Below are 57671 nucleotides of genomic sequence, written 5' to 3'. Positions count from 1 at the left end.
AAACCGTATCTTTTAATAAAGTCATAATTTCCTTCTATTTCCTCTATATCTTTTGTTTGATATCCCTCGCTTCTATTCACCGAGTACAGGGATTTCTGTGTTTAGCTTTATATAGTGTATCTCTCCAAAAAGAAAAGCTTTCCACTACTGAAAACATATGTCATTCTATTTAGAATAGAACGTATACTGGTATTGCATAACTGCTCCCTCTTATCTTCTATGTATCAGTCAGTATGCGATAATATTACTGATAACAAGGACTGAGGCCCCACTATAATAATTTCTCTTTCGAAGTTTGTTAACATAGTAATATAGATATTGATTGCGTCACGAAATCGTGGTTTACGCAAGCGGTCTGCCCATTCAATACAAAGGACATCGCCTTCTTCTGCATCTTGAAAAATGTATTCCTGATTTTTCTGATCAATCCGGTAAAGATCATAGTGGCATAACCGCTGAGGTTCATTACCATAAACATGTAACATAGAGAATGAGGGACTAGCAACTTCTTCTGCAATAGTATCTCCAAGATATCCAGAGACTAGGCCGCGCACAAATTCTGTCTTACCAGCTCCATAATCACCAAATAAAAGCAGCACAGCTCCTGGCAAAAGGACCCGTCCTAACTCAGCTCCTAATAATAGAGTCTCCTCAGAAGAACGGCTTACTCTTCTGTATCTACCCATTGGCTAATGTACACGTGAAAGGCTGTATCGTCTGCTAAACTTTCTATAAATGCTGCAATCTTGTCTTCTACCAGTGCATCTTGCAAAAGAGAAAGGAAAGAACTTTCTAATTGAAACTTAGTTTGATTCTCCACTTCTTCCAAGGTCATAGGACGCAAGTAGCTAGAAATAAAATCCTCTAAAAGAGGCGGTAAACTGTGGAACAATTTACCTGTAATTGCTGAAGCAAACACTGTTTTTACAATAGGCTCTTTCGCAGGAGCTGCATATTCTTTTATCACATTAGGATCTTCAGAAACGAGGAAACGTTTGATTCGCACTCCACCCTGCTTTTCCATATTTTGGGGACAGGAAGATAGCCAGTCATAAATTGCGTCTTGAGGGTTAGCATAGACATTATCAGCGAACACTTTACCAGTAAATGGGCAAATATAGATACGCTTAGTATTCTCATTTACCTGTGGCTTTTCAGAAGAAATTTGAATTTCTGTTTCTCGCCAAATTTTTTTGTCCTTCTCGAGAATACGCACGGCATCTTCTGGAGTTTTAAAAATTATCTTGTCGCGAACAAAGACTACAGGACGAAGGCTTAAAGCCTGTTCCAGATAGAAAAGATACGTTGCCAACAATTCTGGTTTTTTTTGTTTTCCCAAAAACTGCAAAAGTTTTTGTTTGACTGCTCCAGAAATATCCATGCCTACCCTTTTTCAGCTAATGACTTAACGTGCTGAAGCAAACTCCCCATAAAAGGAATACCACCGAGTATGAGTTGTCTTACCTCACGTTAAATCAGCAATACTATCAGAGCTGAGAATTATGTTGAACATAAAGGTATCACAACAAGGTTCATCCAAAAAAATCGTTTGTTTTTCTTTAAAAAGTTTCTTAATTGTGTTTTTTATTATCTATAGTCTACAATTTTATGAAATGCAGCTATGGCGAAATCGGTAGACGCGCTAGATTCAGGTTCTAGTGAGCTTATGCTCATGGAAGTTCAAGTCTTCTTAGCTGCAAGGAAACAACAGGGACATCAATTCGATTTTTCGAGAAGGAAACTTATGGTAAAAATCATATCAAGTGAAAATTTTGACTCTTTTATTGCAACGGGATTGGTTCTCGTTGATTTCTTTGCAGAATGGTGTGGTCCTTGTCGGATGCTTACTCCTGTCTTAGAAAATCTTGCTGCAGAACTTCCTCATGTCACTATTGGGAAAATTAATATTGATGAGAATAACGGACCTGCAGAAAAGTACGAGGTCAGCTCGATTCCTACTACTATTCTTTTTAAGAATGGAAAAGAGGTTGCTCGAATCGTGGGTCTTAAAGATAAGGAATTTCTAACCAATCTTATCAATAAGCATGCATAAAAGTATGCTTTATCTTCCCACGGCATTAAGCTGTGGGATTCTTTTGTAATTCTATTGTTTCTTGCCTCACCACTTCATATAGAACGATCCCTACGCTGGTAGCCAAGTTTAAAGAACGAATTTCTTTTTGCATAGGAATGCGCAAGCAGTTTTTATGATATCTTTCTAAGATCTCTTTTGGAAGACCTTTCGATTCAGATCCAAAGACATAAGTCCCTAAAGAAGGCAGGGTGGCTGCACTATAGGATAGTGAACCTTTGGTAGAAAGACAGAAAATATAATCTTGAGGGACATCGTTTAGCGCTTCTTCTAGAGAATCTACTACTGTTAATTGAAGTTTTTCCCAGTAGTCCATTCCTGCACGTTTGACGAATTTATCAATCAAAGAAAAGCCCAGGGGCCGAACTAAAACCAGTTCTGCACCTAGGGCTACACACGTTCTGCCTATATTGCCAGTATTTTGTGGAATATCAGGGCAATAAAGAACTACTCTCATTCACTTTGATTTCCTTCCTGAGCAACAGCAGCAACTTCGTCTGCTGACGCCTGAATCAAATTAATTTCAAAGATTAATAAAGAGTTTGGCGGAAGTTGTCCCGCAGTTCCATAAGCAAGATCGGGATGGATGTAGAGAACTCGCGTTTCTCCTTCCTTCATCCCCTGCATACCTAAAGCAAAACCAGGAATAGTTTGGTTTAGGGGGAGCAAAATAGGCTCGGCGTTTCCTTCTGAACTGCTAAATACTTGCCCATTGATGAATGAACCCTTATAGTGCAGTAAAGCTGCGGGCTTGCCTGAAAGCACCTTCCCCATACCCTCTTTAATGATTTTGTATTGCAACTTACTCGGCTGGACCTCAACAACACCTTCATTCTTGCTATTTTCTTTTAAAAATTTTTCTGCCAATGAAAGATTTTCTTTTGATTTTTTTTCAAAAACTAACTTCTGTATTTCAGCCATTTTTTCTTCATACTCTGTTTCTGTTAAAGGAGCACTTTTACAAGCTAATTCCGCCTGCAATCCCCCCGCGACTTCCGCAATATCAAAAAACATATCTTCTGACTTGTGCAATTGCCTAGCTAATAAATGACCAAATGTTCTTGATAACTTTTGATTATCAGACAATTCTACATCGTCATTATTTTTATATTCTACTAGCGACCTTTGATCCTTGTCTTTATCCTTAGAACGTACGTCACAAGAAGCGATGGAGAATGCCACAGCTACTGTTGCTAAAACTAAATTCCACCGTCTGTTCATTTTTCTTCTCCTATCTTTCATCTTAAGGCAATGATTCTCCTATGCCCGAAGCAATTATAACTTATATCAAAAAGCTACCTTAATACTTAGCTCTTTTAATTGGGAAGACATAATTTCTGAGGGAGCATCCATCATAAGATCCGAGGCTTTCTGCGTTTTGGGAAAAGCGATGACTTCGCGAATACTTTCTGCTGCTGTTAAAACCATAATAAGTCGATCTAACCCCAAGGCAATCCCTAGATGTGGGGGGGTTCCAAAACTCAAAGCTTGTATAAAAAACCCAAATTTTTCTTGAATGCTTTCAGGACTCATTTTTAACAAAGTAAAGATTTTACTTTGTAAATCTGGATTATGAATCCTTTGAGATCCCGAAGCAATTTCATATCCATTTAAAACCAGGTCATAGCTTGAAGAACGCACGGCTAAAGGATCGGTTTCTAAAAGAGGAATATCCTCTTCCAAAGGGGCTGTAAACGGATGATGTTCTGCCAGAAGGTTTCCATCTTCTAAAGAGAAAAGAGGAAAATCTGTAATCCAAACAAAGCTATATTGATCATTGCTATATAATTTGCGTTCTTTTGCAATCAATCTACGCAAATGATCCAGACATTGATTAGTAACTGACTCGGGTGCTGCTATCAAGAACAAAATATCTTCATCTTTGGCATCAAAATAAGCAAACATTTCATAAAAAACTTCTTCAGCTATAAATTTAGCTATATTGGAAGCGACTTTTCCTTCCTGTTTTTTAATCCAAACAAGGCCCATAGCACCATAACGTTTTACAAACTCGGTATAACCATCGATTTGCCTACGGGATATATTTGCTCCACCAGGAACACAAAAACCTTTGACAACACCTCCACAAGCTAACTGGTCTAAGAAAATAGAGAACGAGGAGCGTTCAGCATAGTGTCGACAATCTCTTAATTTAAGATCGAATCTTAAATCTGGTTTGTCTGTGCCATAGGAATCCTTAGCTTCTTGGTAGGTCATTTTACGCAAAGGCAGGGAAATCTCTATACCTCGCGTAGCAAACACTGCTGACACTAATTTTTCTATGATCGGGAAGAGATCCTGAGTATCTCCAAAGCTCATCTCAATATCTATTTGGGCAAATTCGGGTTGACGATCTGCTCGTAAATCTTCGTCTCTAAAGCAGGTGGCAATTTGGAAATAACGATCTAGTCCTCCAATCATTAAAAGCTGCTTAAAAAGCTGTGGGGATTGCGGTAAAGCATAAAATTTCCCTGGATAGATTCTAGATGGAACAAGATAATCTCTAGCACCTTCAGGAGTAGATTTTCCTAATACAGGAGTCACGATTTCTGTGAATCCCTGAGTATCCATAAAGTGGCGACAAGCAAGCATGACCTGATGACGACAAATCAATCTTTCAATAATGTCTCCACGACGCATATCTAGATAACGATACTCTAAACGCAATTCCTCATTCACATTGATGTAGTCATCGGCAATTGAAAAAGGCAGGTTTTGTGACCTAGATAGCACTTCAAAGCTTGCAACTTCAATTTCAATATTTCCTGTTGCTAAATTAGGATTTTCCATTCCTGCAAGACGAGCACACACTTTTCCGCGCACAGAAAGAACCCATTCCGAACGTACAGCGTCCATACGTTGGTGTAGTTCTGGTTGTTGATCTTCACGACAAACAATTTGAGTTATTCCGAAACGATCTCGCAAATCTATGAAGACAACACCCCCATGATTACGATAACGGTGCACCCATCCTGCCAATTGAACACTCTCACCTATATGATTGCTTGTGAGTTCATTACAACGATGTGTTCTGTATTTCATATAACAACCTTTGCTCTACTTCTTCTTTTGATCCAGAGAATTCTTGACGCAGAGACATATTTTTAATAACTAACTGTTGAGAAATTAACTCTCGCTCACCGATTAGACAAACAAAAGAAACTTGTTCCGTACTTGCTACTTTTAAAGCTACTTTTAACTTTTTATGAGACCAATCAACTTCTGTAGGAATTCCTAATTGTCGCAAATGTTGTGACCATTCTAAGCAAAAATGATCAGCGCCTGGCTCCATAGGAATTAAACGCAGCTTATGAGGAAATTGTGCCTCTATACGCTTTTGAGCTAATAACGTTTGAATCACTCTTTCAAGGCCAATACCAAAGCCACACGCAGGAAGAGAAGGGCCTCCAAAAGCTGAAATCAAGCCATCGTAGCGCCCTCCACCCCCCAAAGCATAAGAATGCCCTTTAAATGTGGTGTTTGCTTCAAAGACTAAGTCAGAATAATAATCCAAACCACGTACTAAACGAGAATTTATAGTATAAGGAATTTCCAAAACTCTCAAAGCATCTAAAATTTCATTGAAATATTTAAGATCCTCATCGGAAACATAATCTAAAATTGGGGGTGCTTGACGGATAATTTCCTGATCTTCAGGCTCCTTTGAATCCAAAATACGCAAAATATTCGTAGAGAATCTCTGCTGACTTAATGTCGATAACTCACCCAAAGACTCTTTCAGGTAGGCGCGCAGGACTTTATCATATCGAAATCTTGCCTCACTACCTCCTAAAAAGTTGAGTTGAATTTGCATATGTTGTAGGCCCACACGATTGTAGAAATCCCAAAGCAAAGCAAGAACCTCCGCATCTCTTAAGGGGTGACGCACGCCAATAGCCTCAACACCAAACTGATGGTGTTGGCGATACCTACCCGCTTGCTGGCGTTCGTAGCGAAACATAGGAAGAATATAGTAAAATTTATTATCACTTCGATGAGAAGCCCCATGCTCAAGAAAAGAACGGACAACAGCGGCTGTCCCTTCAGGACGCAAAGTCATGGAGCGACCTTTTCTATCTAAAAAAGAATAGACTTCTTTCTTAACAACATCGCTCTCTTCTCCTACATGTAAAAATACTTCTGATTTTTCAAAAGTGGGAGTGCGAATTTCACAAAATCCATAAAGCGTACAAACCCTATGAATGACTTTCTCAACACTATGCCAAAGCGAAGTGTGTCGCCACAATTGTTTAGCATCCGCAAGATAAGGAAATATATCAAAGACCCCTTTGGGGAGAGTTGCAGTCACGTGATGTCTTCGCTCAATAATGATTATTTTTCTCAGATGATGGAATATCTAAAATTCAGTTAACTCCTTCCCTGCCCATGCCGAAGTTATTAGCGGTCAAACATTACCCTCTGATTCAATGAAGGACATTTAGCACGGACCTTGCTATAGATAATCCAGGAGCGCGCTTCGCGCACGACTGTGATTATATGTTAGCTTATGGTTTTTGTAACCAAGTATTGGAGAAAAACATGGAATAGGAATGCTATAGAATATTCTTAAAATTCTTTACTAAGAAGCGTGCTTACAAACTAAAACAACAGCTAATCCTGCTCTTTTCTAGCTCACCAAAACATTTTGCTTTGTTCTATTTTACATTCTTCGCTTCAGTCATCAAACCCATCCTTCATAATATACAAGGCAGTCGGGAGAAATAGGTTCGATAATTTCGTGTACAGGAAAAACATCCTGAGAAAAAAACAAATTATATTTTGCTCTAGTTGCTTTTAAAAGAATTGTATGAACATCGCTTTCCTTGTTAGGATTTCCCTCTATAGGGATGAGGAATACTCCTATCAAAGCAATTAACTTTTTCATTGCATGGACCCCCCAAAGTTAATCGTTTCACGATGAAACTTTCAAAGTTAGATCAGTAAAAATACGCTATTCTAGTATTTCTCATTTAATTAAAAATAACCAAGAAAAATGCATTATTAATGCATCTTTAGTCTCCCAACCTTAAACGATTCCCTCCTTGTTTTTTCATCCTTGATATGATAAGGTAGGCTTTTCTTCGCATTTCATTTCAGCGAAAAAGATTTTAAATGTGGAATTTTTACAGATGAACGTTTGGACTAAATTTTTCCAACCTCCAAAGCATATCAAAGAAATTGAAGACCCAGAAGTGGTCAAAAAAAGATACAAGTATTGGCGTATTCGTATTTTCTATAGCATGTTCACTGGTTATATTTTCTATTATTTCACCAGGAAAAGCTTTACCTTTGCTATGCCGACTTTGATTGCTGATTTGGGTTTTGATAAAGCCCAATTAGGAATCATAGGAAGTACTTTGTATTTCTCTTATGGCATTAGTAAATTTGTTAGCGGAGTAATGTCTGATCAATCGAATCCTAGGTATTTCATGGCTATAGGATTAATGATTACGGGTCTCACGAACATCTTTTTTGGGATGTCATCATCTATTGTGTTGTTTGCTCTTTGGTGGGGGTTGAACGGATGGTTCCAAGGATGGGGCTGGCCGCCCTGTGCTCGTCTACTCACACATTGGTACGCCAAAGCTGAACGCGGCACTTGGTGGAGTGTTTGGAGTACCTCGCACAATATTGGGGGAGCACTTATTCCTATCCTAACAGGATTCATTATTGATTATAGTGGATGGCGAGGAGCCATGTATGTGCCAGGAATTCTTTGTATTGGAATGGGTTTAGTTTTAATTAACCGTTTACGAGACACGCCTCAATCATTAGGGCTACCTCCTATAGAGAAGTATAGACATGATCCCCATCACAAACATGAGGAGAACACTTCTTCCTCAGAAACAACCGAAGAAACAGAGCGCGAACTATCCACCAGGGAAATTCTTTTTACTTACGTCCTCACAAACCAGTGGCTTTGGTTTTTAGCTGCAGCCTCATTTTTTATTTATATAGTACGTATGGCTGTCAATGACTGGAGTGCTTTGTTTCTTATTGAAACAAAACATTATGCCGCTGTGAAAGCCAATTTCTGTGTATCTTTATTTGAAATTGGCGGCTTATTCGGAATGCTGGTTGCTGGTTGGCTATCTGATAAGATTTCTAAGGGCAATCGTGGTCCTATGAATGTTATTTTTTCTTTAGGATTACTATTTGCTATTTTAGGAATGTGGTTCGGACGTGGTTATAATGAGTGGTGGGTTGATGGAACTTTACTTTTCATTATTGGTTTTTTCTTATACGGACCTCAAATGATGATTGGACTAGCGGCAGCAGAGCTATCTCATAAAAAAGCTGCTGGAACTGCTAGTGGGTTTACTGGATGGTTTGCTTATTTCGGAGCTACGTTTGCAGGTTATCCTTTAGGAAAGGTTGCTGATGTTTGGGGATGGAAAGGGTTTTTCATTGCCCTCTTAGTCTGTGCATCCATAGCTTTAATGCTCTTTTTACCAACTTGGAACGCTACGGAAAAAAACACTCGTAGTAAAGCCTAGCTGTTCTTGAGGATTTTTTTTGACCTGGGTACCTCTTCACTGTCATTCTCAATATTCTGTTCTTGATGCAATGAGCTCCATCAAAGATTTTGTTGCAAAAGGGCAGGAATTTGAAATTCCTGCTCTGGCTCTAACAGACCACGGAAATCTTTATGGAGCTGTTGATTTTTATAAAGAATGCGCTCAAAAAGGCATTAAGCCTATTATTGGCTGCGAGTGTTATATTGCTCCTGGATCTCGTTTTGATAAAAAAAAAGAGAAGCGCAGCCGAGCGGCACACCATCTCATCTTATTATGTAAAAATGAACAAGGGTATCGCAACCTTTGTGTTTTAACCTCCCTAGCATTTACAGAGGGTTTCTATTACTTTCCCCGGATAGATAAGGATCTTCTGAAACAATACTCCGAGGGTTTAATCTGTCTATCTGGTTGTTTATCTAGTTCTGTATCGGAAGCTGCCTTAAAATCTCAGGAAGCTCTTGTTCTTGAATTGCAATGGTTTCAAGACCTATTCAAAGATGATTATTTTACAGAAGTACAACTACATAAGATGTCCGAAGAAAGCATTGCGGACTTTGGAGAAGAATGGTTAAAACAAGAATACTACTCTCTCATTGAAAAACAAATTACAGTCAATATCGCGGTATTAGAAGCAAGCAAAAGCTTAGGGATTCCTACTGTAGCTACGAATGACATGCATTATATCAATCCAGAGGATTGGCAAGCTCACGAAATCCTTTTGAATGTCCAGTCTGGGGAGACCGTACGGATTGCGAAACAGAACACTTACATCCCCAATCCTAAACGCAAGGTCTATCGTAGTCGAGAGTACTATTTTAAATCTCCTGCGCAGATGGCAGAGTTATTTAAAGATACTCCTGAGGTAATTTCTAACACATTAGAAGTTGCCAAGCGATGTAATTTTACTTTTGATTTCTCAAAAAAGCATTACCCTATCTATGTTCCTGAGTCTTTAAAATCCTTGGACAACTATACTGAGGAAGACCGTTATCAAGCTTCTGCAGCCTTCTTAAGGCAACTGGCTGAAGAAAGTTTGACTAAGAAATACTCTCCTGAAGTTCTTTCACATATCGCTAAAAAATTTCCGACTCGCAACCCTATAGATATTGTCAAAGAAAGGATGGAGATGGAGATGACCATCATCATTCCTAAAGGAATGTGTGATTATCTTTTGATTGTTTGGGACATTATTCATTGGGCGAAAGCGAACGGCATTCCTGTGGGTCCAGGAAGAGGTTCAGGAGCTGGATCCGTATTATTATTTTTGTTAGGGATCACAGAAATTGAACCCATACGATTTGATTTATTCTTTGAGAGATTTATCAATCCTGAACGTTTGTCTTACCCTGACATCGACATTGATATTTGCATGGCGGGCCGTGAACGTGTGATTAATTATGCAATTGAACGTCATGGTAAAGATAATGTAGCTCAAATCATTACTTTTGGAACTATGAAAGCCAAAATGGCTGTCAAAGATGTAGGGAGAACTTTAGACATGGCCTTATCTAAAGTGAACCACATTGCTAAACACATTCCAGATTTAAATACGACGTTATCCAAAGCTTTAGAAACAGATCCTGACCTCTATCAGCTTTATATTAATGATACTGAATCTGCACAAGTTATTGATACGGCACTTTGCTTAGAAGGTTCGATACGGAATACTGGGGTCCATGCTGCTGGTGTGATTATTTGTGGAGACCAACTGACAAATCACATTCCTATTTGTATTTCTAAAGACTCCACAATGATTACAACACAATATTCTATGAAACCCGTAGAGAGTGTTGGAATGCTTAAGGTCGACTTGTTAGGATTAAAGACTTTAACCAGTATCAATATCGCGATGTCCGCAATTGAAAAGAAAACTGGCCAATCGCTAACCATGGCAACGCTACCCTTAGATGACGCCACTACATTTTCTCTTTTACATCAGGGGAAGACCATGGGGATATTTCAAATGGAATCGAAGGGCATGCAAGAGCTGGCTAAAAACCTACGTCCTGACCTCTTTGAAGAAATCATTGCTATGGGTGCTTTATATCGTCCTGGTCCTATGGATATGATTCCTTCTTTTATTAGCCGCAAGCATGGCAAAGAAATCATAGAATACGACCATCCCCTAATGGAATCTATCCTTAAGGAAACTTATGGAATTATGGTTTACCAAGAACAAGTGATGCAGATTGCAGGGGCATTAGCAAGTTATTCTCTTGGTGAGGGTGACGTTTTACGACGTGCTATGGGGAAGAAAGATTTCCAACAAATGGAGCAGGAGCGCGAAAAGTTCTGTAGACGAGCGTGCAATAACGGTATAGATCCAGAATTAGCTACTGTAATCTTTGATAAGATGGAGAAGTTTGCTGCCTATGGCTTTAACAAATCCCATGCTGCTGCCTATGGCTTGATTACCTATACTACAGCGTACCTCAAAGCAAATTATCCTAAAGAATGGCTCGCAGCTTTACTTACCTGTGATTCTGACGATATTGAGAAGGTGGGGAAACTTATCCGAGAGGCTCAGAGTATGGGAATCCCGATTCTTCCTCCTGATATCAATGTCTCTAGCAATCATTTTGTAGCTACGAATGAGGGGATACGCTTTGCTATGGGAGCCATCAAAGGGATTGGGCGAGGTTTAATTGAGAGCATTGTAGAAGAGAGAGATCGTCATGGTCCTTATCAAAGCATCAGAGACTTCATCCAACGTTCTGATTTGAAGAAAGTTTCAAAAAAAAATATAGAAAGTTTAATTGATGCGGGTTGTTTTGATTGCTTTGATTCTAACCGGGATTTGATCTTGGCATCTGTAGAGCCTCTCTACGAAGCTATTGCCAAAGATAAGAAAGAGGCTGCATCTGGAGTGATGACTTTCTTTGCTTTAGGAACAATGCATGAAAAAAATGAAGTGCCTATTTGTCTGCCTAAAGAGATTCCGATTCGCTCTAAGAAGGAGATCTTAAAAAAAGAAAAAGAGCTCTTAGGAATTTATCTTACAGAGCATCCTATGGATGCTGTTCGAGATCATCTTTCTCGTCTTTCTGTAGTTCTTGCTGGGGAATTTGAAAATTTACCTCATGGCTCTGTAGTCCGTACAATTTTTATTATTGATAAGATAACGACTAAAATTTCATCAAAAGCGCAGAAAAAATTTGCTGTGCTTCGTGTTAGTGACGGCTTGGATGCTTATGAACTGCCTATTTGGCCCGATATGTATGAAGAACAACAAGAATTGTTAGAGGAAGATCGTCTCATTTATGCTATTCTTGTTTTAGATAAACGCAGCGATTCTCTACGTATTTCTTGTCGTTGGATGAAAGATTTTTCTGTTATTAATGAAAACATTATTTATGAGTGTGATCAAGCTTTTGATAGAATAAAAAATCAGGTGCAAAAAATGTCATTTACAATGCAAGGCTCTGGCAAAGAGACCAAAACCAAAGGGCATAAACCTAATGAGAATGCGCAAACACGAGCTTCGGCACCTCTGACCCTATCTTTAGATCTCAATGAACTTCGCCATAGTCATTTATGTATCTTAAAGAAAATCGTGCAAAGGCATCCTGGCTCACGGACATTAGTATTAGTTTTTACTCAGGACAATGAAAGAGTTGCCTCGATTTCTCCTGATGATGCGTATTTTGTTTCTGAAAATATTGAAGAACTCCGTCAAGAGCTGGCAATTGCTCACCTTCCTGTGCGAGTGATTACCGTGTGACATCCTCTGGTTTGAGGGTTAGTGCTTGCGGATCCTCTTCAGCATTGTAAGCCCTAAGTGATAGAAATTCATTGGTAGCCTCTGGCACAAGAGCGTTTATATATCTTGAAAAGGTTTTCCAGTGACTGCATTGATGTATTCAACACGGATACTATTATCTGCGGAAACTAGTGATATCTTATAGACAGGCACATAAACAATTGAGCTACGTACAATTAAAAAGTTATCCCCGAAGATCATCTTTACTAAATGACGCACACGATCTTCAGAATACTGCGCAGGGAAAACTGCTGCATTACGTGGTTTTTGCAACCATACAGGATTGCTATTCAGTGTTGTTGTACAACCTTTGATTGGCTGGAGCTGTTGGAAGTGCGTCCCTATTTGATTTCCTGAAGTAAAGATAAGTTTTTTCTTCTGACACTCTTTAATCACTCGATCTGCACGGATATTTCTTAGGGATAAAGCTTGTGCTAGAGATTCCCGGGATGTGGCTCCTCCTAAGGCAGCTAGCGTTTGTATGACACGCATATCTTGCTTACCAGCATGAAGAAGAAGGCACTCTCGAAATCCCTTAGAACATGTCCAAGTCCCTGTGTGCAATACCATTTCACCATTGACTAGGCTCCAAAGGATTTCTCCTTCCTGGCTGATGATATGTTTTTTGACTGGTTCTTCTTTAGAGAAGCGTACGTGCATCAGGGTATGGGGGATGAATATTAAATCTATAAAAGACTTGCCTTCACGATATTCTGGGAACAATGCCAAGGTCTGCTCTGGAGAAACGTGACGTTCAAAAACTTGTAGTTCTTCAAATCCTGAAATTTTTCGTATAAAACGGCAGCTTTTAGAAAATACTTCTGAACTATGGTCAGCGGCAAGCTGCATAATCTTTTGTGCGCAGGGAACGCGATCCCATAAAAAAACACCGCAAAAAAGAGAAATAGCAAAAGCACCAAAATATAGAATTAATTTCTTCATAAATTACCTTTTTTATATTTTACACAATAAAAAAATGTTTTATCAAATAAAAAAAACAACAAGTTATAAATAAAACAAAAACAAGGCATTTGACAAATTCTGTTTTTCTTTTTTATGATGACATTTTGTTGTTACAAGCCCCTGTCTAATTATGAAATTTCTATTATACGTTCCACTTCTTCTTGTTCTCATATCTATTGGGTGCGATGCAAAACCTGTCTCTTTTGAGCCTTTTTCAGGAAAGCTCTCCCTCCAACGTTTTGAGCCTAAGCACTCCGCAGAAGAATATTTTTCTCAGGGACAGGCATTCTTTAAAAAAGGAAATTTTAGAAAATCTTTACTATGTTTTGGTATCATTACGCATCACTTTCCTGAGCACATCTTATGTAGTCAAGCACAGTATCTTTTAGGAGTCTGTTATTTCAAGCAAGATCACCCAGATTTAGCAGATAAGGCATTTGCAGCTTATTTACAACGTCCTGATGCAGAGTATTCTGAAGAGTTTTTTCAGATGAAATACGCGATTGCACAAAGATTTGCTCAAGGCAAACGTAAACGTCTTTTCTCATTAGAGGGTTTCCCAAAAATAGCAAATGCGGATGAAGATGCCTTGCGCATTTATGATGAGATTCTGACAGCATTTCCTAGTAAAGACCTAGGAGCTCAAGCGCTTTACAGCAAAGCCGAGTTGCTTATTGTAAAAAAAGATCTTACAGAAGCAACCAAGACTTTAAAAAAACTGACGTTGCAATTTCCTTTGCATATTCTATCTTCAGAGGCGTTTGTACGTTTATCAGAAATCTATTTGCAGCAAGCCAAGAAAGAGCCCCACAATATTCAATATCTTCATTTTGCGAAACTGAATGAGGAGGCAATGAAAAAGCAGCATCCTAACCATCCATTGAATGCAGCTGTCTCTGCTAATGTTGGGGCTATGCGGGAACATTATGCCCGAGGCTTGTATGCCACAGGTCGTTTCTACGAGAAGAAGAAAAAAGGAGAGGCTGCCAATATTTATTACCGCACTGCGATCACAAACTACCCAGACACTCTCTTAGTGGCTAAATGTCAAAAGCGTCTAGATAGAATCTCTAAGCATACTTCCTAAGATAAAAATCAATATGAGATTATTTCCTTTAGGCACGATTTATCTCTTTTTTTCTCTAGCACTTTCATCATGCTGTGGTTATTCTATTTTAAACGCTCCTTACAACTTGTCACCTTTAGGCAAGTCTCTATTGCATGAAGGAATTTTCATTGCCCCTATAAAAGAAGATCCTCATGGTCAGCTAACTTCAGCTTTAACTTATGAGCTAAGTAAGCGTTCTTTTCCTATTTCTGGAAGGAGTTCTTGTGCAGGCTACACTCTTAAAATAGAGCCTTTGAATGCTATTGACGAGAATATAGGTTTTACGTATGCCCCAAATAAACTCGGAGACAAGACTCAGAGGCATTTTATAGTTTCTAATGAAGGTAGACTATCGCTATCTGCAAAAGTACAGCTTATCAATAACCACACGGGAGAGGTTCTTATAGACCAATGTGTTGCTCGAGAATCTGTAGACTTTGACTTTGAGCCTGACTTAGGAACAGCAAACGCTCATGAATTTGCTTTAGGCCAATTTGAAATGCATAGTGAAGCCATAAAAAGTGCTCGCCGTATAGTATCGGTACGCCTAGCTGAGATGATTGTTCAACAGGTATACTATGACCTCTTTTGAAGGAGAAACTGTTTTTCCTGCAGTACTTAGTGAACTTCATAGCATGTTGGACGTAATCAAACATGCAGGGAAACAATCTAAGTTCCCTCAGGAGAAATTGTTAAAGCTTGAGCTTGCTTGTGAAGAGCTTTTGGTGAATATCATTTCCTATGCTTATCGGGGAGAAAATTCTCCAGGAACGATTACCATTTCCTGCAGTTCGCATAGAGGCGACTTAGAAGTTATGATTAAAGACCATGGGCCTTCTTTCAACCCTCTTAGTGTTTCAATAAACATCCAGGAAGATCTTCCCCTAGAACAACGTAAACTAGGAGGCTTAGGGATTTTTCTTGCTAAAAGTTCTGTTGACGAATTTCTTTATACTCGTGAGGATCGTTACAATATTGTGCATTTAAAAATGCACAATAGTTAGCACTCCTAGAGATCATTATTAAAGCGGAAAGAACGCAAAGCATCTTCCGTATCTTTAATTTCCTTAAGATATAACTGTAGAGCTTCGAGAATAAGCGCTGACTGATTATATTGTCCAGAAGCTTCGAAGGCCATTTCTGGAGCATATCTTCCTTTTTCATGGGAAACAGCGATGTATCCTCGAGTTACAGCTTGTCCTTGCACAAGCTCAGGAACGAGCCAAATAGCAAAATCAGCGTTAAATAATGTGAGTTTATCTTTAGATTCTGCAATAATGAAATCGTTGTCAGACTGACTACAGAGAAAATCAGTGGTAGCATCGGTACAATGAGGATGTGATAGTATTTCAGAAATATTTAAGTATCCTTCAGGGAAAGACGTCTCTCTATTGAGTATTGACTGGCGATAGAACTCCTCGAAAAAATCCAAACTCATAGTATATTTCCTCTGATTTATGGTAATTCTTTATTTTCAGAGCCGTCAAGTCCTTTCTATTCACCTGAGTTTCCTAATAACGTAAGTAATAAACAATCAAAAGTCCGTATATGAAAAGACCTTTTTTTAACTGTCTATGCATCATCTTGTACGGATCTTGTGCATCGCTATCTTTACATGCGGGACTCTCTTTCCCAGAAGTACGCGGAACTACAGCCGCTGTTATTCATGCCAATTCTGGGAAGATATTCTATGATAAAGACATAGATGCTGTGATCTATCCTGCCAGCATGACTAAAATTGCAACCGCGCTCTTTATCTTAAAGCACTACCCCACAGTCTTAGACAATCTCATTAGAGTAAAACAAGACGCGATCGCTTCCATCACTCCGCAAGCAAAAAAACAATCAGGATATCGTAGTCCTCCCCACTGGTTAGAAACTGATGGATCTACAATGCAACTCCATCTTAGAGAAGAGCTTTTAGGTTGGGACTTATTCCGTGCCTTGCTGATATGTTCTGCAAATGATGCTGCTAATGTCTTAGCTATGGCGTGTTGCGACTCCGTAGAGAAGTTTATGGATAAGCTTAATTTCTTCTTAAAGGAAGAAGTTGGTTGCTTCAACACCCATTTTAATAATCCGCATGGGTTACACCATCCCAACCACTATACCACGACCCGTGATCTTATTAGCATCATGCGTTGTGCCCTGAAAGAACCTCAATTTCGAGAGATCATTGCCACGACAAGCTATAAAATAGCGGCTACAAACCTTCATGCTGAACGAATACTTTCTCCTACCAACAAACTGATTATCCCAGGTTCTCCCTATTACTATCCCCCAGCTTTAGGAGGAAAAACAGGGACTACCAAGACTGCAGGGAAAAACCTAATTATGGCTGCTGAAAAAAACAACCGGCTTTTGGTGACTATTGCAACAGGATATTCAAGCCCTGTGAGTGACCTCTACCAGGATGTCGTTGCTCTATGTGAAACTGTATTTAACGAGCCGCTATTGAGAAAAGAGCTGGTTCCCCCCTCTAAACATCTACAGTTAGAAATTGCGAACCTAGGAACGCTTTCTTGCCCTCTTCCTGAGGGAGTATATTATGACTTCTATGCCTCTGAAGATCGAGAACCCCTTTCTGTATCTTTCATTGGGCATGCACATGCCTTCCCTATTGCAGAAGGTGATCTTCTTGGACATTGGGTTTTTTATGACGAGGAGGGCAAGAAAATTTCTTCACAACCTTTCTACGCACCCTGTCGTCTCGAATGCACCGTTAGGCCTTGGAAAATCTATCTTAAGCGTTTAGCAACATCTTATAGAACCTATCTTTCTATAACCATGCTTGTGGTTTACTTTCGAATCCGAAAGCACCGCAAACGCAAAAAATTGAGATACTATTCCAAAATATAACTCTTTCTTTTAAGTTATAGAAAAGCAATCTTTTATGTAAGATTCATTATGTTTTTAAAGAGAAAAAGAATCCCTTATGCGCACATTACTTTGTTGTCTATTTGTCTTCATTTCCACTTCTTCGGGCTATGCACAGACACTCAATCCTAAAAATGATTCCCTAATTTCTTTTTTATTTTCTTTGGGCTCTTGGGGAAAATCTACAGAATCAAAAGCATACCACTATTTTCTAAAAGAAGTATCTACTGCCTTAAACCGAGAAGAAATTTGGGACAATCCCCATCATTTGATGTTTATCTTAGTGCAGTTCCAACAATTTTCAGGGGAACACGATCGTTTTGGAAACTTCTTAGAGACAACAATCCGTGATCGGGTCTCTTTTTTATTCTTAAAGGAAAAAGTTTCAGTTCTAAAGTAGGTATTTAGAAAATCTTTAAAACCCTTGGAACCAAAAAAGCTTCGGCATTTTATTACTTTGGAAAAATTCAAGCTCTTTGGAAAGCCTCTGCTCTATATTTTTTGAAAGTGCGAAGCGAAGAAACCGTCTCCTTTACCTGCTTGTAAAGGAAGTGTTTTTCTTCGGACTTCTTTCCAACCCAAAGAATGCATATAGGCAACATGAGATTCGTTTTCTATTTTTAAAAGAGAACAAGTAATGTAGACAAGTCGTCCGCGAGGTCCAACATAAGCACTAGCCTGTTTTAATAGACTTTTTTGTACTCGCACATAGTTTAATAACAATTTTTTAGAAAATTGCCACTTATGTTCGGGATGACGTCGGAAAACTCCAGTTCCAGAACAAGGAGCATCTACAACAACTACAGCAAACGACCCTAAACGTAGTTGATCCGCTAAAGAAAAATTCCTCATTCCAGCGCGCAATAAACGATGCTTAGCATTTTGTAAAACAGCTTTACGACTGTCATTGATCACAACGTGTTTTGCTTTCTGTGCCAAGATAAGGCTTTTACCTCCTGCTCCTGCACAAAAATCCAAGACGATATCTTTGTCTGTTAGTGAGATGTCCTGAGTAATTTTTTGAGAGTTTTCATCTTGGACTTCAAAAAATCCACGACGAAATGCTTCTGTAGAATGCAAGGGATGGCGTTTGAAAAAATGGAGGGTTTCAGGAAGCCCTCCAGAGTAACTTGGGTATTCTAAACTCTGTTGGAGTTCTTTGACGGAGATTTTATCTGTATTAACACGAATTGTGATAGGAGCTTCCGTTAACCATACCTTAGCAAGTTGCTCTGCCTGCTCTTCCCCATAATCTTGGGTTAAAAAGTAGGCAAGATCATCAGATATAGAGTAGCGCACAGGCCAAGGAAGCGCCGTATAGGAATCTAAATTTTCTAAAAGCCCTTCTTCTACTTTAGCAACGAGAGTTTCTGGGGTGACTTGTTCTCCTGAGTCCAGAATTAAAGTTTCAAGAAGACGGCGATGACGCAAAATATTAAAAATAATATTTTGAATCCACTGACGATCCTTGGACCCTAAAGAACGGTTTTGTTTAAAGTAATAGGAAACTCTATCTGCTTCTGAAATTGCAGAGGTATGTAGCTGCTTCAAGAGCTGATATGCGTGATGCTGACGAAAAGGAACCATAATGACGTACAGTATACCTCGTCAGCACCTATTTTGCTTGGAAAATATCTTCGACTATAAAATAAAAATATCTCTTTGCATATGAAAAATATTTATTATGGGCGATGCTGCCATAATCTCAGAAACTGTCTCCAAAAAGAAGGAGAAGGATTATAGTACTCGGTTGCTTTTCTTAAGGCTTTACCGAGATCTATATCGTGATCTAACAACCAGCGCATCAGTAACATTTTAATCATTTTGTTCCACAAGGTGAAGTTCTGATCTCGAATACTATAAATATTACCAATTTCCTCAGGAGTTGTGTTGTCGGACTTACATAAATGTAGTCTCGTTTCTAAAATTGCTTTCCGCAACACTTCTGCAAGAAATCCCAATGCTAATTTAGAATCGTCAGGGGAAGTTAATAAAGTCTCTTCCCATAGACCTACGAAAGCCTTACCTTGAGATGTCAAAGGCTGATTCCCCATAAGAGAGTTGGCCAACACCTCGGGTAGAGAGTCAGAGAGAATACCCATAATAATCGTTTGAAAATCCTCTGTGCTCAAAGAAAAAAGATGCATAAGCTCGCTTAACAACGCGTAGCCCTTTTCCGATAGCGTTATTAAAGGTTTTGCTTTTTCTCCTACAAATTGGTTTAACAGTTCTAAACTTAAAGGAAGATACGCAGTATGTCCTTCAAGTAAAGTCGTTAATGCTTCTACCATCATTTGTAAAGATGCGTCTACCACGAGTCTTTCTTTCACTCCTTCAACCAGTGGCGTCTGAGTTTCTGAGACCTTGACCTCATGAGTAAAATCTTCCCATGAGGAAAAGTTACTTTTCCCTTTAGAGAACACCTGATTTGCGGCCTGCACAATTTTATCCACAGGACGCTTGGACTCAAAAAGAATCAAAGACTTAAACATATAAAGTTTATCTACAATAGCTTTTTTGATGAGGTACTTAGAGGGAAAGAACAACCGATACAACAACCCTGTTTGGGGTTTTTCTTCATGCAAGCGCAGTTCGATAATCGCCAAAAGTCGACTGGAGATCGAATAAGAAATCGCTGACCAGGAAAACAACTCGTGAATTACCTGACGAATCGTAGATAAGCTCGTATCATAGTTGGAGGGTAAGGGTTCATTGACAGGCCATGCATCTAAGAGAAGTCGTTTTTTATCATATGCTAATATACGCGTGCCATCCCTAATAGCAAGTTCAAGCACCCGTAGATAATATCCTATAGAAAATTGAAAATCTAAGATCATAGAAAGCTGTACCTAGAGCTTTTTTCTGTTTTATTCTTCAGGAGAAATATTATTGCATCATTTTTGTTTCCCGAAGGTGCTCTAGAGATAATCGTTAACAACGATAACTTTTATAAAAAAAGTCCTTAACACTAGTCTTTGGGCTCTATTGATGTCAGACGCTCACTACAGAAAAACTGACAAATCACATAGTTTAATTTTTTCTGATATGCTAAGGGATGTGAACGATAGTCTTCTTCTAAGATAGGTAAATTGACTTCTAAGATAGCAAGGACGACATCGTAGTTTACTTCTGAGGAGTGCTCTTCCGACCACATCATTAAAAAGTCTCCAAGCTCCTTGCTTCGATCTTGACGTACTAGATAGAGTATGTCTTTCATAACAAGAGCTTCGTTCTCTCCTTTATCAGCAAATTCATCGATTTGAGATGCACATGCAACTACCTGAGTATAGTTACGGCCAAGATCATATGCTTTTAGGTTATCAATAACGCTTACGCACTGCCCTGCTCCTAAGTAAGGCGAAGTGATAATCTTAGTAAGCCCGCGGACGTTAGCTAGCCCATCGATACGTTTATCTGAGTATAATAGTTCGGAGAGACTTCTAGAGACTTCTTCCACTGTTGTTGTAGCTTCTAAAGAAAAAGCGTTATAAATTCCTGCTTCTTCGATCACTTCTAAAGGCAGTCCTTCTTGAACTGCATCCATAGCAACCCACTTGCAGCAAGAACGTAAAATTAAAGCAAATGCAACTGCAGCTTCTGGACTTATAGGATCTGTACCGCAAAGGTCTAAAGGAGCTTCTGGGTGTTGACGACGTAAAAGAGAAAATAACCTTAAAAATACATGAAAGAAAAAGCTGCGACATGAAGCGAGTGCGGTTTCTAAAGCATAAAAATAGGGAGGTTCTACGGTTTCTTTGGGTAGTTGAGTAGCTTGGAGAAGGTTGCGAGCCGTCTCTCCCGAAGGACGCAATCCTGCGCCTCCTGGATGACGTTTTGTTTTGATATTCTTCCAAATCTGCGATACTGCTTTACGAATCCGAGCAAGCATTGTGGTTAATAAGCTTCCCCGAACTTCATATTCTACTCTATCAACAAGGTCGCTATTTAAATCGCTGTTCGTACCCTCAGATGGAGTTGCTTCTGGAATGCCCGTATCGGCTATTGTTTCTATAACCTGGGCAGCACTTTCCGATACCCGATCTTCTATATCCGAATCCCCCTCTTCGGCGGCACCCTCTTCTAAAGGATCCGATATCGTATTGCGGTCACCATCATCGCTAGATATAGGCGCTCCCATCTACTAACTACTCCATAACAAAGCTTTGTTCTTTATTATTCATCAAAAAGATCTCCAATTAAAATTGTCATTGTAGTCGCCCATCCTCCAAGAGATAAATCTTTCATGGCAGTGAGCAATCGGTTAGATGTATTGGTCATCTGGACCGCCGCACGAGTTTGGACCTGGCCTGCATTTTCGACTCGCACTGAATTAGCGTGAGAGCGTACGGCAGGGGTAAGTTCTCGTACTAATGCCATCCACACTCGAGGCATTTCACCAGGATGATTTTGACGTACCCGATCCAAAGCTTTTCCCAAACTAGACACATCGTTTGTATAATCAGTATTGCTATCGTCTCTACCGAAATCTCCAATCCTACTTTCTAAAAAGTTTTCAATCGATTCTCCAGAGGCTAATGTAGGTCCTTCCAAAGTCAAGCTAACAAGTGCCTGCATGAATACACCATCAGGAGGATTTCCTGGCCCAGGACGTTCTAAATTCTTAACCGCCGATCTAACTGCCCTAGTCACAGCCTCCTTAGCTAAACCCACTGCTTGCGGGAGTGGTGCTGAACCCCCAGTCCCCTCGATCCCACCGCTTTGCTCTTTGTATGTCTGCTCTAAAGCACCAAGAACCACACGGTAACCGTGGGTTATATAATTTGGATTTTCATTACTTTCCCAATTAGTCCAGTTTGATCTTATCGTGCTGGATACATTTGCAAGCTGCGTTTGTTTGGACTCAGCCTGACTTTTTACTGCTTCCTTGAGGCCCTGGACAAGATTCACTAATCCAGGACTCATAGAAGGACTTTGCTGTTGAGTGGGAGGCTGGGGTGCTTGACCCTTACCATGAGTTACTACTGGAGTCCTAGAACGAGCCCCTCCTGTTGAAGGAGGTGGGGGTAGCGGACGCCGCGATTGCCCCGTAGGAGGCTGAGGCGCTTGACCCTTACTATGAGTTGCTGGAGTCCTAGAACGAACCCCTCCTGTTGAAGGAGGTGGGGGTAGCGGACGCCGCGATTGCCCCGTAGGAGGCTGAGGCGCTTGACCCTTACCATGAGTTGCTGGAGTCCTAGAACGAGCCCCTCCTGTTGGAGGAGGTGGAGGTGGCGGACGCCGCGATTGCCCCCTAGGAGGCTGAGGCGCTTGACCCTTACCATGAGTTGCTGGAGTCCTAGAACGAGCCCCTCCTGTTGGAGGAGGTGGAGGTGGCGGACGCATAGGCCGTGTAGATCCTCCTACACTCTGAGAAGAGGATGATGTCGAAGTTTTTCCTTGAAAGAACTGTTTTACCTGGGACCATATCCGTTGCGCTCTACCCTCTACTTGCGGCTTTGAGGTTGATGTAGTTACTCCGTGAGCACCAAGATTTGAGCTTGAGGCTAGAAGACGCTGAGCACCAGGATTACTGCCCTGAGCTCCTCCAAGCCATGAATCATTTGATCTTCCACCTGAAGGATTGACTGACATCGTCTCTTCTCTACTTTATTTTTATTTTTTTATTTAATTAATTTTAAAAAATAAAAATAATTAGATATAAACTTTTTAAATTAATTAATAATTAACAATTAAATAAATTGCTGAATTATAAAATCTTACTTACTAAGGCAGATAATATTCATATTAAATTCCTTTGGAATCGCAACAAAATGCATGCCAACAACCACACTTAAGTTCTACCATGTCAAAACAAGCAGAGAAAAACAGGCACCCTCTGAGATGGCGTGCCTGTAGGATTCCTCTATTACAGCTGAAATGAGGACTCGGCGACTCGATTTAATCTTCGTCCGACCAGCTGACCCGCTTTCCAGAAGATTTCTGCTGCCCAGGCTGTTTCAGAATCCCCTTAGGAGATTGGGATGCTGGACGTGGAGGAAGCGAAGGCTTCGGAGGAAGGGGAGGCTTAGCACGAGTTCCTGTTGTTGAAGGAGGCGGAGGTGCTGGACGCGAAGGACGAGCTCCTGTTGTTGAAGGAGGCGGAGGTGCTGGACGCTTAGGACGAGCTCCTGTTGTTGAAGGAGGCGGAGGTGCTGGACGCGAAGGACGAGCTCCTGTTGTTGAAGGAGGCGGAGGTGCTGGACGCGAAGGACGAGCTCCTGTTGTTGAAAAAGTTCGAACGCTTGGGGTATCCACCTTTTTTCCTTCTTGGTATCCGTGTTTAATTAAGCCCTTAGCAGCTCCTTCAGTAGCACGAGCATCTCCTCCCACATCTGACAATGATAAAGGCTTCGGTGTTACAGGAGCCTCTAAGCTCTTTTTTTCTGATTGAACTCTCGCCGACTCACCACCGAAAAACCGGGATACTATTCTTCGCATTCTTTGTAAAAAGTTCGAACCTCCCCCCGAGCTAGTCACACTATGAGTTCCCAGGTTGGTACTTGAAACTCCAGAATTTTGAACATCGGGATGCTGATCATGAGCCCCTGGAATCCAGAGACTATCTTTATTTCCTGAAGGATTGACTGACATTATAATCTTCTTTTTTTGTTTCTATTTGTTTAATTAATTTTAAAACTTAAATTAATTATATATAAATATTTTCAAACAAAAATACTGTTAATTCAAAAAATTATAATTAATCTATTTCTGATCTAGAAAAGATTTTCTAATCTAAAAATTTCTAATAACCAAGAAGATAAGGCTTCTAAGACGTATAATTTAGATACGACTTGAAGAATTAAAAGAGAGCGAAATTCTCCATACATATTTTTGCGATAATAGCCTGGAGCGAGAGGTTAGAATATAATGCACAGTCAGGGACTCCGCATTTGAAAGGCAGAAATCACAAGATCCATTACTTTATATCTGAAGAGAAATAATCTTAAATTCTTTCGAACCATAAATTTAGGTGTTGATTTACGAGGGAATTTACTTTTTTCTGGAGAAAAAATTTCAGTACCAGGAAGGCAGCCTAGCTCTAAAAATTCCAACAGGGCTCCTCCATTAGACACATGCGAGCCTCTCGTAAAACAACCTTCTAAGGCAACCATACCAACTCCATCTCCAGCTAGAAAGATAGTAGCTGAAAGATGGTTCCCTAGGACATGTGCTTTCGATCACTTTAAAGTTCGTTCTTTTCGAACTCCACCCAGCGACCCATGTCGAGTAATCAAGGAAAAGTAACTGCAGTTTATAGACTTATCGGACCTAGACCAGCAAAGATCTAAAGAAGCGGATCTTGCCGATATAAAAGAGTAAAGCTTTAAAAATAGATGATAGCAAAAGCTACGAAATGAAGTAGATGTAACTTCTAAATTAGGAAAATGAGGTGGCTCTACGCTTTTCTTAAAGAGTCACATAGCTTCCAAACGTACGCGAATGTATCACATAGAAAATGATATTCACTGAAGAGAACGCTTCATTTTAGTATTCTTCCAAACCCGTCTACCATGTTCCAGACACATATCAGCATTGTAGTTCCTACGTTGCTCGAGCTTCCTATTCCACTCTATCATAGGGTCCGCGATTTAAATTGCTATTCATACTCTCTGATGGAATTGCTTCTATCTGCTATTGTTTTTATAACTTGAAGAACGCGTTTTCAATACCTGACCTGTATTCTTCTGTCGAGCCCTCTTTTAGAGAATCTGGTATGGGGCACTGCGGTCATCATTATAGTCAGATATAGGCGTTCCGATTTAATCAATGATCTCCGTAGTTAAAAAGATCTCCTATTAGAACTGCCATTGCATTGCACCATACTGATGTCGATAAATCTTTCATAACCTTCAACTTTTTTCTCGAAGATCTTGTCATGTTAGATACTTCACGCAAGTCAACTTTTTTGATGTTGTAGATTGTCGTTTTAGTCTTCATCTCAATTACAGCTCCAAGCAACCGGTATGCTAAATGGTCCCATACCGCAGGCATATGTTCAGGATGCTGGCTACGCATCAAATCCATAGAATTTCCAACAGTCTTGATTATCCCTTTTATCGCAGGATTTTTAACATCCAAGCCAAGATCCACTGCTCTATTTCGTAGATAGTTCTTGATAGATTCGGAGGAAGCTAGTAGAGGCCCTTCTACAGCCAAGACAGTAAGTAGTTGCATCGACGAACCGTCTTTCTCCTCTCTGATCTTAAATGTTGTTGCGTTATATAATGCCCCTTGAACCATATCGTCCAGCATGACTAGACCTGTATTGACTAATACTGGGAGCTTTTCTTGCTGATTTTCTATTATTTTCTCAGCCTGCTCGTTACGGATAGTCATAAGAGTCTTTAGCAAAACATTGTAACCGTGTACTTGGTAGTTTGCTGGCATATTCTCATCCCAATTCATCCACTGCGACTTTATTTCTTCAGATATCTTGTTAAGTTTTTCTCGAGTTTGAGTCTGATTTTTAGCTACTTCCTTTAAGTCTGCCTTAAGTTGCTCTAAATTAAAACCACGAGAAAGTCCGCTTGCTTGGCCTGACCTACTTCTTTTAGAGGGCTGAGAAGCTGAAGTCTTAGGACGAGCCCCACTTGTTAGGGACGGAGATGTTGGACGCGAAGGAAGTGGAGGTCTAGGAGGAGGTACAGGCTTGGGACTCGTTTGAGAAGTCTTAGGACGAGCCCCACTTGTTAGGGGAGGCGGAGATGTTGGACGCGAAGGAAGTGGGGGTCTAGGAGGAGGTGCAGGCTTGGGACTCGTTTGAGAAGTCTTAGGACGAGCCCCACTTGTTAGGGGAGGCGGAGATGTTGGACGCGAAGGAGACCGCGTAGGTCCTACAGGCGTAGGCAAATTTCCTGCTCCAAAGTGGCGGGATAACTTTTCTCTCAAACTCTCTATGCTGCCCTGAGAACTCATATCGACTGACGATCTAGATACTCTGTGTCTACCTAAATTTGGACTAGAACTAGAGCTGGAGCTTGTATCGGATTCTTTATTCGAATTATTTTCTGGCATCCAGAAATCATCATGGGGCTTTCTTCCTGAGGGACCGATAGCCATAATAATTTTCCTTATTTATTATTCTATATATTAGTTTATTTTAAAAAATAAACTAATAATATATAAATAATTTTCAAAAAATAACTATTGATTTAAATTTATAATTTTAAATTCTGAAAACTCCTAATAATCAAGAAGATAGATGCAAAGAAATATAGAATTTAAATACGAATTGAAGAACTAAAAGAGAACGAAACTCTCAATACATACTTGCAACAACAGCCTCGAGAGAGGTTGGAATATAATGCTCACGTGGTAAAGAACTTCTGATTTTGTTCGAATAACAACGCGATGGTTCAAAACATATCCTTAAATTTATATGCTGATTTAAGAGGTATTTAACTTGTTGAGGGAGATAAAACTTCTATACCAGAGAATAGCTTCTGCTCTAGAAACTCTTAAGAAGCCCCTCCTCCAGTAGAAATACCAGAAATCCTTGTAGAAAAGCCTGCTAAGGCAACCAAAACTGCGCCATCTCCCGCACCGAAAACGGTAATAGCCGAAGGATGGTTGCCTAGGAGGCCATTTCCTACTTGGGATAAAGCCACCTTATCAAGTTGTCGTATCTGGTCCTCATGATGCTGGAGGTTTAGGAGGAAGTGGGGGTTTAGGAGGAAGTGGAGGTTTAGACTGAGGTCCAGAAGAAACTGGGGGTTTAGGAGGAAGTGGAGGTTTAGACTGAGGTCCAGAAGAAACTGGGGGTTTAGGAGGAAGTGAAGGTTTAGACTGAAGTCCAGAAGAAACTGAGGGTTTAGGAGGAAGCGAAGGTTTAGACTGAGGTTCAGAAGAAACTGGGGGTTTAGGAGGAACTGGAGCCTTCCCAGGTGCTGAAGGAGAGCGCATACCCCCTCGTGACCCAAAATACGCCTCTAATTTCTGTTTCCTTTCCTCCATAGAGCCCTGAGAACTTGTATCAACTGACGATCTCTCACTATCACTGTCGCTATCATCACTCGAAGAAACTGGAGGTTTAGGAGGAAGTGGAGGCTTAGAAGAAACCTTGGGTTTTTCAGGGCTGGGAACACCGCTTTCCCCAAAATGCGCCTTTAACTTCTCTCTCAAACTAGTTACGTTGCCGTGAGAACTTGTATCAACAGACGATCTCTCACTATCGCTATCATCGCCCGAAGAAAGTGGAGCTCTAGAAGGAACTGGAGCCCTGGGAGGAACTGGAGCCCTGGGAGGACGACGACCCCCACCAGGTCCTTGAGGATGGCGCATACCGCCTTGAGCCCCAAAATGCGCCTCTAATTTCTTTATCTTATCCTCCATAGAGCCCTGAGAGCCTGTATCAACTGACACCCTATGCTCACCTAAATTTGGACTAGAACTAGAGCTGGAGCTTGTGTCGGATTCTTTATCCGAATTATTTTCTGGCATCCAGGAATCATCACCAGGTTTTCTTCCTGAAGGGGTAATAGACATAATAATTTTCCCTCATTGTTATTCCATATATCTATCTATATTAAAATAAAAAATGAATATATAAAAACAATTTTTCAAATAAAAAGTTAATTAAACTAATAAAATATAAAAACTTTTTATTCTAAAAAATTCTAACAATCAAGAAGATATCGATATAAAAGTAATAAACACAGAATCTCAATACGAGCTGAAGGGTTAAAAGGGGGTACAGCTCTCAAGAGACATTTTTGCGACAAAAGTTTAGAGCGTGGTTAAAAGATAGTTTAACTATGGGAAGAGGTTCCGATTTAAAAGAAAGAGATTAAAAGATCTACTGCTTTTGTTTGAACAGCAATAAGATAGAACTCCCATAACACATTATAAGCTTACATGTTGATTTGAAAGATCATTAGCTTTTACCTGGAGATAAAACCTCAGTACCAGGAAGTAAGCCTCGTTCTAAAAACTCCAAGGAAGCCCCTCCTCCCGTAGAAACATGAGAGACTTTGGTAGAGCAGCCTGCCAAGGCAACTACAGCTGCGGCATCTCCCCCACCGACAACAGTAATAGCCGACGGATGGTTGCCCAAAGTATTCGCTATCGCAATAGATCCTTCATCAAAAGGAGGGACCTCATAGACACCAACAGGGCCGTTCCAAAATACAGTAGCTGATTGGTCTACAATACGGGTAAATTCTTCGATTGTTTTAGGTCCAATATCGAGGCCTTCAAGATGCGGAGGGATACCTTGATCTATAGAAATAATAGAATATTCCTTAGATTGGAGATTTTCTGCTGCTTGCACATCGCTAGGTAAAACTATAGTAACATTACGACTTTTAGCAATTTTCAATACATTTCTAGCAAGATCCAAAGCAGACTCTTCAAACAGAGAGTTCCCTATAGATTTTCCTAAGGCTTTTAGAAAAGTAAATCCCATACCTCCAGCTAACAGGAGGTAGTCTACTTGATTCAGTAGAGCCTCTATAACTCCAATTTTAGAAGAAACTTTAGCTCCTCCGAGAATCGCAGTAAAGGGTCGTTTAGGAGAGGTAAGTAGGTGCCTACCTAAAAATTCCAGTTCTTTTTCCATAAGCAAGCCTGCTGCTGCTCTACCTGGGAAAGCTTGGGGCACTACGTATACTGAAGCATGTTTTCTATGCGAAGTGCCAAAAGCATCGTTTACATAGAAATCACCATATGAAGACAGTTCTGCAGCAAATGTAGGATCCTTTTCTGGATGCTCTTCTCCTGCTTGAAAACGTAAGTTTTCAAGCAGCAAAACTCTACCAGAAGAAAGCTGTGCCACAGCTTGACGTGCAACCTCTCCAACACAATCTGGGGCGAGCGGCACATGATGTCCTAAGTACCCTTCCAGAACATCAACAACAGGTTGAAGAGAGTATTCCTCTTCAAATCCTTGTCCTTTAGGTCGTCCCAAATGGCTCATTAAGATAACCGCAGCGTGTTTCTTAAGTAGATAATTGATTGTAGGCATCGCACTACGAATACGAATATCATCAAGGATCTTTCCATCTTTCATAGGGACGTTGAAGTCTACACGTACGAGGACTTTTTTTCCTTCGGGGGAAAGATCTTGTACTGTTAGCTTATCCATATCCTCAAGAACCTATACTTTGATTTTTCTTATTTTTAATGGAATAAAGCTCTTAAAGCAAAGAAAAAGAGTATGGATAGTAAAGCTCCTGCAGGAAGAGTAATAAACCAGGAGAGTACAATATCTTTGATAATGTTTAAGTTAATAGCACGAATTCCCCGTGCTAAACCTATTCCTAAAACAGCACCAACAACAACATGTGTTGTCGATACAGGAAGTCCTAAAATAGAAGCTAAAGCAATTGTTAATGCTGAGCCCATTCCAACAGAAAACCCTCGAGACGGGGTTAACTCTGTAATTTTACATCCTACAGTTTCTATAACACGCCATCCCCAAATCGCAAGGCCTATAACTAAACCTATTCCTCCAAAGGCCATCAGGCCAACCAATGTATACGACGTATAGGAAGCAGGATATGCCTGACGCAATACTCCAGCTACAGGAGCTATTGCATTAGCAACATCGTTAGATCCGTGAGCAAAAGCCATAAAGCAAGCTACGATAATCTGTAGGTAGGCAAAGATTCTTTCTACAACAAGGTACTTTCTTCCATAATTCCCTCCTCGTTCTTTTAGACGATAGGTAAGACTGCCCTTTTTTGGTGTATCTGCAATATAGGAGCAGTGCTTGGTATGGACATAGTAAAAAGTAATGAGATAACTTATAACTCCACAAAGTACAATCCCACTCACGACCCAGGGCATCGGAGAAACAGTGCGAATCACGCCTCCAGAGATCATCACAGCTCCCAAAGTCATAATCACCAAAGCAGCTAAAAATGGTGCAACACGGACCATCGCAAGAACAGGATCGTTCTTATAAAAGATATGTCTCCGAATGAAGGAAAAGATCAGGTAAGCAACACACCCTCCCATGAAGGGAGAAAGAATCCAGCTAATTAAAATAATGCCTACCGAATTCCAGTAAATTATAGTTCCCTTACCAAGTACTAGCCCAAAGCCAATAACAGCTCCAACTATAGAATGCGTCGTCGAGACTGGCCAACCAAAAAAAGATGCAAGCTGCAGCCATACGCCTGTTGCCAATAACGCTGCTGTCATACCATACATATAATCTCCAGAGGCGATCATGGGGTTGGTTACAGAAACGATACTACTTTCTATGGTTCCTGCAACACGATCTCCAAGCAGTAGGGCTCCAAAAAATTCAAAAATAGCAGCAATGATCACAGCCTGTCGCAATGTCAGGACTCCAGACCCTACACTAGGACCTACAGCGTTAGCGACATCATTAGCTCCTATATTCCAAGAAGTATAGAAGCCACATAGAAGAACAAAAATGATTAAAGGAAGCATGCGATTATTACTTTTCTTCTAGGGTCATATTAATTCTATGTGCGAGCTTTTCAGAACTATCTGAGATTCCCGCGGTTCGTCGAATTACTTGTAACCAAAGATAAAATTCTTTTTCAGGAATTATAAAATCATCAGAAAACAATACTTGCATAAGTTCACGTTGCAAAACATCCGATTCATGTTCAGATTTAGCGACACGCCCCACAAGCAAGCGAGCTTTATCTGCCTTCCTTCCTCCAAACGAACTTTCAAGCAATTGGTTAAATTCATGTAGTAGTGTTGTAGTTAACTCAAAAGCTTCTAGATTTTTTTCCAAAAATCGGAAAAAAAGCGTTTCCATAGATGGATAAAAGTTTAATCGTCTGATGGTTAATAAGATAGCAACATCTTCAGCAGTATCAGCTATACTATCTTGTATAGAAATAATTTCCAGAATTCCTGCTCGAGATATCGGCATAAATAATCCCGCAGGAAGATGGTTGCGCATATCATTTTTTATACAATCTGCTTGATACTCTTTATCAGAAACAAGTTTTGCCATTTCTAATAATTCTTCGTATTCCCCATCTCGGAGAGCAGTGAATATAGGAAGCATGTATTCCACGCAGGAGACCACCATCTCTAAATGAGCTTGTAAAGGAGCAAATGGAGATTGGCCAAATAGACGAGCAAGGGTTTGCATAAGAATAGCCTTTTTCGCAATAATAACTTGCGTAAATGATCTTGTAAACGACTTATGGCTTCCAATCCCATTTTACAGATAGAGGATCTATCCATAACATTGACAAAACAATGCCGACAGCACTCTGTTGTGCAATCTTTATCATTTACTATTCATGAAGGACAAACCTTAGCAATTATTGGAGAATCAGGATCGGGGAAATCTGTCTCAGCACAAGGAATACTTCGTTTACTTCCTTGCCCACCATTTTTAATTTCTGGCCAGGTCAACTTTCAAGGCCATAACTTACTTACAGCTTCACGCTCTACACGCAAAAAGATTATAGGGACAAAAATTTCTATGATCTTTCAAAACCCACAAGCATCTCTAAATCCGGTGTTTACTATTGAACAGCAATTCAAAGAAATTATTCATACCCACTTAGCTCTATCTTCAGAAGTTGCTCGAGAAAAAATGTTACACGCCCTTGAAGAAACTGGATTTCATGATCCCAGGCTCTGCCTCAACCTCTACCCCCACCAACTCTCTGGAGGGATGCTTCAAAGAATTTGTATCGCCATGGCGCTACTCTGTTCTCCTAAGCTTCTTATTGCTGATGAACCTACCACTGCTTTGGATGTTTCTGTCCAATATCAAATTCTGCGATTACTAAAAACACTACAAAAAAAAACAGGCATGAGTCTTCTTATCATTACTCATAACATGGGAGTCGTTGCAGAGACTGCTGATGAGGTGCTGGTACTCTATGCAGGACGTATGGTAGAATATGCGCCCGCAATTCAAATATTTCATAATCCTTCTCATCCCTATACTCGAGATCTTTTAGCATCCAGACCTTCTCTAAAACCGACAAAACTAGGTTCCTTTAATCCTATTCCAGGGCAGCCCCCGCATTATACGGCGTTTCCTTCGGGATGTTGTTACCACCCTAGATGCTCAAAAATTCTAAATAAATGTCCAGCTGATGCTCCAGAAGTCTATTCCGTACGCGAAGGTCACAAAGTAAGGTGTTGGCTTTATGACAACTAATTTTTCCCAGCCGTTAATTCAAGCGACCTCATTAACGAAGCATTATTACAAACGTGCTTTCTGGTTTCAGGGAAAGAAGATTGCAAGTCGTGCTGTGGATGACGTTTCTTTCTCATTATATTCCAGACATGCTGTCGGACTTATTGGAGAATCAGGATCGGGGAAAAGTACCCTTGCTTTGGGTCTCGCGGGTCTTCTACCTTTCACATCTGGGTTTTTAACTTTTAACGGCATCCCTATTAAGTTAAATTCTAGATATGGAGGGCGTCAACTCCGATCTCAAGTACGATTGGTCTTCCAAAATCCACAAGCTTCATTAAACCCTAGAAAGACGATCCTGGATAGTTTAGGCCATTCTCTGCTCTATCATAAACTCGTCCCAAAAGAAAATGTATTATCAACTGTCGAGGAATATTTAAAATTAGTAGGGCTATCCCGAGATCATTGCTATCGTTATCCCCACCAACTTTCTGGAGGACAACAACAACGAGTCTCTATAGCAAGAGCTTTATTAGGAGCTCCTCAGTTAATTGTTTGTGACGAAATTGTCTCTTCTTTAGATTTATCTATCCAAGCACAGATTCTGAATATGCTTGCCGAGCTGCAAAAAAAACTCAACCTCACCTATCTCTTTATTTCGCATGATCTTGCCGTCGTACGTTCTTTCTGCACAGAAGTATTGATTATGTATAAGGGACAGATTGTAGAGAGAGGAAATACAGAACGTATTTTCTCTGATCCACAGCATCCTTATACACGCATGTTGTTAAATTCTCAGCTTCCAGAAACTCCAGATCAAAGACAATCTAAAGCTGCGTTCCAAGAATATCAGAAAGATTCTCCAGAATCCTGTTCTGGAGGATGTTCCTTTTATCATCGTTGTCCACAAAGACAAGAAGCTTGCAAATCAGATCCCCTCCCAAATAAGGGAGACTTGCACCATACATACCGCTGCATTCATTGACCAATCTCCTAATGTTTTCTGAAAGTTGCAATTAGGGATTGTGAGAGATGTTTTATTTTAATTTTCCTGTTCGCTAGGGACTGTATAAATTTAACCACAAAGAAAAAATCCCTTCATTTAACATGAGCTACAACTTTGGAATTTAACAAAGCACGGACTCATAATATAAAAAGAGAAGATATTCTTAAGTTAGGCAATGTTTCTTTATCTTTCGCAACTACTAAGTTGGACTTTCATTAAGCGTACCGTGGTTTGCTAGCCAGCTTTCCAACTTTTGAAGATCGTCTATATTTTCCAAATGAAAAGAAACTTTAGCTCTCGATCCCTGCGTGGTTATCCGTACCTTATACCCACAAAGATCACTAAGACGTTGTTGTAATTCTTCATGCTGCTTTGATGACGTTTCTATCTTTAAAGAAGTCTCTTTCATCTCTATGGAAGGATCCTCTCCATTTGTAAGTTGCTTCGCCACAATTTCAGCTTCACGTACTGCCAAGCGCTTTTTTACTATAATCTCACTCAACTTTTCCCTAAGTATAGGATCTTCGAGAGTTAGGATGACTTTAGCGTGGCCCAAGGTAATCTGCCCAAGCGACAAGCTTTCCTGGATCGTTTTAGAAAGTGCAAGTAATCGCAAATAATTTGTTACAGTAGAACGCTTTTTTCCTACTTTATAAGCAACTTTGTCTTGGGTGAGTCCAAATACATGGATTAATTTTTTAAAGGCCTCGGCCATTTCTATAGGGTTTAAATTTACCCTTTGAATGTTCTCAATCAATGTAGCCTCTGCAGCAACACCGTCGGTAATCACATGCTTCAGGATAACAGGTATCACAGTAGATCCTGCTAACTGCATGGCCCGCCAGCGACGTTCGCCAGCAATAAGCTCATAATACAACACCCGATCCCCAGTACGAATTTCACGTACTACAGGAGGGTGAATCAAACCTACAGACTTTATCGATGCTACTAATTCTTGCAACTCTTCATTAGAAAACACTCGACGCGGCTGAAAAGGACTCACACGAATATCATCTATAGCTACTTCTATAATTGTATCCTTACTGATTTCCTCAGTCACAATATCTCCTGATTTTTCAGACTATAACTTTAGACTTACACGCATATGAAATCTTTAATAAGGACTGCATAGATCCACATAAGCTTACCAATACCCAAACACTGCACAAACATAACAGCATTGAAATTTTTCTATCAAACATGGTTGTAGAAGTGAAGCTCTTTTTTAAAACTCCTAAGTAAGAATAGTGACTTTCTATCGCACAGTTTAGTTTCTGTAACCACAGCTACCTGAGTCTTTCTTTATAAAAACAGCACTCACAAACACTACCTAAATAAAAATAAATCTTTATAAATGCTTGTGAACATAACCCCTTCCATCCCTTCTTTATAAGGCATACGCATTAGAGAAGAGAAAAAAATTGAATGCGAATCCTAAATTGGGATAACATAAAATGAAAGCTTCGAATCAAAACAGGTTTAAGCCATAAAACTCCAAACGGAAGAGCACAAACTCTAGTTAGAGGAAACTTCATATAAATCCTCTGCACGCTTGTAGATTTTCAACGCCAAACTGTCGTTCCTTTATGCAAAAGCTACTTCATAATATTTGGAAAAAATTTTATTCTTTTTCTTCCGCGATTGTCATTTGTATAATTCTAGCATCATTCCTATCCGTAAAGATTATTTCTAACATTTATAGACATTCTCAAGACAAACGTAATAGCATTCTTCTAATTACCAGAGCTGCTGAAGCAGCTGTTTCCCAAGGGTTCCTTGCACCTAAATCTGCCTTACCATCATTAGAACAGGCGTATCACCTTGGTGGAGACGCCGTGAAGCCCTATGCAAGCTTTTTAGCTTCATGTTTCTATATTCATAATGAGCCTTTACGGGGAGCCTATTATGCAGGATTGGCTTATAGTAATAGCCAAGCACTGCAATTGCCTGACCCAATCCAAGCGCTGCTCAAAGAAATCTCAGAAGCACAGGCAAATCAACTCTATGATACCGCTTTAAGTAAATCCTATACGCTCTTACAAACTGCAAAAGGTTCTCCTAATTATCCTACTCTATCTTTTTTAACTCTACTACGTGTGATCGAACTCAAAGAACTGCTCAACCAAGATGCAAGTCAAGACTTTGAGGCATTGAAAAGCTTGCCCCTATTTCATCAATTTGAACATATGTATAGGGATGGGGAATGGACATTAAGCAAACGTTTTGGCAAAAAAGGATGAAACTCTTAAGGACCTCTATGTCAGAATCTGTAGAAATCCAAGAACTTGCCGAAGTGCTTGCTGAGCAACCTTCTCTTTCCACCCCAGATTCTCCTCCTAAAGTAATTACAGGAACCTTAACCCTATACTTCCAAGAAGATGTTGACTCCTCTTCCTAAAACCTTATGCTGACAGTTCTTGCTTTCCGACAGGTCTTTTTTTCCCACTCCCGCTTGCAATTAGACCGCCTAAAAAATTACCTACAACTCCTTAAGCAAAACTTTGCTATTACACTCCCCAAAGAAGCGACCCCAAAAAGGCATGCGCTTATGCTTACTTTTGACTTTGCTTCTTTTGACTTCTATATAAATATCTTTCCCTTCCTCGAAGAACAGAAAATTCCCGCTGTTGTAGGGGTAGCCTCCCGGTATGTTCCATCAAATTCTGCTCAAGAACTTGATCCTTTTTATCGTTTAAAGCCTTCCGAGACCTTAGCGTTTCAAGACGAGATCTTCTCTAACCACATGCCCTTTTGTTGCCAAAATGAACTTGTAACTATGGCGAAATCTCCCTATATCCAATTAGCATCCTCGGGATTCGCTATCCGAAATCTTCTAAATAATCCTCCCTATCTCACTACGGAAATCTTGCTTTCGCAACATCAAATAGAAACAATAACAGGAGAAAAGCCGTTAGCTTTCTTTTTCCCTTTCGGGAAATCAGATTCTTCAAGCCGCAAGCTCGCCGCAGACCACTATCCCTATTCTTTCCTTCTAGGGAATACGATTAACCGAAAGTCTAAAACTCATAATATCTACCGCTTAGACATAAAACCTATGGAGTATGTATGTCCGAGTTTATTCCAGAGTTCTAGGTATTTAAAAAATTGGATTAAAGAGAAAAGCAAACAGCTCTATCTAAAAAAGGGGCTTTCAAAAAGATAGTCTTGCCATGTCGAAAAGCATGACCGTGCTATCTACAAACCTTATCTAAAGAGTCCTGCAAAACAAGGACGAACTGATTAATATCATCCTCATCGTTATAGATTCCTAAAGATGCTCTCAAAACATGACCCACATTCCACCGTTCCATTGCTGGTTGGGCACATTGATGACCCGTCCGCACAGCAATCCCTCTAAGATCTAATAAAAAACCTAAATCCAAAGGATGCGCGCCGTTGATTGTCATGCTTATAAGAGCACCCCTAGGTTCATTTATAGAAGGTCCCAGAATATGTACATTCGGAATCTCAAGAAGCTGCTTATGTAAGTATGCGGTTAGCATACTCTCTCTCTCGTAGATAAACTCAGCTGACAACTCATTGAGATAATCTAAAGCAGCCCCCAAACCTAAAACTCCAGCAATATTTGGAGTCCCAGCTTCAAATTTCATAGGTGCAGAAAGATATTCAGGGTTCTTACTATCATAGATAGCAACCATATCTCCACCTCCTTCTACAGGGGGAAGCTGATCCAATAGATCCTTTTTCCCGTATAAAACTCCTGTGCCCGTCGGCCCATAAATCTTATGTGAAGAAAATACATAAAAATCTACATCCCAAAGCCGAACGTCTATAGGAAGGTGAGGAGCTCCCTGAGCACCATCGACAGCAAGATACGCCCCATAGCGGTGGACTAGCTCAGCAACTTCTTTGAGACATTGCACACAACCCGTAACATTACTCACATGAGGAATACTTACAAACTGAGCACCTTTATTTAAAAGCTCTTCCAAATAATCCAGGTCTATAAGTCCTGAATCGTGGACTCTGATTTTTTTTACTAAGGAACCTCGTCGCCTACAGGCAATCTCCCAAGACAAAACATTAGCATGATGTTCTGCCTCAGAAACTAGAACAACACCTCCCTCAGGAATCCAGAGATCGTTAACAGAAATCGCTAATAAGTTTAACCCAGCAGTTGTACCCCGGGTGAATACAATTTCGCTATCAGAAGCTGCAGATATCCACTTACGAACTTTTTCTCGGACAGCGGCGTATTCTTCAGTTGCGTTCCTGGAAGAACTATAAATCACGCGATTTACAGTTGCATATGATGAACTATAGAAGTTAGCAACGACATCTATCACCCGTTGAGGCTTATGTGTCGTTGCAGCCGAATCTAAATAAACAAAAGGTTCGTTCTCTCTTGCTTTAGCGGCAAAAATCGGGAAATCCTCTTTTAAACACTTCACTTGCCCCCCTGCATCCTAACAACCTAGGAGGTCGGATTTAATTGAAAAGATGATCCTGAAAGCGTCTCCGAAGATATCCCTTGTTTTAAAAACCCTTGAATGAGTTTTTCTTGAGCTTCTCTCTCGGTCATACCCCGGGAACGCATATAAAATATCTGCTGAGCATCTAAAGGTCCTACTGTAGCGCCATGGGATGCCCTTACTTCGTCTGTTTCTATCTCTAAACGGGGAAATGTTGATACCCGAGCTTCTGGGGTTAATAACAACGTATCGTGCTTTTGATATGCATCTGACAATTCTCCTTGAGAAGAAATGGAAATCGTCCCTTCAAATAGGAAGTGTCCAGAATATAAAATCGATTTAATATGCTGGCGCGATACCGTCTCTTGAGCATCGTGATGCATTAAATTATTCACCCAAGTTTTTTTCGGAGATTGAACCAAGACCAGGGATTTTGCTTGTCCCTTTTCCCCTACGATATACCACGTGTTATCAAACCATCCGAAACCATGGCAATCTTCAAGAAAATTCTGAGTAATCACACAGGTCGCATCTTTTTCAATCGTCGCGATACTTGACCAACTCAATCTATCCTCTTCAGAATACTTGGGAATCATAAACAATGTAAGCTCTGCCCCTTCTCCAACGAAGAGTTCCGTAACTCCATTGACTATGGTTTTATTAGAGCCACCCCCCTCTAAGTCAACATGATGTGATATTTGAATTTGAGCGGACGCCCGTTCTCCTAAAATAACTATGATCCTAGGAGAGAAGATAACTTCATGGTCTGAAACTGTGGGGAAGCTAATATGACGTACAAAAATAGGGTCATTCGTCTGCATCTCTTCAGGAATATAAATCACGACACCCCGATCTGCAGAACAAACAGCGTTTAAAAATGCTAGGGGATGCTTATTTATATCAAAAGCTTGCATGAATGCAGACAATGATACCCTAGCTTCGTCTATACCACAGACAATAACTCCCTCAGGTAATTGAGATAATGAAGGTTCGTATTTTCCATTAATTAAAATACACTCAAAAGCTAATGAATGATTACTGTGCAGCCAATGTTGTTTAATCAACTCTGAAGCTCCAGTCGCAAGACTATAGCGATCAGGAAAAACAGACAGCTCCTGAACCCATGAAAAACTACTGAGCACCTCTCTAGATGAAGTTCGCTTGCTATATTGAGTGTAGCAAGCCTCTGCAGCTTTATGCACAGGAGAACCAGAAGCAATGGAAGAAAACGTCTCTATTGAAACTAACATCCTATCTCCACGCAACACGCCCAATCACCTCTTGGTAACTTTTTTCTTCTAATTCACGCATCAAAGAGACATCTCCTGAAAGTGCTATGCGACCATCTAATAGAAGATGAACAAAATCAGGACTAATGAGATTACTTAACTTAGGGTTATGAGTTACAATACACATGGCACTGCTAGGATGTAATTCTCGATATTTCTCCAATACTCTACAGATCAAACGCAATGCATCTACATCTAAACCAGAATCAGGTTCATCTAAAAGGACCATTTCAGGTTCTAAAACTAGCATCTGGCAAATCTCGTTGCGCTTTCTTTCTCCTCCAGAAAAACCTTCGTTGACATTTCTATCTAAAAATAAATCTATAGTGTTGCACTCGTATGTTTCTAATACAGTTGAAAGAAGAGTGTTAAACTCATCAATAGAAATGTCTTCTTCCTGATTCACACGACGACGGGCGTTGTAGGCATCTCGCAAAAACATCTTGTTATTTACTCCAGGAATCTCTGGAGGCATTTGAAATCCAATAAACAACCCCTCTCTAGAACGCTCTTCTGGCAACATAGAAAGCAAATTTTTCTCTTGCAGTACAATCCCACCCGAAGATACCAAGACACTCTCATCTCCAGCCAAAATTTTAGCAAGAGTAGATTTTCCAGCCCCATTAGGTCCCATAATAACATGCATGGTTCCAGGTTGAATATGAAGACTGAAATCATCTAGAATCTTCACATCATTACAGCTGGCATGTAAGTGCTCTATTTTTAACATTGGACCTAACCCACGCTATTTTCTAACTTAATTAATAATAACTTCGATGCTTCCTGAGCAAATTCTAAAGGTAATTGTTCTATAATTTCTCGACAAAAACCGTGTATCACTAAGCTTACTGCTTCCTCAGGACTCAATCCCCGGCTACGTAAATACAACAGCTGATCCTCACGTAATTTTGACGTCGTAGCTTCGTGCTCAATCGAAGATGTTGCATTTTCTACTACAATCTTCGGATCAGTATAGGCTCCAGAAGCCTTGCCTATTAACATGGAATCACATTGGGTATAGTTGCTACTATGCGCAGCCTTTTTCCCTAAAGAAATCAAACTTCTAAACGTGTTTTTGGACTCGTCAGAAGAAATTCCCTTGGAGATCACCGTTGACGTGGTATTTCTTCCTATATGTAGCATTTTGGTTCCTGTGTCGGCCTGCATTTTCCCGTTAGTAAGAGCTACGGAATAAAATTCTCCCACACTTTCATCGCCCTTTAAAATACAACTAGGATATTTCCATGTAACTGCAGCCCCAACCTCAACCTGTGACCAGGAGATTTTTGAACGATAACCTGCGCACAAACCCCGCTTAGTTACAAAATTATAAATCCCGCCTTTCCCCGTCTTCTTATCCCCAGAATACCAATTTTGAACTGTAGAATATCTTATGACCGCATCCTTATGAGCAACCAGTTCAACAACTGCAGCATGTAGCTGATTAGAAGAATAGGCTGGCGCCGTACATCCCTCAAGATAACTCACATAGCCGCCATCCTCTACAACAATGAGTGTACGTTCAAATTGGCCCGCTTCCTTATTGTTAATCCGAAAATATGTGGAAATATCCATAGGACATTTCACCCCCTTAGGAACATAAACAAAGGAGCCATCACTAAAGACGGCAGCATTCAAAGCAGCAAAAAAATTATCCCGATACGAAACAACTGAACCTAAATATTTTTTTACTAAACTTGGGTGTTCCTGAATTGCCTCGCTCAAAGAACAAAAAATTACCCCTGCCTTTTCCAACGATTCTTTAAATGTTGTCCCAATAGACACCGAGTCAAAAACTAAATCTACAGCAACATTCTCGACATTCAGCAAACGCTTCTGCTCATCTAAAGGTATGCCTAATTTTTTGAAGGTAGTTAAAATTTCTGGATCAGCATCTTCTAAACGTCCAAGGGGTTTTTGCTGTTTAGGAGATGAAAAATAGACAATATCATCATACGCTATGGGGTCATAATGCACGCGCGCCCAAGCAGGTTCATCTAATTGCTTCCAATGCCAATACGCTTGCAAACGAAAATCTATAATAAACTGAGGCTCATTACGTAGATCAGCAATTTCTTCAATTGTCTCTTCACTCAGTCCTCGTGTCAATCCTTCAGACTCTATGGGAGTCACAAAACCATAAGGATAATCTTCACGCTCTTCTAAAAAAACCTTTACTGATTCGCTCATAAACATTCATCCCGTCGCGCAAAACGATTCAATTTATTATCTTAAATTACACAAGGACAGAGCTAAGATACCATACAGATCATTTTTTCCGTATAACAAAGAAGGCTTGAAAGAGGAACCTGCCGCTTTCAAGCCCAGAAGAAAAGAGAAAGGATTTTCTACAAAGCCCTCTCTCCCTTGGAGATCACACCATCAGCATGGAACACACTAAGGTGCTTACATGCAAAGCCATTTTAAGGAAACAAAAAATTTTTGTCTTCTTATTTAACTTGCAAACACTATTTTCCCATTTCTTGAAGAGACGTTTCTCACTTATATTTGAAAGCAAATTACTTAGAGTCTTTTAAGAAATAGCATCCAAACGCCTTTCAAAATGCAATGAGGATGGATCCGATGTCACAGTCTTTTGCAATAACGGAGCAAACATAGAGTCTTTCTTTTGCAAAAATAGAAGTTCTTTTGTTGCTTTATCTGCTTCTCCCTGCATATGGTGTAAATAGCCCAGAAGGTAGTGTGCACGCTCATGTTCTAAATTAATAGACAACGCACTATTAAATGCCTCGTAAGCTTTTTGCATTTGCTTAAGATCCATATGAGCAAGTCCCACATAAAAATAAGCATCAGCATCTTCAGCATTCAGAAACAATGCTTCTTGAAAAGCTTTCAAAGCCAGCCGCGTTTTATCTAAAGTGAGGTAACACAAACCTAAATTATAATGACCATCAGATAAATCAGGCCGTAGCTGAACAACACGTTCATAAGCCTCCGTGGCTTTATCCCACCGTTTGCTTCGAGAAAGCAAAAACCCTAACTTTACCCAGGCTTTCCAATATAAGGGATTTTTCCCTACAGCAACTTCAAGTAAGCGAACGGACTCTGCTTCATTGTCCATTTCAAAAAGAATAACCGCCTTATTATATAAACTTTGCGGATTCCAAGGATCCAGTCCGAGGATCTTATCAAAACACTCTAGAGCTTCTTGGAGTCTCTTCAAACGATGATAAACACTTCCAAGGCTAAACCAACACTCGACATCATCGGGATGCAAAGCAACGTACGCATTATAGTGTTCCACAGCTGCTTCATATTGGTTCCCCCGATCTAACGCTACACCATAGCAATAACGCAGATAGCTATCCCCAGGTTCCGATTCTAAACCCTTAGAACACCAATCCAAAGCTTCTGGCACTCTTCCAGTCTCTAAAGCAATAATCCCTAAATAACAATAAGCTAGTGCTGCTGTAGAATCTAATTCTAAAGTTTCTTTTAATCTTTTTTCTGCTTGCTCATATTCACCGTTTAGAAAAAAGTTAATTCCTGAACAGAGGAATTCTTTTGCCAAGTGTTTAGCAGCTTCTTCCATGGATATTTCTCCCAGCACATGATTCGTTGATCTCAACCAAATAAGGAGCGAAAACTGTGCCAAGATAAAATTATCCCGTTAAAATTTTTCTCTTTGTTGAATTTTTTCCCACATATCAATCATTTTTACTGCCATAGGAGCAGCATCTCGACCGAACTCTCCTAAACGTAAATAAACAATCACTACTATCTTAGGAAGAGACAATTCCTGATCAGCAAAACCCACCGCAGCAAACCAGACATCTTTCATCTTCATAGTACCGTATTCCCGATCCAGCCCCACACGCATAATGGATTCTGCTGTACTCGTCTTCCCAATAATACGAGATAAAAGTTGCGAAGGAAATTGACTTTGTATTGCCCGAGCTGTGCCATATTGACCCCAAATCACATTGCGCATGCCAGTCTTAAGCAATGCAACAACAGAATCAGGCATGAAAATCGTTCGTTTCTTCTTAGGAGAGAGAGGACAAAAACGTTCCCCCTCCCACTCCCCAAGTAATAACTTAGGAACATAAACAACACCTCCATTGACCAAAGAAGCTAACATAACCGCAGTCTGTAAAGGAGTTACAACAAGAGTATGCTGTCCAATAGCGGTTGCGTATAAACCCGAACGGTTATAAGCCAAATCATGAGGCACCCTACCCGCATATTCTCCTGGAAGCCCTAAACCCGTTTTCTCACCAAAACCAAACAAAGAAGCCGCGTCTAATAAATCTTCGGGATCAGCAAGACCTTCTCCTACCAATAAAGAGAAGTAGGGGTTGCTCGACATCTCTAATGCTGAGACTAAGTCAATAAAGCCTCGCCCTAGAAAATCATTTCCTGGCAGACTTCCTCCTCGGAAAAACGTAGGAATCGGTGTGCCATCTTTGAAAAAGCCTACGTGAGGCCGTGAACTCTTATATCCAAACGAATTTTTATCAATAATTACTAAGGGATTCATAGGATCCTCACTATGTCCCCATAAGATCCGCTGAGATAACACAGAATAAGCAGATACTAACTTAAAAATAGAACCTAAGGTAGCTGCTTGCGCATAGGCATGTGGACGTAGGTATCCGTATCCGTATACGGGATAGAAAGCAGCAGCTAAATCTTGTTCCGTCTGCGTCTTATTTTTTATAATCGTTATAGGATATTTTCCTAATAGAGGACGCTGCAATTCATTGAATTCACGAAATGTAGAAAAAAGCGCACAAAGATCTTGTGAAAGATTGGGCAAACGCTCTTTTAGAAAAAGGTAATGTTCGTGCCAAGATAAAGCTCTATGTGCTCCGCCATCTAATTCTTTTACCCATAAATCTAAAATATCATAATAAGATTGTAGGCCTTCCTTACAAGGAGTCTTAGCAAACAAATAGGCAAGAAATGCATCCAAATGTTCTTGGCAGAACATTTTATATTGTCTTGTTTTCTCTTCCTCCAAGTAATCTACGTAAGGCGTAGGATAACGCTGCTTCCTTAACGCTTCTTCTTGACGTTTAACAGCAAGATATTGAGGAAATTGAGTCTTACGCCACGACTTAAAATGTACCTCATTAAACGCATCTTGCAAAATACTAGCAAACGCAGAACGGAGCACTACATAACGTCCTTGAATCTCTACAAATTCAGATAACGATAACCTATAGACATTTGAAGGAAGTGAAAGAGAAAAACGAGCTGGATCTACAATCAGCCTAAGCATATCGGTATATAAAATCTTATCGTAGTTTGCAGGAAACTCATTAAAGACCTGGTCTAGTTCTTCCTTAATCTCTTGAATATCTACCCTATGTTTATCCAAGCACTCCGCTATCCATTTCTGTTCCTGAACAGAAATGACCTCTTGCATTAAGATATGCCCTTCTTCATTAGGAAAAACAGCATCAAAAATAGCTGAACTAGGACACACGACTTCTTCGCAAGAAAATAAAGAAATCAAACGAGCTACCAAGTTTTGAATCTCTATCGCTTGTCCTACAAAACTATTTCTTTTTAACTGCAATTTAATAATAGAGTTTTCAGGAAAAAGAAAATCTAGGAAGGAATCAAAGGTTAACGGCAGAAGTTCTTCATAACACAACCCCGTACTAGGATTTCTTTTTTCCCTAATTAGAGGTACTTTTCTATCATAAATTTCTGCAATATGCTCTTTATTTTCTAACCATCGATAAATAGACGATCGCACTGCTTTAGAATCTTCAGCTACCCTCGCATTCACAAAATCATTGTTACGATAACGAGGAGAAGAAGCCATTGCTAAAATTTCTCCATTATTAGGATCTAACGCAATGATGGCTCCTCCCTTAATCCAAGGAAACAAAGGAGGAAGCTTCTCTCGCTTCTTCAAAGACTTGGCACTTCGAAAAGATTCGGTTCTTTCGTATTCTAAAAGCAACGCATCGGCATAAGCTTGTAGCTCTGTAGACAAAGTTAACTGCAATTTACTTCCAGGGGCCTCTAAAACAGCGCCCCCCATTTCTTGAATAAAGTTGCCACGACGATCTACTAAAATGGGTTTTTTCCCGATCTTACCACGTAATTTTGAATCCCAATGAGCCTCCACTCCCATTTTTCCTACTAAAGTATTTAAACTATAGGCGTTGCTCTCCATAGACTCTAATAAAGCACGCACCTGATCTATACTCGCTAGTCCTTCAGGCAACTTAGGATCTTCACCCTCTTCATAGGCACGCACACACTCACGTAACTTACTCAATTCCTGGGTGACTCTCTTATATTCTTGAGGACTAATAGGTCCTACATAACCTAAAATATCTGAAGCCACGCTTCCTTGAGGATAATAACGACGAACTACAGCCTCTACATGCAACCCAGGCCAATCTTTAGATAACATTTTAAGTTTCAAATAGGTACGCTCAGAAACATTTGCAGCCACTAAATAAGGAACGGAACCTAATACAGAAGCTTTGGCATGAATGGCATCTTCTATCACCTCTGGATCTAAATGCAATTCCTGAGCTAAAAACTTAGATAAACAAGCAATATAGTGCTTACGCACGGGAATGAGTTGTTTATTTCCATACGCATCTAGACACCAAGCTCGAGTAGGCAAATCACGAATCGCGCCATAAGCAATACTCACATCATATTGTAATTGATTTGCAGCTAATATCTTCCCAAAACGATCGCAAATAGTTGCTCTTTCAACATATTGAGGGATCACTCGAATCTGTGGCTTGTATGCCTCTTCTAACTTCTGTTCATGTTCAACAACACCAAGATACCACAAGCGCAATGCAATCACAGCAAATGCTACGACAATCCCAGACAATAATCTGTTGGTCTTTTGAGCAATAGAAAGATAAATAGGAAATTTTCTAGGTCGTTTCATGCTATTGATATTATGCGCTCAACTATTGTCTTGCAATTATAGAGAACTATACTCTCATATTATTTCTAATCATGGGCTGCTAAATAGGATAATAAAAAAGTCATCATATTTAAGAAGAATAATCAATCTAATTAAACAAAACTTAGCAAAAAACAGTTCGAAAAATAAAACTAATTTTCGTCTAATCAAAACACATTAAAACCAAAAATCATCTTCTAAATAATAAAAATAAACAAAAAAATTTCCCAAGAGAAAAGGCCTTAAGAAGGCATTGTAAAGCCATTTTTCAACAAAACTAAATTATATACATAATGAAAAGAATATACAAAAAAGCTATAGCTTTCTTATAGCTCATAACAGAAGTTCCTGGTTGAAATTTGCGGCTGAAAGCACTTAATGTTCTTATCGTCTTTACTATAATAAGAAAAGTTTGATATGTTTTCGACTAATGAGCTGTATGTTTATATTTAAGGCCGTTTTCACTGATAAGAGCTTCCTAAATTTGCCTGCAGGATATCTTGTCTGGCTTTAATTTGGACATCGTGTCGCCAAAATATGAGTAATAGCGAGCACATAAACAAAAGATACTAAGCATAATCTTTAGAGGTGAGTATGAAAAAACTCTTAAAGTCGGCGTTATTATCCGCCGCATTTGCTGGTTCTGTTAGCGTCCCCTTACAAGCCTTGCCTGTAGGGAACCCTTCTGATCCAAGCTTATTAATTGATGGTACAATATGGGAAGGTACTACAGGAGATCCTTGCGATCCTTGCGCTACCTGGTGCGACGCTATTAGCTTACGTGCTGGATTCTACGGAGATTATGTTTTCGACCGTATCTTAAAAGTAGATGCACCTAAAATGTTTTCTATGGGAGCCCAACCTACTGGAAGCGTTGCTACAAACTATACTACTGCTGCGGATAGACCGAACCCTGCCTACAATAAACATTTACACGATGCAGAGTGGTTCACTAATGCTGGTTTCCTCGCCTTGAACATTTGGGATCGCTTTGATCTCTTCTGTACCCTAGGTGCATCCAATGGTTACATCAAAGGAAATTCTAGAGCTTTCAACCTCGTTGGTTTAATTGGGGTTGCTGGAAGTTCCATAGGTGCAACAGAATTACCAAACGTTTCTTTAGGTAATTGCGTTGTTGAACTCTACACAGATACTACTTTCTCTTGGAGTGTTGGCGCTCGTGGAGCTTTATGGGAGTGCGGTTGTGCAACTTTGGGAGCTGAATTCCAATACGCACAGTCCAAACCTAAAGTTGAAGAGCTCAATGTCCTCTGTAACGTAGCTGAATTTACTATAAACAAACCCAAAGGGTACAAAGGGGCTGCTTTCCCCTTGCCATCAGATGCTGGAACATTCAATGCTACTGGGACAAAGGCTGCAACCATCAACTATCATGAATGGCAAGTAGGAGCATCTCTATCTTACAGATTAAACTCTTTGGTGCCTTACATTGGAGTTCAGTGGTCTCGAGCTACTTTTGATGCTGATAACATCCGTATTGCTCAGCCAAAACTAGCAACACCTACTTTAAACTTAACTGCTTGGAATCCTTCGTTATTAGGAAGCCGCACATCTCTTGATACAACTAATCAATTTTCTGATTTCATGCAGATTGTTTCCATGCAGATAAACAAGTTTAAATCTAGAAAAGCTTGTGGAGTCTGTGTAGGAGCCACTTTAGTTGATGCTGATAAATGGTCCATTACTGCAGAAGCTCGTTTAATTAACGAGAGAGCTGCACACGTATCTGGTCAGTTCAGATTCTAAAGATTTGCTTAGAATTTCTCCTCACCTTGTTATCAGAGCCTACATCCTAGGCTCTGATTTATGCTCAGAGTTTCCGAATTTCTGAGCAATTTTTATTTCTCTCCTACGTCACATTCTATTAAGCCAAATAAATTATTTACTTATGCTCTTATCTAGCAGTTTCCTCTAGATTACACTCTTGCGTTAAAAGCATTAGTACACTACTATACCCCTTAATCAGTTTGCGCCCGTAGCTCAATGGTAGAGCTGTAGCCTTCCAAGCTACCGGTGTCAGTTCGATTCTGATCGGGCGCTTTCTTTAAAGACAACCAAGACTGAAATTCTGACTTTTATGTCAGAATGCCGTTGTTAACATATTCTAATTTTGAAATAGAGGTACAAAGCTTGGAATCCCAATCCTGCAAACTTACTGTCAAAGACCTTATGAGCGCGGGCGCTCATTTTGGACATCAAACCCGAAGATGGAACCCAAAGATGAAGCTTTACATCTTTGAGGAAAAAAACGGTCTTTACATCATCAATTTAGCAAAAACTTTACAGCAATTGCGTAATGCTCTTCCCCACATTCGTAAAGTGATTCAAGACAATAAAACCGTCCTATTTGTAGGAACCAAAAAACAAGCAAAGTGCGTAATTCGAGAAGCTGCAATAGAAGCTGGTGAATTTTTTGTTGCTGAGCGTTGGCTGGGCGGAATGTTAACCAACATGACTACAATCCGCAATTCAATCAAAACTCTGGACAAAATTGAAAAGGATTTATCCAGAAATCAGGCCTATCTTACTAAGAAAGAAGCTGCCCTTTTAGCCAAACGCCATCAGAAATTATTACGAAACCTTGAGGGAATTCGTTACATGAAGAAGGCTCCAGGTCTTCTAATTGTTGTTGACCCCAGTTATGAAAAAATTGCTGTTGCTGAAGCAAAAAAACTTGGCATTCCTGTCCTTGCTCTCGTCGATACCAACTGCGATCCTGCTCCCATTGACTACGTCATCCCCTGTAACGATGACTCTCTAAAAAGTATTCGATTAATCATCAACGTTATTAAAGAAAATATTATCGAAGCAAAACATAAGCTTGGTATAGAAATTGTTTCTCCAGTGAAAGTTTTAGACGTCCCCGATCTTTCAGGTTTTGAAGCGGGCCAAGAGGACGAATCCGAAGAAGAAAATCGACAAGAAGATCTATTAGCAAAAAAATTTGATAGCGAGGCAAACTAATGAGCGACTTTTCTATGGAGACCCTAAAAACATTAAGACAACAAACTGGTGTGGGGTTAACAAAGTGTAAGGAAGCCTTAGAAGCGTGCAAAGGAAATCTAGAAGAAGCCGTTGTCTATTTGCGTAAGCTTGGATTGGCGTCAGCTGGGAAAAAAGAGCATAGAGAAACTAGAGAAGGCATAATTGCAGCTAAAACTGATGGTAACGGCACCGCGTTAATCGAAGTAAACGTAGAAACAGATTTTGTTGCTAACAACGCAGTCTTTAGAGAGTTTGTCTCTAGTTTACTCAATGATATTCTCAAGTATAAAGTAGGTACCATTGAAGCCTTGTCTCAAGTAGTCTCGTCTCAAGATCCCTCTCTTTCTATAGATGAGTTAAGAGCAGTCACTATGCAGACTGTAGGAGAAAACATCCGCATCAGTAAAGTGGCTTATTTTCCTAAAGCTTCAAATTCTACTGTTGGCATTTATTCTCATGGCAACGGCAAGACAGTGGCTCTGACAATTCTTTCTGGTTCGTCTACTGCTGACAACCTAGCAAAAGATATTGCTATGCATGTTGTTGCTGCTCAACCTCAATTCCTAAGCAAAGAAAGTGTTCCTAATGAGGTCATTGCTAAAGAAAAAGAAGTTATTTCTTCTCAAATCCAAGATAAGCCTCAACAAGTGATTGAGAAAATCGTTTCAGGGAAACTAAACACATTTTTCCAAGAAGCCTGTTTACTAGAACAATCATTTATTAAGAATCCTAATCTGTCTATTCAAAACTTAATAGATGATTTCTCAAAAAGCTCTGGAAGCCCTGTTACAATAGAACAGTTTATTTTATGGAAAATAGGAGCCTAATAAAAAGATGGCTAAGCAAACTACCCGGGTGTTGTTTAAAATTTCTGGAGAAGCATTATCTAAAGATTCTAGCAACCGAATTGACGAAATGCGTTTATCGCGACTTGTATCAGAGCTAAGAGCAGTTCGTAATAATGATATAGAAATTGCTCTTGTTATCGGCGGCGGCAATATTTTAAGAGGGCTTGCTGAACAAAAAGAACTTCAAATTAATCGTGTATCAGCAGATCAGATGGGAATGTTGGCTACTCTCATCAATGGCATGGCAGTAGCCGATGCTTTAAAAGCTGAGGACATCCCTTGTCTTCTGACATCTACGTTATCTTGCCCACAGTTAGCTGATCTTTATACTCCACAAAAATCTATAGAAGCTTTGGATCAAGGAAAGATCCTCATCTGTACAACTGGAGCTGGTTCCCCCTATCTAACTACAGACACTGGAGCTGCTTTGCGAGCTTGTGAACTTAATGTTGACGTCTTAATCAAAGCGACTATGCATGTAGATGGTGTCTATGATAAAGATCCGAGGCTATTTCCAGATGCTGTAAAGTATGATTTCGTTTCCTATAAAGATTTTTTGAGCAATCAATTAGGAGTGATGGACGCATCGGCAATTTCCCTATGTATGGATTCTCATATTCCAATTCGCGTCTTTAGCTTTTTACAACATTCTTTAGAAAAAGCTTTGTTTGACCCTATGATTGGAACACTAATTAGCGAGGATGTAAATCATGTCTGTTCTCCAAGACACTGAAAAAAAAATGGCTGCGGCCTTAGATTTTTTTCATAAAGAGGTAAAGTCCTTTAGAACAGGAAAGGCTCATCCAGCATTAGTAGAAACCGTTGTAGTTGATGTTTATGGTACTACAATGCGTTTGTCAGACATTGCTTCGATTTCTGTTGCAGATCTTCGGCAGTTGGTTATTTCTCCCTATGACGGGAATAATGCTTCTGCGATTGCAAAAGGAATTATTGCAGCAAATTTAAATTTACAGCCTGAAGTCGAGGGTTCTATTATTCGCATTAAGGTCCCTGAGCCTACCGCTGATTACCGACAAGAGATGGTTAAGCAACTCCGCCGTAAGTGTGAGGAAACTAAGATCAATATTAGAAATATCCGAAGAGAAGCTAATGATAAGCTGAAAAAAGACTCTACCCTTACAGAAGATGTTGTGAAAGGTACTGAAAAAAAGATTCAGGAGTTAACCGATAAGTTTTGCAAACAGCTTGACGAGTTAACAAAGCAAAAAGAAGTAGAAATATCTTCGATATAAGTATGCGCTAGGGTTTTTCTTGTCCTTGTGACTTTTTCAGTCATAGAGAGGGAAAAGATTGCTCTAAAGAGAGGAAATTAGTAAAATTTATTCGTCTTGGCCCCATCGTCTAGCCTGGCCCAGGACATCGGATTTTCATTCCGGTAACAGGGGTTCGAATCCCCTTGGGGTCAAAGTATAAAATTAACAAGATGTTTTGGGTCTTTAGCTCAGCGGTTAGAGCACCTCACTTTTAATGAGGGGGTCGCAGGTTCAAATCCTTCAAGACCCATTTAGTTATTCTTGTTAGCTTTATTTTTTCTAAAAAATCTTTTTCTCCTTAGTTCTATTTTTGCTATGTACTGAGTACCGAGCATAATGGAGCTTAATTCATGACTAACTCACCTACTCACCAATGTTATCATTGTCAGAAGCCTGCTACCATATGCTATACAAAAATAGATAAGGACAGGGTCATCCGTTCTTATGTATGCGCAACATGTTCTTGTCCTAGCTATTACTATAATAATGAACACTTCGGTCTCTCTAAAGGGGGTGGGGTCCTTACTTTAGAGTGCGGCAACTGTAAAACCGTATGGCATTCGCAGCAAGATGATGAGCAACTGCTAGGCTGCCATCAGTGTTATACAAACTTCAAAAATCAGATTACTACTAAACTTAAGAATGACAGAGCAGTATCTTCATCATTTATTATGGAAAAAGGCCAAGGCTCTCTGCATATAGGCCGGGCACCTGGAGAAACTTCTACTTCAAACCCTCTTTTAAAACTTATAGCATTAAATGAAGCTTTAAAAGATACCTTAGAACGAGAGGACTATGAGCAAGCAGCAGTAATCCGTGATCAAATTAATCATTTAAAAACCAAAAATCCACATGACTCTTCCCAATGATTTACTAGAGAGCTTGGTAAAAAGAAAAGAAAGCTCACAGGCAAACAAAGTGTGGCCTGTAACTACATTTTCTCTATCTAGAAATCTTTCTGTGTCTAAGTTTCTTCCCTGTTTATCTAGAGAACAAAAATTAGAGATTCTCCAATTGATAGCGTCTCATTTTAACAATATTGAAGGCTTTGGGGAATTTATAGTTCTTCCTTTAAAAGAAGTTCCTCTATGGGAAAAAGAATTTCTAGTTGAACATTTTTTACTGCCCTATGATTTGGTTGGGAACCCTGAAGGTGAGGCACTCGTAGTTAGCAAATCTGGAGACTTTTTAGCAGCTATAAATTTTCAAGATCATCTCGTCTTACATGGAATTGATTTTCAAGGAAATCCTGAGAAGACTCTTGATCAATTAGTACAGTTAGAGAGTTATCTTCATAGCAAGCTTTCTTTTGCTTTTTCTTCAGAATTTGGATTTTTAACGACCAATCCGAAGAATTGTGGGACAGGCTTAAAAAGCCAATGTTTTCTGCATATTCCTGCTCTTCTATATTCTCAAGAATTTACAAATCTTGTCGATGAAGAAGCTGAGATAATCACTTCTAGTCTATTGCCAGGTGTTGCAGGATTTCCAGGTAATATTGTTGTGCTGTCCAACCGCTGTTCTTTAGGCTTAACTGAAGAGCAGCTTCTTTCTTCCTTAAGGATTACAGCCTCCAAGCTCAGCGTTGCTGAGGTCGCAGCAAAAAAACGGCTTTCTGAAGAAAATTCTCGCGATTTAAAGAATCATATCCTTCGTTCTTTAGGTCTGCTTACCCATTCATGCCAATTGGAGCTCAAAGAAACCCTAGACGCCTTAAGCTGGATACAACTGGGTATAGATTTAGGCTGGATTAAGGCGACACAAAATCATACCGTATGGAATCCGTTATTTTGGCAAATACGTCGAGCGCATCTTGCCTTGCAACAACAAGCTCAAGACACCAGGGATCTACAAAAAGATGCGATTACACATTTACGAGCTACCGTACTGAAGGAGTTAACTAAAGACTTATCTCCTGATAACTTCTAGTACGATTCTGAAGAGGAATATTTTTTAAAGGATTTATGCCTAAAACTGGGATCGAACCAGCGACCTACACGTTACGAATGTGTTGCTCTACCAACTGAGCTATTTAGGCATGTAGTAGGAAGCAGGGTACAAAAAAGCCAAGAAAACATAAAGTCATACGGCAGACAATATACCTTCTTGGCTTTCCCCCTGAATGCAACAGAGTTAGAAGCTATCCCATGGCGTAGAATATCATCTTTCTCTTTTATATACCACTACTGCGCTTCTATTTCTATCATTTTAAAGTCACTTTCAGCCTGCAAAGAAGGAGGTCCTTGGCATTCAGGAGCATGGCGAGGAGCCACTTGCATTGATCCTACATCAGCTTCCCAATTGTATCTATATCCTTCCTTATTAGTAACAAGAGTGCCCTCTTCAAAACTACTAATCACCTTAGGCTTAATAAACATCATTATATTGCGTTTTTGCCTTTGATCGATGGTACGGCTAAACAAACCACGGATTAATGGTATCGAGTTTAGCAAAGGCACTCCCGAAACTACTTTTGTAGTTTTATCTCTAATATGCCCACTCATAACTAAGAAACAGCCATCGGGGATTTGTAAACGTGTCGCTGCGTAAGTTTTATCTGTCACTGGAGTTAGCGATCCAGAAGCAGAATGTAATTCTGATATGGTTTGTTCGATTTGTAGAGTAACCACATTGTTGGGGGCAACTGTAGAGGTAACGACAAGGTTAACTCCAATATCTTCATAATCAATATTTTGAGTTACAGTGCCTGTTTCTTGAATGATGGTGTTTGTTGTTTGGTAAGGAACAGTTTGTCCTACAAAAAACGACGCTTGTTGTGTATCCTGGGCCATAATTCTAGGATTCAAAACAATGATAGTATCGCCATCTTGATCCAAAGCACTTAATAAGCCTCCTAAAGTGAGAAAAGACTTACCTTTATGACTCAGGACATTTCCGATAATTCCCAAACCAAATGCCGATGAGGCGTTCAGCATATCAGAAAATCCTGTCAACTGACCTGGTGTAGGAAGAGGGATAGAACCAGGATTTGGCGTAGCGGGAGGAATTGTTCCTTTTGTAGGTGTTGCTATTCCTGTGTTGCTCAATAGTCCAGAAGCATAAGCTACTTTACTTTGTTCATTACCTAATGCTACCCATTGAACTCCGAAGTCCCAAGACTTTTCTAAACTGGTATCTAGAATTAAAACTTCAATGTAGACTTGTTTAGGGGGTAAATCCAAACCATTTAACAGGCTAACAACTCTGTCTACATTCCCTTGATTTCCGATAATGACTATGGAGTTATTAACTTCTAACCACTGGATACTATTGAGAGTGTTAATGAAGTCTTCATCCATAGCTGTGGTTACATATAGGTTGTAACCAATATCTTGGAGAGCATTAGCAATCACCTCTCCATTTTGATACTTCAGCTTGTACATGAAGAATCGCAAACTCTTAGGATTAGTGGTTCCTGTTCCTCCCAAAGCCAAGGCAGTACTTGCAGAATCATCTAGAGTATGTGCCATTTCTGGGACATCTAAAGATTTTAAGAGTTGCTCAGCCTTATTAGCAAGACGTGGTGAAGAGACGACGAAAATTTTATTAGTTCCAGGCTGAATAAACATTTGGAAAGCATCATCCTCGGCCATGGTACCAAGAACATCTTGGCAGTAGCTAACAAGAGCCGCAGGATTCGCATACTTAACTTCGTATTCAGTCATATCTATAGTTGTGCCTGGACAATCTAAAGCAGCGAGCAAATCACTAACTTTATCGACATTGCCAGCAATATCCGAGATGATAACATGACGTGTGGCTTCGGAAGCACTAACGATAGCATCATGGGAAAGTAGAGGTTGAATAATATTTACTGCTGCAGAAGGACTGACACTATAGAGACGGAACACCCGGGTAACAACAACAGCTTCACAAGTTTCCTTTAAGGAGGTATCTGTTACTACTGTCGAGAGCTTGGAAAGATGTGGATTACGATAAATAAGGACATTATTTCCTTGTTCAACAACCTTCAAGTCATGCATTTTTAGGACTTGTAACAAGATTGTAGATAAGTCATCAACAGAAGTAGGATCGTGAGAAACAATAGTCACATTGAACTGCAAATCGTTGCTATCAAAGACAAAGTTCGTTCCAGAAATTTTACTTACAAACTGTAACAACTCTAAAATAGAGATATCTTCAAAATTTACAGTATAGCCATTATCTTTAAGATCTTCGCAGGTAATTTCCCGTTTTGACAAACGTTCTTTAACTTTATCCTCTTCAGACTGTTCTTGAGATGCAGGCATTGTCGCTGCTGCTTTCTCTATTCCTGGCGTAGATGGTGAAGAATTTGAGACATTTTGCTTAGAAGAAGAATCGATTGTTGCTTTTGTTTTACCTTTAACCTCTTTCTCTATAATCGAGGAAGCTTGCTCTTCAAGTTGTTTTTTTATACTCAGATTAATAGCATTTACTGCTCGGCGAGCATAATTTTGTTTCTCTTCCCAAACTTGTATGCTGTCAAGTTTCTCTTTAGAAATCGCGGGAATAGATTCTTCGACTTCTTGTTTTGGTAAAAAACGTGGAGACTTTTTTGACTCTGCGGTAGATTTACGACTTGTTTGCGTTTTTTTTCTCTCTTCAATTTCTCGCAAAGTAGTAGGTTTTGCTAGAAATGTAGATCCTGAAGTTTTTTGAAAATTTTTATCTTTAGCTGAGTCGAATTTAGAGAAGACTTTACTTGGGATAGAACCTGGAGTCGTTTTCTTGCTATGACTTTTCTTTGCTGAAAGCGAACCTGCTGAGTTTTTAGGACAAGCGGCTATCTGTTTTTTTTCATAATTTCTTTCATCTCTAAGATTGTGTTTCACATTTTCGGAGGTCTCTATAGACCTTTGCGAACTTACACCAAGTAAAACTAAATCTAAAAAAAAGAGACCACTTAAAATCCCGATCTTTTTTTTCTTTTTTTTGATGACTTGCAAGATTTTTCTTCCAATGTTCAATGTCACAGTTTTCACCGGATTCTTTTTAAGCTAATAAGCATTGAGGGAGAGGTACTTTCATTCACACGACCCTGTATTCCACCGCGTATGCTCTCTATGGGACAGAATATAGCTTTTTGCCTTCTATCTTGCAACTCTGCGAGTGATAGGGTTTGTTTTAAGGATGCAAAAGACTCGTCTAATTCCAGCGTACGCACTACAGCTTCATCACCTATTTCCCATGCAACCTTGGTTTCTCGAATTTGTAAAGAAGTAATTTTCCCCAATCCTGGAGAAAAGCTCTCAAAGTCTTGGAAAACCCTTCCCTGTCTTTTTATCCAGAAAACGGTTTTCCCACAAGCTATCCAAGAGAGTTCCTTATTTTCTTTCGAAATCTCAAGGCAGAATATAGAGATTCCCATCTCATCCATGGGTATTTCCATGCGAATCAAGAATTCATTGATTTCGCATATTCTATCTAAAAGAGGCCGCTGTAGATCTTGTTGGCAAACTAAACTTTTTATAACAGACAAAGCTATAGTTGCATTACTTGTAGGACTATAACCTAACCATAGATTAACAACATCGCCTTCAAGCAACGTATCACAATATGCATGAGGATACAAGGGATATCCTTGATGATAGAGAACACCTGATATAAAATCTGGGAACTTTAACGATTCTGGTGCTAACCAGAATCGTTGTGCTTGGAGCTGTTCATAGAGAGTAGCGGTGTGATCTTTGATGCGTATATCCTTTTGCATTTCTCCAGACATACGGTAGTGATGTATATCCTGGATAAACTCTCGAATAGACCGATAGCGATTGTTAGGAGAAGGTTGCAATGCTTTGGATAAAATTTTGCTTATTCTTTCAGGAACTAACGAAAGAAAGACTCTTCCTAAAGAAAGGTGCCCCAAGATCAACTCGTAAGCTAATAAACCTAAAGCATAAATATCTGAAGCAGGAGAATGGGACTCTCCTTGGCGTTGTTCTGGGCTCATATAATACGGCGTTCCCGTGATGGCAGGATGCGCAGCGTGGATTGCTATATCCCAATCAGCAAGTCCAAAATCTATTAATTTGATTTTACCCTGGGGAGTAATCAGAATATTTTCAGGTTTGATATCTTTGTGGAGGATATTGCGACTATGGAGGTGTTCCAAAGCTTGGGCAATATCAAAGATGATATCTATGGCCTGGGGTAAAGAGATAAATTGCGCAAGGATGTAATCTCTTAAAGAGATCCCCTCTATATATTCCATAGCAATGTACAAGCAATCTTGCCATTTGCCATAGCGGTAAAACTTAACAATGTTAGGATGAGTAATTTGATGGAGACTCTGTGCCTCCTTAAGAAAGTTGTGAACAGAGCGACTATTGAAGGAAGGAGGGGGAGAAAAAACTTTTATGACTGTAGGATGTCGTGTTTCAGGATGTAGGCCTTGAACAACTCTGCTTCTTAATTTTTTACTCAATATTTTTTTAACATGATATCCACCAATCACCTGAGGTTCAGGAAGAGAGACATCACTGGGACAATCCATAAATCAAATCTTTCTTTATAC

The 57671-nt window shown here is 39.8% G+C and carries 51 protein-coding genes and 5 tRNA genes (2 of these 56 running past the window's edge); 24 read left to right on the top strand and 32 right to left on the bottom strand.

What is annotated here, in order from left to right; translation table 11 throughout:
- The 3 genes from CMV32_RS03155 to CMV32_RS03145 all read right to left on the bottom strand — a co-directional run.
- Positions 1-25: the 5' portion of a putative quorum-sensing-regulated virulence factor gene (locus CMV32_RS03155; protein WP_100934484.1), read on the bottom strand. It extends 725 nt beyond the left edge of the window; the window shows 25 of its 750 coding nt (coding positions 1-25); its start codon is at positions 23-25; its stop codon lies off the left edge, out of view.
- Positions 26-224: 199 nt separating this feature from the next.
- On the bottom strand, positions 225-686 hold the full coding sequence (gene tsaE / locus CMV32_RS03150) for a tRNA (adenosine(37)-N6)-threonylcarbamoyltransferase complex ATPase subunit type 1 TsaE (protein WP_100934483.1): 462 nt from the start codon (positions 684-686) through the stop codon (positions 225-227).
- Positions 665-1381, bottom strand: coding sequence for a DUF2709 domain-containing protein (locus tag CMV32_RS03145; RefSeq protein ID WP_100934482.1), 717 nt, complete (start codon positions 1379-1381; stop codon positions 665-667). Before CMV32_RS03145 ends, tsaE begins: the two co-directional genes overlap by 22 nt.
- A gap of 234 nt (positions 1382-1615) precedes the next feature.
- On the opposite strand from CMV32_RS03145, the gene CMV32_RS03140 reads away from it, so the two are divergent.
- A tRNA-Leu gene (locus CMV32_RS03140) sits at positions 1616-1699 on the top strand.
- Between the two features lie 45 nt (positions 1700-1744).
- On the top strand, positions 1745-2053 hold the full coding sequence (trxA, locus tag CMV32_RS03135) for a thioredoxin (protein ID WP_100934664.1): 309 nt from the start codon (positions 1745-1747) through the stop codon (positions 2051-2053).
- A 25-nt stretch (positions 2054-2078) separates the two neighbouring features.
- Here trxA and CMV32_RS03130 read toward each other — a convergent pair whose 3' ends face one another.
- From CMV32_RS03130 to CMV32_RS03110, 5 genes are all read right to left on the bottom strand, one after another.
- A complete protein-coding gene (locus tag CMV32_RS03130; RefSeq protein WP_100934481.1) occupies positions 2079-2549 on the bottom strand; it encodes a tRNA (cytidine(34)-2'-O)-methyltransferase in 471 nt (156 codons plus the stop codon).
- Positions 2546-3313: an FKBP-type peptidyl-prolyl cis-trans isomerase gene (locus tag CMV32_RS03125; protein WP_100934480.1), complete on the bottom strand. Its 768-nt coding sequence runs from the start codon at positions 3311-3313 to the stop codon at positions 2546-2548. The genes CMV32_RS03130 and CMV32_RS03125 overlap by 4 nt, the downstream gene beginning before the upstream one ends.
- Positions 3314-3379: 66 nt before the next feature.
- Positions 3380-5134: an aspartate--tRNA ligase gene (gene aspS / locus CMV32_RS03120; RefSeq protein WP_100934479.1), complete on the bottom strand. Its 1755-nt coding sequence runs from the start codon at positions 5132-5134 to the stop codon at positions 3380-3382.
- Positions 5109-6401, bottom strand: coding sequence for a histidine--tRNA ligase (hisS, locus tag CMV32_RS03115; RefSeq protein ID WP_100934478.1), 1293 nt, complete (start codon positions 6399-6401; stop codon positions 5109-5111). Before hisS ends, aspS begins: the two co-directional genes overlap by 26 nt.
- 372 nt (positions 6402-6773) lie before the next feature.
- Positions 6774-6977, bottom strand: coding sequence for a hypothetical protein (locus CMV32_RS03110; RefSeq protein WP_100934477.1), 204 nt, complete (start codon positions 6975-6977; stop codon positions 6774-6776).
- Positions 6978-7221: 244 nt separating this feature from the next.
- Between CMV32_RS03110 and pgtP the strand changes: the two genes are divergently transcribed.
- A complete protein-coding gene (gene pgtP / locus CMV32_RS03105) occupies positions 7222-8589 on the top strand; it encodes an MFS transporter (RefSeq protein WP_100934663.1) in 1368 nt (455 codons plus the stop codon).
- A 19-nt stretch (positions 8590-8608) separates the two neighbouring features.
- Complete coding sequence (gene dnaE, locus CMV32_RS03100) at positions 8609-12331, top strand: DNA polymerase III subunit alpha (RefSeq protein WP_100934476.1); 3723 nt, start codon at positions 8609-8611, stop codon at positions 12329-12331.
- 96 nt (positions 12332-12427) lie between these two features.
- Here dnaE and CMV32_RS03095 read toward each other — a convergent pair whose 3' ends face one another.
- Entirely contained in the window at positions 12428-13312 is an 885-nt protein-coding gene (locus tag CMV32_RS03095) for a hypothetical protein (RefSeq protein WP_100934475.1), read from the bottom strand.
- A gap of 151 nt (positions 13313-13463) precedes the next feature.
- Between CMV32_RS03095 and CMV32_RS03090 the strand changes: the two genes are divergently transcribed.
- The 3 genes from CMV32_RS03090 to CMV32_RS03080 are packed head-to-tail and all read left to right on the top strand — an operon-like array spanning position 13464 to position 15445.
- The gene (locus tag CMV32_RS03090) at positions 13464-14420 is read left to right on the top strand and encodes a tetratricopeptide repeat protein (RefSeq protein WP_100934474.1); all 957 of its coding nucleotides are present in this window, start codon (positions 13464-13466) and stop codon (positions 14418-14420) included.
- A gap of 13 nt (positions 14421-14433) precedes the next feature.
- Positions 14434-15033 carry an LPS assembly lipoprotein LptE gene (locus CMV32_RS03085; RefSeq protein WP_100934473.1) on the top strand — a complete coding sequence of 200 codons (600 nt, stop codon included), beginning with the start codon at positions 14434-14436 and terminating at the stop codon, positions 15031-15033.
- Positions 15020-15445: an ATP-binding protein gene (locus CMV32_RS03080; RefSeq protein ID WP_100934472.1), complete on the top strand. Its 426-nt coding sequence runs from the start codon at positions 15020-15022 to the stop codon at positions 15443-15445. The genes CMV32_RS03085 and CMV32_RS03080 overlap by 14 nt, the downstream gene beginning before the upstream one ends.
- A 5-nt stretch (positions 15446-15450) precedes the next feature.
- On the opposite strand, the gene CMV32_RS03075 is transcribed toward CMV32_RS03080, so the two are convergent.
- Positions 15451-15879 carry a hypothetical protein gene (locus CMV32_RS03075; protein WP_100934471.1) on the bottom strand — a complete coding sequence of 143 codons (429 nt, stop codon included), beginning with the start codon at positions 15877-15879 and terminating at the stop codon, positions 15451-15453.
- Positions 15880-15989: 110 nt separating this feature from the next.
- On the opposite strand from CMV32_RS03075, the gene CMV32_RS03070 reads away from it, so the two are divergent.
- Positions 15990-17300, top strand: coding sequence for a D-alanyl-D-alanine carboxypeptidase family protein (locus tag CMV32_RS03070; protein ID WP_100934470.1), 1311 nt, complete (start codon positions 15990-15992; stop codon positions 17298-17300).
- Between the two features lie 76 nt (positions 17301-17376).
- A complete protein-coding gene (locus tag CMV32_RS05470) occupies positions 17377-17718 on the top strand; it encodes a hypothetical protein (RefSeq protein WP_192940651.1) in 342 nt (113 codons plus the stop codon).
- A gap of 92 nt (positions 17719-17810) precedes the next feature.
- On the opposite strand, the gene CMV32_RS03060 is transcribed toward CMV32_RS05470, so the two are convergent.
- The 11 genes from CMV32_RS03060 to CMV32_RS03010 all read right to left on the bottom strand — a co-directional run bounded on the left by CMV32_RS03060 (position 17811) and on the right by CMV32_RS03010 (position 31398).
- Positions 17811-18905 carry an RsmB/NOP family class I SAM-dependent RNA methyltransferase gene (locus CMV32_RS03060; protein ID WP_100934469.1) on the bottom strand — a complete coding sequence of 365 codons (1095 nt, stop codon included), beginning with the start codon at positions 18903-18905 and terminating at the stop codon, positions 17811-17813.
- Positions 18906-19000: 95 nt separating this feature from the next.
- The gene (locus tag CMV32_RS03055; protein ID WP_100934468.1) at positions 19001-20155 is read right to left on the bottom strand and encodes an aldo-keto reductase family protein; all 1155 of its coding nucleotides are present in this window, start codon (positions 20153-20155) and stop codon (positions 19001-19003) included.
- A 131-nt stretch (positions 20156-20286) separates the two neighbouring features.
- Positions 20287-21456, bottom strand: a complete 1170-nt coding sequence (locus CMV32_RS03050) for a TmeB family type III secretion system effector (protein WP_100934467.1) — start codon at positions 21454-21456, stop codon at positions 20287-20289.
- A gap of 35 nt (positions 21457-21491) precedes the next feature.
- Entirely contained in the window at positions 21492-22910 is a 1419-nt protein-coding gene (gene semD / locus CMV32_RS03045; RefSeq protein WP_100934466.1) for a SemD/SinC family type III secretion system effector, read from the bottom strand.
- 306 nt (positions 22911-23216) lie between these two features.
- Positions 23217-23909, bottom strand: a complete 693-nt coding sequence (locus tag CMV32_RS05690) for a hypothetical protein (RefSeq protein WP_100934465.1) — start codon at positions 23907-23909, stop codon at positions 23217-23219.
- A 1173-nt stretch (positions 23910-25082) separates the two neighbouring features.
- Positions 25083-26378 carry a SemD/SinC family type III secretion system effector gene (gene semD / locus CMV32_RS03030; protein ID WP_100934463.1) on the bottom strand — a complete coding sequence of 432 codons (1296 nt, stop codon included), beginning with the start codon at positions 26376-26378 and terminating at the stop codon, positions 25083-25085.
- Between the two features lie 398 nt (positions 26379-26776).
- On the bottom strand, positions 26777-26926 hold the full coding sequence (locus CMV32_RS05465) for a hypothetical protein (protein ID WP_192940642.1): 150 nt from the start codon (positions 26924-26926) through the stop codon (positions 26777-26779).
- A gap of 25 nt (positions 26927-26951) precedes the next feature.
- Positions 26952-27803: a hypothetical protein gene (locus CMV32_RS03025; RefSeq protein ID WP_100934462.1), complete on the bottom strand. Its 852-nt coding sequence runs from the start codon at positions 27801-27803 to the stop codon at positions 26952-26954.
- A 388-nt stretch (positions 27804-28191) separates the two neighbouring features.
- A complete protein-coding gene (locus tag CMV32_RS03020; protein WP_100934461.1) occupies positions 28192-29400 on the bottom strand; it encodes a phosphoglycerate kinase in 1209 nt (402 codons plus the stop codon).
- Positions 29401-29435: 35 nt separating this feature from the next.
- On the bottom strand, positions 29436-30716 hold the full coding sequence (locus CMV32_RS03015) for an inorganic phosphate transporter (RefSeq protein ID WP_100934460.1): 1281 nt from the start codon (positions 30714-30716) through the stop codon (positions 29436-29438).
- Positions 30717-30723: 7 nt separating this feature from the next.
- On the bottom strand, positions 30724-31398 hold the full coding sequence (locus CMV32_RS03010) for a TIGR00153 family protein (RefSeq protein ID WP_100934459.1): 675 nt from the start codon (positions 31396-31398) through the stop codon (positions 30724-30726).
- A gap of 54 nt (positions 31399-31452) precedes the next feature.
- Here CMV32_RS03010 and CMV32_RS03005 point away from each other — a divergent pair, with 54 nt between their 5' ends.
- Positions 31453-32427: an ABC transporter ATP-binding protein gene (locus CMV32_RS03005; protein ID WP_100934458.1), complete on the top strand. Its 975-nt coding sequence runs from the start codon at positions 31453-31455 to the stop codon at positions 32425-32427.
- On the top strand, positions 32417-33391 hold the full coding sequence (locus CMV32_RS03000) for an oligopeptide/dipeptide ABC transporter ATP-binding protein (RefSeq protein ID WP_100934457.1): 975 nt from the start codon (positions 32417-32419) through the stop codon (positions 33389-33391). The genes CMV32_RS03005 and CMV32_RS03000 overlap by 11 nt, the downstream gene beginning before the upstream one ends.
- 220 nt (positions 33392-33611) lie before the next feature.
- On the opposite strand, the gene CMV32_RS02995 is transcribed toward CMV32_RS03000, so the two are convergent.
- Entirely contained in the window at positions 33612-34472 is an 861-nt protein-coding gene (locus CMV32_RS02995; protein WP_100934456.1) for a ParB/RepB/Spo0J family partition protein, read from the bottom strand.
- 526 nt (positions 34473-34998) lie between these two features.
- Here CMV32_RS02995 and CMV32_RS02990 point away from each other — a divergent pair.
- Genes CMV32_RS02990 through CMV32_RS02985 form a run of 3 tightly spaced genes read left to right on the top strand, consistent with a single transcriptional unit; the run spans position 34999 to position 36575 of the window.
- Positions 34999-35652, top strand: coding sequence for a hypothetical protein (locus tag CMV32_RS02990; RefSeq protein WP_100934455.1), 654 nt, complete (start codon positions 34999-35001; stop codon positions 35650-35652).
- A 17-nt stretch (positions 35653-35669) separates the two neighbouring features.
- The gene (locus CMV32_RS05595) at positions 35670-35810 is read left to right on the top strand and encodes a hypothetical protein (RefSeq protein ID WP_239923144.1); all 141 of its coding nucleotides are present in this window, start codon (positions 35670-35672) and stop codon (positions 35808-35810) included.
- 6 nt (positions 35811-35816) lie between these two features.
- Positions 35817-36575 (top strand): polysaccharide deacetylase family protein, encoded by a 759-nt coding sequence (locus CMV32_RS02985; protein ID WP_100934454.1) that lies wholly within the window; start codon positions 35817-35819, stop codon positions 36573-36575.
- A 28-nt stretch (positions 36576-36603) separates the two neighbouring features.
- Here the strand turns inward: CMV32_RS02985 and CMV32_RS02980 are convergent, their stop codons facing one another.
- From CMV32_RS02980 to CMV32_RS02955, 6 genes are all read right to left on the bottom strand, one after another.
- Positions 36604-37824 (bottom strand): cysteine desulfurase, encoded by a 1221-nt coding sequence (locus tag CMV32_RS02980; RefSeq protein WP_100934453.1) that lies wholly within the window; start codon positions 37822-37824, stop codon positions 36604-36606.
- A gap of 23 nt (positions 37825-37847) precedes the next feature.
- A complete protein-coding gene (gene sufD / locus CMV32_RS02975) occupies positions 37848-39095 on the bottom strand; it encodes a Fe-S cluster assembly protein SufD (protein ID WP_100934452.1) in 1248 nt (415 codons plus the stop codon).
- A 1-nt stretch (position 39096) separates the two neighbouring features.
- Positions 39097-39864: a Fe-S cluster assembly ATPase SufC gene (gene sufC / locus CMV32_RS02970; protein WP_100934451.1), complete on the bottom strand. Its 768-nt coding sequence runs from the start codon at positions 39862-39864 to the stop codon at positions 39097-39099.
- A 5-nt stretch (positions 39865-39869) separates the two neighbouring features.
- Positions 39870-41324: a Fe-S cluster assembly protein SufB gene (sufB, locus tag CMV32_RS02965; RefSeq protein WP_100934661.1), complete on the bottom strand. Its 1455-nt coding sequence runs from the start codon at positions 41322-41324 to the stop codon at positions 39870-39872.
- A 343-nt stretch (positions 41325-41667) separates the two neighbouring features.
- Positions 41668-42687: a tetratricopeptide repeat protein gene (locus tag CMV32_RS02960; RefSeq protein WP_100934450.1), complete on the bottom strand. Its 1020-nt coding sequence runs from the start codon at positions 42685-42687 to the stop codon at positions 41668-41670.
- 78 nt (positions 42688-42765) lie between these two features.
- Positions 42766-46029 carry a penicillin-binding transpeptidase domain-containing protein gene (locus CMV32_RS02955; protein ID WP_100934449.1) on the bottom strand — a complete coding sequence of 1088 codons (3264 nt, stop codon included), beginning with the start codon at positions 46027-46029 and terminating at the stop codon, positions 42766-42768.
- Between the two features lie 612 nt (positions 46030-46641).
- Here CMV32_RS02955 and CMV32_RS02950 point away from each other — a divergent pair.
- The 10 genes from CMV32_RS02950 (at position 46642) to CMV32_RS02905 (ending at position 53104) form a co-directional block, all read left to right on the top strand.
- Positions 46642-47814 (top strand): porin, encoded by a 1173-nt coding sequence (locus tag CMV32_RS02950; protein WP_100934448.1) that lies wholly within the window; start codon positions 46642-46644, stop codon positions 47812-47814.
- Positions 47815-48037: 223 nt separating this feature from the next.
- Positions 48038-48108: transfer RNA gene (locus tag CMV32_RS02945), tRNA-Gly, on the top strand.
- A gap of 90 nt (positions 48109-48198) precedes the next feature.
- Complete coding sequence (gene rpsB / locus CMV32_RS02940) at positions 48199-49032, top strand: 30S ribosomal protein S2 (RefSeq protein ID WP_100934660.1); 834 nt, start codon at positions 48199-48201, stop codon at positions 49030-49032.
- On the top strand, positions 49032-49880 hold the full coding sequence (gene tsf, locus CMV32_RS02935; protein WP_100934447.1) for a translation elongation factor Ts: 849 nt from the start codon (positions 49032-49034) through the stop codon (positions 49878-49880). Before rpsB ends, tsf begins: the two co-directional genes overlap by 1 nt.
- 7 nt (positions 49881-49887) lie before the next feature.
- Entirely contained in the window at positions 49888-50634 is a 747-nt protein-coding gene (pyrH, locus tag CMV32_RS02930) for a UMP kinase (protein WP_100934446.1), read from the top strand.
- A complete protein-coding gene (gene frr / locus CMV32_RS02925) occupies positions 50612-51154 on the top strand; it encodes a ribosome recycling factor (protein ID WP_100934445.1) in 543 nt (180 codons plus the stop codon). Before pyrH ends, frr begins: the two co-directional genes overlap by 23 nt.
- A 98-nt stretch (positions 51155-51252) precedes the next feature.
- Positions 51253-51327 (top strand) — tRNA-Glu (locus CMV32_RS02920).
- Positions 51328-51352: 25 nt separating this feature from the next.
- Positions 51353-51425 (top strand) — tRNA-Lys (locus CMV32_RS02915).
- Between the two features lie 100 nt (positions 51426-51525).
- Positions 51526-52044, top strand: a complete 519-nt coding sequence (locus tag CMV32_RS02910) for a UvrB/UvrC motif-containing protein (RefSeq protein WP_100934444.1) — start codon at positions 51526-51528, stop codon at positions 52042-52044.
- Positions 52028-53104 (top strand): protein arginine kinase, encoded by a 1077-nt coding sequence (locus CMV32_RS02905; RefSeq protein ID WP_100934443.1) that lies wholly within the window; start codon positions 52028-52030, stop codon positions 53102-53104. The genes CMV32_RS02910 and CMV32_RS02905 overlap by 17 nt, the downstream gene beginning before the upstream one ends.
- A gap of 36 nt (positions 53105-53140) precedes the next feature.
- On the opposite strand, the gene CMV32_RS02900 is transcribed toward CMV32_RS02905, so the two are convergent.
- The 4 genes from CMV32_RS02900 to sctQ form a co-directional block, all read right to left on the bottom strand.
- Positions 53141-53213, bottom strand: a tRNA-Thr gene (locus CMV32_RS02900).
- A 145-nt stretch (positions 53214-53358) separates the two neighbouring features.
- Positions 53359-56139, bottom strand: a complete 2781-nt coding sequence (locus tag CMV32_RS02895) for a secretin N-terminal domain-containing protein (protein ID WP_100934442.1) — start codon at positions 56137-56139, stop codon at positions 53359-53361.
- Positions 56136-57650 carry a serine/threonine protein kinase gene (locus CMV32_RS02890; protein WP_100934441.1) on the bottom strand — a complete coding sequence of 505 codons (1515 nt, stop codon included), beginning with the start codon at positions 57648-57650 and terminating at the stop codon, positions 56136-56138. Before CMV32_RS02890 ends, CMV32_RS02895 begins: the two co-directional genes overlap by 4 nt.
- Positions 57651-57665: 15 nt before the next feature.
- Positions 57666-57671, bottom strand: partial view of a type III secretion system cytoplasmic ring protein SctQ gene (gene sctQ / locus CMV32_RS02885; protein WP_100934440.1) — the 3' portion only. It continues 1110 nt past the right edge of the window; only the last 6 of its 1116 coding nucleotides appear in the window; its start codon lies off the right edge, out of view — the gene reads right to left on this strand; its stop codon occupies positions 57666-57668.

Origin of the sequence: Candidatus Chlamydia corallus, from assembly GCF_002817655.1 — a bacterium.
Taxonomy (GTDB): Bacteria; Chlamydiota; Chlamydiia; order Chlamydiales; family Chlamydiaceae; genus Chlamydia; species Chlamydia corallus.
The sequence above is the reverse complement of the archived record's forward strand: the minus strand, read 5'-3'. Positions and strand labels throughout refer to the sequence as shown.

What these genes read in the sequence shown, in the direction of transcription:
- semD (WP_100934463.1), bottom strand. Translation starts at nt 26,378, where the DNA reads ATGGCTATCGGTCCCTCAGGAAGAAAGCCCCATGATGATTTCTGGATG.
- CMV32_RS02990 (WP_100934455.1), top strand. Translation starts at nt 34,999, where the DNA reads ATGCAAAAGCTACTTCATAATATTTGGAAAAAATTTTATTCTTTTTCT.
- CMV32_RS03145 (WP_100934482.1), bottom strand. Translation starts at nt 1,381, where the DNA reads ATGGATATTTCTGGAGCAGTCAAACAAAAACTTTTGCAGTTTTTGGGA.
- sufB (WP_100934661.1), bottom strand. Translation starts at nt 41,324, where the DNA reads ATGAGCGAATCAGTAAAGGTTTTTTTAGAAGAGCGTGAAGATTATCCT.
- CMV32_RS03080 (WP_100934472.1), top strand. Translation starts at nt 15,020, where the DNA reads ATGACCTCTTTTGAAGGAGAAACTGTTTTTCCTGCAGTACTTAGTGAA.
- CMV32_RS03125 (WP_100934480.1), bottom strand. Translation starts at nt 3,313, where the DNA reads ATGAACAGACGGTGGAATTTAGTTTTAGCAACAGTAGCTGTGGCATTC.
- CMV32_RS03050 (WP_100934467.1), bottom strand. Translation starts at nt 21,456, where the DNA reads ATGGGAGCGCCTATATCTAGCGATGATGGTGACCGCAATACGATATCG.
- CMV32_RS03000 (WP_100934457.1), top strand. Translation starts at nt 32,417, where the DNA reads ATGACAACTAATTTTTCCCAGCCGTTAATTCAAGCGACCTCATTAACG.
- CMV32_RS03025 (WP_100934462.1), bottom strand. Translation starts at nt 27,803, where the DNA reads ATGTCTATTACCCCTTCAGGAAGAAAACCTGGTGATGATTCCTGGATG.
- CMV32_RS02955 (WP_100934449.1), bottom strand. Translation starts at nt 46,029, where the DNA reads ATGAAACGACCTAGAAAATTTCCTATTTATCTTTCTATTGCTCAAAAG.
- CMV32_RS03015 (WP_100934460.1), bottom strand. Translation starts at nt 30,716, where the DNA reads ATGCTTCCTTTAATCATTTTTGTTCTTCTATGTGGCTTCTATACTTCT.
- CMV32_RS05470 (WP_192940651.1), top strand. Translation starts at nt 17,377, where the DNA reads ATGCGCACATTACTTTGTTGTCTATTTGTCTTCATTTCCACTTCTTCG.
- CMV32_RS03110 (WP_100934477.1), bottom strand. Translation starts at nt 6,977, where the DNA reads ATGAAAAAGTTAATTGCTTTGATAGGAGTATTCCTCATCCCTATAGAG.
- CMV32_RS03070 (WP_100934470.1), top strand. Translation starts at nt 15,990, where the DNA reads ATGAAAAGACCTTTTTTTAACTGTCTATGCATCATCTTGTACGGATCT.
- pyrH (WP_100934446.1), top strand. Translation starts at nt 49,888, where the DNA reads ATGGCTAAGCAAACTACCCGGGTGTTGTTTAAAATTTCTGGAGAAGCA.
- sufC (WP_100934451.1), bottom strand. Translation starts at nt 39,864, where the DNA reads ATGTTAAAAATAGAGCACTTACATGCCAGCTGTAATGATGTGAAGATT.
- CMV32_RS03005 (WP_100934458.1), top strand. Translation starts at nt 31,453, where the DNA reads ATGGCTTCCAATCCCATTTTACAGATAGAGGATCTATCCATAACATTG.
- CMV32_RS03075 (WP_100934471.1), bottom strand. Translation starts at nt 15,879, where the DNA reads ATGAGTTTGGATTTTTTCGAGGAGTTCTATCGCCAGTCAATACTCAAT.
- semD (WP_100934466.1), bottom strand. Translation starts at nt 22,910, where the DNA reads ATGTCAGTCAATCCTTCAGGTGGAAGATCAAATGATTCATGGCTTGGA.
- CMV32_RS03010 (WP_100934459.1), bottom strand. Translation starts at nt 31,398, where the DNA reads ATGCAAACCCTTGCTCGTCTATTTGGCCAATCTCCATTTGCTCCTTTA.
- pgtP (WP_100934663.1), top strand. Translation starts at nt 7,222, where the DNA reads ATGAACGTTTGGACTAAATTTTTCCAACCTCCAAAGCATATCAAAGAA.
- aspS (WP_100934479.1), bottom strand. Translation starts at nt 5,134, where the DNA reads ATGAAATACAGAACACATCGTTGTAATGAACTCACAAGCAATCATATA.
- CMV32_RS05595 (WP_239923144.1), top strand. Translation starts at nt 35,670, where the DNA reads ATGTCAGAATCTGTAGAAATCCAAGAACTTGCCGAAGTGCTTGCTGAG.
- CMV32_RS05690 (WP_100934465.1), bottom strand. Translation starts at nt 23,909, where the DNA reads ATGTCAGTCAATCCTTCAGGAAATAAAGATAGTCTCTGGATTCCAGGG.
- tsf (WP_100934447.1), top strand. Translation starts at nt 49,032, where the DNA reads ATGAGCGACTTTTCTATGGAGACCCTAAAAACATTAAGACAACAAACT.
- tsaE (WP_100934483.1), bottom strand. Translation starts at nt 686, where the DNA reads ATGGGTAGATACAGAAGAGTAAGCCGTTCTTCTGAGGAGACTCTATTA.
- trxA (WP_100934664.1), top strand. Translation starts at nt 1,745, where the DNA reads ATGGTAAAAATCATATCAAGTGAAAATTTTGACTCTTTTATTGCAACG.
- CMV32_RS03085 (WP_100934473.1), top strand. Translation starts at nt 14,434, where the DNA reads ATGAGATTATTTCCTTTAGGCACGATTTATCTCTTTTTTTCTCTAGCA.
- CMV32_RS02985 (WP_100934454.1), top strand. Translation starts at nt 35,817, where the DNA reads ATGCTGACAGTTCTTGCTTTCCGACAGGTCTTTTTTTCCCACTCCCGC.
- CMV32_RS03055 (WP_100934468.1), bottom strand. Translation starts at nt 20,155, where the DNA reads ATGATCTTAGATTTTCAATTTTCTATAGGATATTATCTACGGGTGCTT.
- CMV32_RS02960 (WP_100934450.1), bottom strand. Translation starts at nt 42,687, where the DNA reads ATGGAAGAAGCTGCTAAACACTTGGCAAAAGAATTCCTCTGTTCAGGA.
- CMV32_RS03090 (WP_100934474.1), top strand. Translation starts at nt 13,464, where the DNA reads ATGAAATTTCTATTATACGTTCCACTTCTTCTTGTTCTCATATCTATT.
- CMV32_RS03130 (WP_100934481.1), bottom strand. Translation starts at nt 2,549, where the DNA reads ATGAGAGTAGTTCTTTATTGCCCTGATATTCCACAAAATACTGGCAAT.
- CMV32_RS02910 (WP_100934444.1), top strand. Translation starts at nt 51,526, where the DNA reads ATGACTAACTCACCTACTCACCAATGTTATCATTGTCAGAAGCCTGCT.
- CMV32_RS03020 (WP_100934461.1), bottom strand. Translation starts at nt 29,400, where the DNA reads ATGGATAAGCTAACAGTACAAGATCTTTCCCCCGAAGGAAAAAAAGTC.
- CMV32_RS02950 (WP_100934448.1), top strand. Translation starts at nt 46,642, where the DNA reads ATGAAAAAACTCTTAAAGTCGGCGTTATTATCCGCCGCATTTGCTGGT.
- frr (WP_100934445.1), top strand. Translation starts at nt 50,612, where the DNA reads ATGTCTGTTCTCCAAGACACTGAAAAAAAAATGGCTGCGGCCTTAGAT.
- CMV32_RS03095 (WP_100934475.1), bottom strand. Translation starts at nt 13,312, where the DNA reads ATGAAGAAATTAATTCTATATTTTGGTGCTTTTGCTATTTCTCTTTTT.
- sufD (WP_100934452.1), bottom strand. Translation starts at nt 39,095, where the DNA reads ATGTTAGTTTCAATAGAGACGTTTTCTTCCATTGCTTCTGGTTCTCCT.
- CMV32_RS02905 (WP_100934443.1), top strand. Translation starts at nt 52,028, where the DNA reads ATGACTCTTCCCAATGATTTACTAGAGAGCTTGGTAAAAAGAAAAGAA.
- CMV32_RS03060 (WP_100934469.1), bottom strand. Translation starts at nt 18,905, where the DNA reads ATGGTTCCTTTTCGTCAGCATCACGCATATCAGCTCTTGAAGCAGCTA.
- CMV32_RS02890 (WP_100934441.1), bottom strand. Translation starts at nt 57,650, where the DNA reads ATGGATTGTCCCAGTGATGTCTCTCTTCCTGAACCTCAGGTGATTGGT.